The following is a 57,671-nucleotide window of genomic DNA, read 5'->3' as shown; positions in this document are numbered from 1 at the left end:
GCAGACGCAGATAGCGACGTTATCGATGCGCTGTTATCGCGGCCTGCCACGTGGTCTGATTTGAGTATCACCCCATCAGTACGGAGCAGGCGTCGTGTTTCCAAGCCCCGTTGATCAAGCCGCAGTCACCCGCCGTATCATCGGCACACTATTCGTGGCGCAAAGTTTAGCTTCAGCCGCCTTCATCGCCAATATCGCGGTTAACGCCATCGCCGGCGCGCAATTGAGTGGCAACGATGCGCTGGCCGGTCTGCCGGCAACTCTGATGCTGGCCGGGGCAGCGCTGTCGGCCTATCCATCGGGTCGGGCGATGCAACAGTTTGGCCGGCGCCCCGGCCTGATTATCGGGATGCTCCTGGGCATCGGCGGGATGCTGATCGACGGTATTGCCGTGCTCAATCAGTCGTTTTTCCTCTTTCTGTGCGGACTGTTCCTGGTTGGCACAGCGCGTGGCATCACCGATCAGAGCCGCTATGCCGCTGCCGATGCCGTGATGCCGGATCGGCGGGCCGGCGCAATCAGCACCGTCGTGTTTGCCGGCACGATTGGGGCCGTTGGCGGGCCATTACTGGTTGGGCCGTTAGGCCAGCTCGCGGCAGCGCGTGGATTACCCGAATTGACCGGCCCTATGTTCGGTGGCGCATTGCTCTTTGCGGTAGCCGCGTCGGCCTTGTTTCTATTTTTACGACCCGATCCGCGTCTGCTCTCGTTGCGTGTGGCAGCCAAAGCATCGACTACCATCGTTACGCCACCTGCTTCAGCGCGGTCGTTATCAATAATTTTGCAATTGTCACTCGCGCGGCTCGGTCTGATCAGTATGGTGCTGGGACAAGTGGTCATGGTGCTGGTGATGAGCGTCACCTCGTTGCACATGAGCCACCATGCGCACGGTCTTGACAGCATCTCATTGGTGATCGGCGCACACACGTTCGGCATGTACGGATTGTCGATGTTTACGGGGCGGGTGGCCGACCGGTTGGGGCGCTCACTCACTATCATTCTCGGCGCGTTAATGTTGATTGCCGGGGCGCTGATTGCGCCAGCTTCGCTGCTAACACCATGGCTGGCATTAGGGCTGTTCCTGGTGGGATTGGGCTGGAATTTTTGCTACATCGCCGGATCATCACTGCTGGCCGATGCCATCACTCCGGCTGAGCGTGGTTCGACGCAGGGTATGAGTGATCTCCTTGTCAATCTCGGTTCAGCGTTCGGTAGCTTGAGTAGTGGTTTTATCCTGTCCGGATTGGGGTATCTGTTGCTGTGCCTGTTTGGGGCGGTGCTGAGCCTGATCCCGTTGAGCGCAGCGCTCTGGTGGGGGCAGCCATCTCGCCGGGTTGTGGCCGGAGCTGATTGACGATGACGATCAAACCATTTCCAACGTTCTGGACTGCTCTCCGGCAGCCGCCGGCCTGTCGTCTCTTGTGTCGGCTACGCCGGATTCATGACCATCCCGACAGCCATCGCAGTCCGATACTGCTGATCCATGGGTTCCCCGACTCGGAACGCATGTTTGACACCTATGTGACTCCAGACGAACGCAAGCGGGACTGGCTGCGCGGGCGCAATATTTATGCGATTGCTTTACCTAACCGGCGCACCAATCCTTCCTGGCCATCGCTGGCCGATCTGCGTCGGGGAAGGCTGGCGCGCGAAGTGGCGGCGTTGATCGACGCGGTGATTGCTGCCAGTCCGACCGGCAAGGTGGTGATTATCGCTCACGATTGGGGCGCAACACTGACCTGGGCGCTGGTGCGACGGCGACCCGATGTGCCAATCGAGAAGATGGTGGCACTTTCGGTAGGATCGTCGTTTCGCTACGATTGGGCCGAACATGGGTTGCGGGCGCTGGCGTGGCTGTACAGCGTGCTCTTTGGTCTGCCCTATTACCTGCCACCGGCGCGACATCTGACCGCAGCCATGCTTATGCTCGGTGGCTACCGCGCGCCAGACGCTGCCAATGCCGCCTGTGATAGTTTTCATTACTGGGATTGGCCATTAACATTGATGCGGTTGCCGCTACGACTGATTGGCTATGGAAGACAACCTCCATTCACCGATATTCGCTTTCCCGTCCTCTTTATGCGTTGTCCGCTCGATCGGATCGCGTCAACTGCCGGTTTCGAACTGGCATTGCAACAGCGACCAGATTGCCAGGTGCATCTCACCGCCAACCCGCACTGGTTTCCCGAGCAGCGACCGGAAGAGGTATTGCGGCTGATCAGGCCGTTTTTAGCCGGGTGAATCATTCCTCAAGGCTCGCGCGTAGATATGATATGAATGGTGACAATGCGCTACAATGCCGGTAGTACATTGTCTTATTTGGACATTGTCCCGATCATTCATGCGTCTACGAACGATAACTATCTGTGTTTTCAGGCACAATAATCCAGAATGGTGGTCACTGCGATGCATTCTTGGTCATGGAGTAACCTTATAACAGTGCCTCTCTCTGATCCTGAACTGCGGCGGCGTGGACAGAACTTGATGGTGATTGGGCTTGTTCTTATCCTTCTGACGCTGCTATCAATCCCTCTGGTTTTGATCCAACCCGATCCGATACCGCAATTAATTTCCTCGCTTATCGGGTTAGCGCTACTGATTGCAATCATGGTGTTGACTCGCTCAGGTCGGGTAGATCAGGCAACAATAGGCTTAATTATCGTTCTGGTGGGCAGTTTTGCCCTGATCCCCTTCGGTACCGGTCAAATCGGTCTGGTACCGGTCTTTGCCGTAGTCGCGGTGGTCACGGCGGCGGTAGTTGGGCGGGTATCCCATGTTGTTCTGTCCGTGCTCGCGAGCGTCGCCGGTTCGATCGGGCAGTGGCTGGCGCTGGCCGGTCAGGCTCAAGACTCACCTGGCCCCGGTGAAGTGGTAGTCGTTGGCGTATTGCTCACAGTGGCATGCGGTGTGATAGCCGGGATTGGTACCCGAAGTGTGCAACACGCCATCGCACTGGCAACTGCGGCGCAGGCCAGAGCCGAAGAGTTGGCCCGGCGGTTGGGTGAGACCAATCAGGCGCTCGAACTGCGCGTGATTGAACGCACAGCGGCGTTGCAGGCTGCCCTGGCTGAGAGTGAGCAGCGGCAGCGAGCGTTATCTGCGGCTTTGAGCGAAAATGAACGACAGCGGCGCGAGATTCAGGCCCTGAGTGTGCCGATTCTGGCCGTTCACGACGACATGCTGATCATGCCGCTGATTGGAGTGCTCGATAGCCAGCGGCTTGCGCTGGCCCAGCAGCGGGCACTCGAGTCACTCGAACAAAGCCGGGCGCGTTCGTTGCTGGTCGATATTACCGGTGTACCATACCTCGATCAGGAGGGGGCTAATGGCTTGATTGCGCTGGCGCGCAGCGCGCGGTTGCTGGGCGCGCGTCTGATCTTGATTGGCGTCAGTCCCGAAGTAGCGCAAACGATAGTAGGACTCGGTATCTCGTTGACCGACATCAAGATTGCGCGCGATCTGCGCGCGGCGGTACAAGAACGTCTCTTTGGTCAGTCACGCCAGAGCTGAATGTTTTTCTTTTGTTACACCCGGTCGAGCGCTCATCAGTTCCATCTGGTCGCGCTTTCTTCCAGGGCAGGAAGCAGTGACCTGAAGCGAACGACACGCGAGCGGGAAGTAGAGCGGCAGGCTGCGGCGGCAGTTGCCGCTATAAATAAGGTTCACGCGGCACAATGAGAGAAAGCCGGTAGTTTGCACCTTTTTATCCGATTCGTGGATGCGGCGCGCGGTACAGATCGAGATGGGCAGCAGCAATGGCAGTCCAGTTAAACCGGTGAGCAACGGCGCGAGCCGCAGCGCCGAGGCGCGCGCGGCTTGTTGGATTGGCGAGTAACGTTTCGATGGCAGTGGCAATTGCTTCAGGTTGAGCTGTCGCGAATTGCACCGCTTCAGCGAGGGATGCCGCAGTCGCCGCTGAGGTAGGTGGTGTGGTGACGACGACACAGCCATGAGCCAGCGCCGCCAGCAGGCTACCGCGACGCAGTGAAGCGCCATCGCGGAAAGGCAGCGCCACAATATCGCAGGCGCTCAGATGGGCAGAGACCTGATCCGGCGCAATATGGCCGGTTATGATCACCCGATCACCGAGAGCGGTTGCGATCCGTTGCTGTACCGTCGCGGCGTAGGCTCGATCGGTTGGCGCAGTGGCAGCGCCACCGATAATCAGTAATCGCCAGCCTGGATGAGTGGCGACCAGATCGAGCAGCACATCGACTCCCTTCCCCGGCGAAAGCAAGCCAAAATACCCGATCAAGGCCTCATCAGCGGCAACGCCGAGGCGCGAGCGCCATGTGGCGCGGTCAAAGTTCGGCGGCAGCATTGGCTCGATATTGGCGCCAATCGGAATGAAGCGCGGTTGCAAGCCGGCGGAGCGCAAAACCATCTCATCTTCAGGATTGGTCGCAATGACTGCGCTGGCTGTGCGGGCCGGCAACAGGGTGACCCAATCGCGCACTATCCCCGCTTTAGGGAACAGGTAAGGTGGCAGCAGATCGTGGTAGGTGATTGCAGTGGCAATCCTCGCTCGCCGCAGCAGCAGGGGAAGGAAATTGATGCCGATCTGCATGCCATAGGCGCCGGTCTGGTATTGAATGTGGCACCAATCGGGTTGGATGCGGTGTATCAGTCTCGCTAGCCGGAGAGCGGTAGTTACATCCCAGCCGGCGCGTCCTCCTGGGGCAACCAATGCCTCATCACCGGCGCCGGTTGACCGCCAGAGTTGCCATCTGCGCTGCGCGGCGGTCAGGATGAGCGCCTCGTGCCCGGCATGCGTCAGCGCTTGCGCCAGCCGTTGCGTGTAGTCGCCGATTCCTCCCGGTTGCGGCGGATATTCGCCAGTGATAAAGAGAATCCGCATCTCGTCTCCGTTGCTATTTCAACGCTGTCATACAATACCACAGCCTGACAGGCGCGTGAGAAGGTGGCCTGTTGTCAGCGAGCGTGGCTGAGCAGGCGTGAGCGGCGCGTTGTCCGGCAAGGGGTTATCTCGCGTTGGGATGAACGCGAATGGTCGGTCGATGGTGAAACTGCAAGGCGCGTGAGAAGGTGGCGCGTTGTCCGGCAAGGGGTTATCTCGCGTTGGGATGAACGCGAATGGTCGGTCGATGGTGAAACCGCAAGGCGCGTGAGAAGGTGGCGCGTTGTCCGGCAAGGGGTTATCTCGCGTTGGGATGAACGATATGATTATGATCGCCGGTCAGTAGAGAAACCAGGAGCGGCTATCGAAATTTGTGACCTGGCGTATGACCGGCAAATGCCGGCGAAGTCTGTGGATTGACGCGAGCAGCGAACCTTTGGGATTGGCAGGAGCGCCTCGCCAGCTCGCCGGTTCTGGCGTAGTCTGTCTCATCCTTTGAGGATCAGCCGGTCATTTCCGTCTTCCATGTTGGCGTGCGACTGTGCGCAGGTGCATTTTCATCCGTGACGTATCCATACTTTACTTTAATATGGCCAAATGTCGGCGAGTGGATGCTGTCCTTGCCGTGATGCTGGCAGATTGGTGATACATTTCATAAAACGCGATACGCCAGCAACGACGGCAACGTGACTTTGTCACTGATCGGTATCTCTGTATCTGCTATAGTCAGATCAGGCAAACCGTTACCGCTCAGAGGAGGAAGGTCATGACACCGAATATGGGAAATATCGATCGGATCGCGCGCGTGGTAGTGGCGCTCGTGATTGCTGTGCTGATCGTTACCAACGTCTTGTCGGGAGTACTGGCCTGGATTGGCGGGATCCTGGCGGTTGTTTTTCTCGCCACGAGCGCGATTGGTTTCTGCCCGCTCTATTTGCCATTCCGGATTCGCACCCGTTAAGGTGAGCAATTGATATTCCGAATACGTCGAGCGCGTGAAGGGCGGCCCATCGGGTCGCCCTTCACCATTGTGTAGTCACGCATGACATTGCGCTGACACGTATCAACCGACGAGCGCGATACGTATTGACGAAACCTCTGTTACCGGGTTACTCAGCGGTGATTGCGGAATCTTTCACCAATTGTGCGCGCCGTCTTCACAACTCTTTCAAATCTGCCTGATACCATCAAACCAGGTAGCAGGTATGAAAACTGGAGTGCAACCGATGAAACAAAACTGGCGCAACTTCCTGATTGATGGCGCGATGTTCATTGCCTTCTTAGTCGCAACTGCGCCCCGCTTCAGTGGACTAACGATCCACGAATGGCTCGGTCTGGCGCTGGCAGCGACGATTATCACGCACTTACTTCTTCACTGGAACTGGATTGTTACGGTCGGCAAGCGATTCTTTGCCAAAACCACGTGGCGTTCACGCTTAAATTATCTGCTGAACGCAATCCTGTTTATTGCCTTTACTGTCACTGTCGCCACCGGTATCTTCATTTCGCGCGAGGCACTGCCGATGCTGGGGTTGACGATGACACGTGATCGCGCGCTCGAGGTCTTGCACCATCAGGCATCCGATCTGACCGTGCTCGTGCTCGGCCTGCACATCGCCATCCACTGGAGCTGGATTGCAGGCATGATTCGACGCATCTTTTCACGACGTAAACCGCAGGCCCGGGCGACGATGACGCCTGCTCGTCTCGAGGAGGTGAACCAATGAAAATTATCGGTCGCATTCTCATCATTCTTGGCGTTGCCTGGCTGATCGTTATGGGAATGAACTGGTTACGGACCGAAAATGTGTTGCCGACTGACCAGTTCGCTACCACTGAAGGTTTCCGCGAGCGTGAGCGACCAAGAGGTGGAATACGGGAAGGCATCTTCTCTGCCGAAGGCAGACCGCCATTTGGTGAGCGGGACGGTCATCCTGGCGAAACCCCTTCGCTGGCCGGCGCTACTGAGATGGTCGGCACTCTGGCCAAACTGGGGATTATTACCATGATTGTGGTTGCGATTGATCTGATACTCAAGTTCTTCAACCGGCGTCGACCAAAACCGGCGACGTGAGAGGTATAGGAAGCGCTATTGGCGATGGCATAGCCCGGCTATGCCATCACGTTCGACTTTGTAGCCGTCGCCACACGCCAACCGGATAGCCAACCATTTTGGCGGTATCGCCTGCCAGTCGAATCAACGGCACCAGCGCCAGCGCGGCCAGCCGTTCGGATATGGCCCGTCCGCGCAGGCGCGGCCAGAGTCGGCGGTAGGGGCCGCGGGTGTAGGCGGCAACTCCGATCCCGACCAGAACGCCGATGGGCAGCCGCAAGCGTGGCTGCGAGATAGCAAGACTGGTCAGGGCGCTCAGCGCCAGATAGACGGCATAGCGCAAAGCATGTCGTTCTGGCCACAAACCGGCCCGGCCATCGCCGCGGGCGTAAGTGTAATACTGGTGCATAAAGGCACGCAATGTCGGTCTTGGCGCGAAATGGACGACAGCCTCGGGCACAAAAACACGGCGAAAGCCGGCTTGCTGCGCCGCCAGATCGAAGAGCAGGTCTTCGCAATGACTGGCCCATTCTGGAAACCCACCCACCGTTTCCCACACCTCTTTGCGGAAGGCCATTGATTTACCAAAGGGCAGGAAGGCTGCCGGATCAATCTCATTGCTCCGGCGATAGTTTGTTTCACCCAACACCAGCCCAAAGAGAGATCGCGGGGTAGGGTGGAAAAATCCTCCCACCAAATCGGCCTCACCCGCTTCAATTGGAGCGATAATGCGCGCCAGCCAGTGCGGATCGAGGGTAAGACCGGCATCGGTGCTGGCAATGATTGGTCCGCGCGCGTGCCGGATAGCATTATTTCGTCCCGATGAGATATTGTGTCCGCCGCGTACCAGCTTGACGTGCGGGTAACGGGCAGCATAAGCGGCTACGATTGCCGGTGTCTCATCGCTGCTTTGACAATCGTTGATCACGATCTCATCGGCGGGTCGCGTCTGCATCAGCATCGAATCGATCAGCGCGGCAATGTTATCGGCTTCGTCGCGCGCAGTGCAGATGATTGAAACGGAGCTATATCTTCGGTTCGCCATTGCCTGAATGCTTCTGGTACAATACTCTGTAAACGCACAATTAATCCCTGTCGCCTATTGTATCAGACGAGGTTGTCATGACGAATATGTACGGATTCGAGCTGCTGCGTGATGAGTTCATCTCTGAACTGAACACGCGCGCCCGCCTCTACCGCCATGTTAAAACCGGCGCCGAACTGCTCTCGCTTGAAAACGATGACGAGAACAAGTGCTTCGGCATTACCTTCCGCACACCGCCGCGTGATTCCACCGGCATTGCCCATATTCTCGAACATTCGGTGTTGTGCGGTTCGCGCAAGTATCCGGTCAAAGACCCCTTCTTCACGCTGGTCAAGGGATCGGTGCATACCTTCCTCAATGCGATGACCTATCCCGACAAGACGACCTATCCCGTTGCCAGCACCAACTTGAAAGATTTCTACAATCTGGTCGATGTCTACCTTGACGCAGTCTTCTTCCCGCGCATCACGCCTGAAGTGCTTAAACAAGAGGGCTGGCATTTCGAGCTGCCCGATCCCGATGCCCCGCTTTCGATCAAGGGTGTGGTCTACAACGAGATGAAAGGGGCATATTCTTCGCCCGATAGCATGCTCTATCGCTATTCGCAACAGTCACTCTTTCCCGATACCACTTATGGCCATTCGTCGGGAGGCGATCCACAGGCTATTCCCGATCTTACCTACGAGGCATTCAAGCAATTCCACCAAACGCTCTACCATCCATCGAATGCGCGAATCTTCTTCTACGGAGACGATCCACCAGAGGAGCGGTTGCGCAAGCTCGATGAATATCTAAGTCAATTTGAGCGGATCGAGCCGCCGTCACAGATCGAACGACAGGCGCGTTTTGCCGAACCGCGCGCGTTTGAACATACCTTCAGCGCGAGTGCCGACAACAACCAGAAGGGCATGGTGATGCTCAACTGGTTGATCGATGACAATCGCGATCCAACCCAGGTGATGGCGCGCGAGCTGCTGAGTTACATTCTGTTGGGGAATGCGGCAGCGCCGCTGCGCAAAGCGTTAATCGATTCAGGTTTAGGTGAAGAGGTCGTCGGTGGCTATGAGAGCGATCTGCTTCAGCAGACTTTCTCGGTCGGGATGAAGGGCATTGATCCCGCCAGCGCTAGCCAGGTTGAGGAATTGATCCTGCGCGTGTTGACCGAACTCGCCGAACAGGGGATCGATCCCGAAACAATTGCGGCTGCCTTCAATACCTTTGAGTTTAGCCTGCGCGAAAACAATACCGGTAGCTTTCCGCGTGGGTTGGTGTTGATGCTGCGCGCATTGAGCACCTGGCTCTACGACGATGATCCGATTGCGCCGCTCCGGTTTGAAGCGCCGCTGGCGGCAGTGCGGGCTGCGGTTGATAGCGGTGAGCGCATCTTTGAACGGATGATCCGCGAACTCTTCCTGGATAATCCGCACCGCACTCGCGTAATGCTGCGCCCCGATCCCGACCATGCGGCCCTTCTGGCCGCTGCCGAACAGGCCCGGATCGATGCTTTTGCGGCAACCCTCGATGCCGAGAAGCGCGCGGCGCTGGTCGCTGAAACGCAGGCGCTGGCCGAGTGGCAACAGACTCCTGATCCGCCCGAAGCACTTGCCACGATTCCGACGCTGCGCCTGGCCGATCTCGACCGGCAGGTTAAGCGTATCCCCACCGAGGTTGACGAGCGCGGCGGGGTGACGCTCTTGCGCCACAATCTCTTCACCAACGGTATCGTCTATCTCGATCTGGCCTTCGATTTGCGCGCGTTGCCGGCTCATCTGTTGCCCTATGCTCCGCTGTTTGCGCGCGCGCTAACCGAAATGGGGACGGCAACCTCGGATTTTGTCCGTCTGTTGCAACGGATCGGGCGCGAAACGGGCGGAATCTACGCCGCAACAATGACGGCGACTGATGTTACCACTGCAACGCCGGTAGGTCGCCTGGTGGTGCGCGGGAAGAGTACGCTGGCCCAGGTCAACGGATTGCTGCGGCTGTTGAGCGAAATTCTGCTTACGGTGAATCTTGATGACTACGAGCGGTTCCGGCAGATTGTGTTGCGGGCCAGAGCCAACAAGGAGTCGTCGCTGGTGCCGGCAGGCAATGCGTATGCCCGGCGGCGTTTGGCTGCCCGCTTCTCGCCTGCCGAATGGGCGGAAGAGCAGATGGGTGGCATTTCCTCCCTCTTCTTCCTGCGCGAGCTGGAACAGCGGATTCAACACGATTGGCCGGGCGTGCTGTCCGATCTTGAAGCCACGCGCGCGGCGTTGATCAACCGGCGCGGATTGGTGGCGAACCTGACCCTCGATGCAGACAATCAGCAGACGGTACTACCGGTGTTGACCTCCTTCCTTGCCGAATTGCCTGAAGCCGACTACACGCCAGTGTCCTGGCCGACACGCAATGTTGATGGCGGGGAAGGTCTCATTATTCCGGCGCAAGTCAACTATGTTGCCAAAGGAGTGAATCTGCACGCTCATGGCATTCGACCCGGTGGTTCGGCCATGGTGGTCTTGCGTCACCTCACGATTGATTATCTGCTCGACCGGATTCGGATTCAGGGTGGAGCATATGGCGCCGGCGGTAACTACGACCGAAGCACCGGTCTGTTTATCGCTACGTCGTATCGCGATCCCAACCTGTTGCGCACCCTCGATGTCTACGACGAGATGGCGGAGTTTCTGCAGCAGGCAGCGCTCGATTCAACGACTATCGAGCGAGCGATTATCGGTACCATCGGCGATATGGATGCGTACCAGTTGCCTGACGCGAAAGGGTATACAGCGCTGGTTCGTTATTTGACTAGCGTGAGCGATGAGTATCGCCAGCAAATCCGTGATCAGGTGCTGGCAACAACGGCTGCCGATTTCGAGGCCTTTGCTGAAGCCGCTGCTGCTCTGCGAGACTACGGGCAGGTGGCGGTATTGGGTTCGGCTGAGGCAATTGAGGCGGCTAACTGCGAGCGACCCGGTTTGTTATCGCCAGTGAAGGTGTTGTAGTAGATGACGGGCTCAGGCGACGGTTCAGGGCGAGTGCTGGGATGATGTACTCAGCAGGCGACGTAAGGGTGCGACGTAAGGGTGCGACGTAAGGGCGAATAATTATTCGCCCTTACGTTACGTCGTCAGGGCGCCGGGACGCCGTCAGGGCGCCGGGACGCCGTCAGGGCGCCGGGACGTCGCCGGGGTGCGGTGCCGGGATGAGGTGCGGGGGTGACGGGTCAGGGTGACAGGCCAGGGTGAGTGCCAGGGCGACGGGCCAGGGCGAGTACCAGGGCGAGTGTCGGGGTGCGGTGCCAGGATGAGGTGCGGGGGTGACGGGTCAGGGTGACGGGCCAGGATGAGGTGCGGGGGTGACGGGTCAGGGTGACGGGCCAGGATGAGGTGCGGGGGTGACGGGTCAGGGTGCGGTGCCAGGGCGAGGTGCTCAGCAGGAGCCGGGAGCCAGGAGCCAGGAGCCGGGAGCCAGGAGCCAGGAGCCAGGAGCCGTAAGGGCGAATAATTATTCGCCCTTACGGCTCACCCACACGTCATATCTCGCCCTTACGGCTCACCCACACGTCATATCTCGCCCTTGCGTCACTCTCTTGCGTCGCTAGTGACCCATCCTCGCCCTTGCGTCACTGGTGTCCCTTACCTCGCCGGGGAAGGGCAAGCGTGGGACGGAGATCGCTCCCTCTCACGCTCATCGGGCAAAGCGTAGCCAGAGATGTCGATTTTAGCGGGGAGGAAAGGCATGACCGATCACGATCCAACACGCCATATTGGAGCCATGGCCTACGAAGCAACCATTGCCGGGCTGCAAGCGGATATGGAAAGTGGCAACCTCACTGCGGAAGCCTTGACAATGGCATGCCTTGAGCGGATCGAAGCGCTCAATCGCGCCGGGCCTTGCCTCAACGCTGTGATTGAGGTTAGTCCATCGGCGCTGGAAACGGCAATTGCGCTCGATACGGAACGCGATGCACTGGGGCCACGCAGTCCGCTGCATGGTATTCCTGTGCTGCTGAAAGACAACATCGATACACTCGATAACACGGCAACCACCGCCGGTTCGCTGGCGTTGCTCGGTTCACGTCCGGCTGCCGAAGCAACCGTAGCGATCCGCCTGCGCGCCGCCGGAGCAGTCATTCTCGGCAAATCTAATATGAGCGAATGGGCCAACTTTCGCAGCACCGCTTCGTCTAGCGGCTGGAGCGCGCGCGGCGGACAGGCGCGCAATCCGCACGTTTTGACCCGGAGTCCCTGTGGTTCAAGTTCGGGATCGGCCATCGCCGTGGCAGCAAGTATGTGCGTGGTTGCCATCGGCACTGAAACCGACGGCTCGATCTCGTGTCCGTCGGCATTGTGTGGGGTGGTTGGGATTAAGCCAACTGTTGGCCTGACAAGTCGCGCCGGCGTGATTCCGATCAGTTCAACCCAGGATACGGTCGGGCCGCACGCTCGTTGTGTGGCCGACGCTGCCACCGTGCTTGGCATCATTGCCGGCCCCGATCCACGCGATCCGGCCACGGCAGCCTCCGTCGGGCATGTGCGCCCTGACTATCGTACCTGTCTCCAATCTGATGCCTTGCGGGGCGCACGGATCGGCGTGCTCCGCAGTGAGCGCTTTGCAAGATTCGGTCGTCACGTCGAACAAGCATTTGCGGCTGCGTTGCAGGCGATGAGCGAGGCTGGCGCGCATGTGGTCGATCCTGTCTCGTTGCCTGATGAGCTGCTGGCTTTCAGTGAAGCTGAATTGACAGTGCTGATCTACGAATTCAAAGCAACGCTCAACCGTTATCTTGCCGAACGCATTCCTGATCCGCAGGCTGCCACTCGCGCGCCACGCTCGCTTGACGAATTGATTGCCTTCAACGAACAGCATGCCGGCATAGAACTTCGCTTCTTTGGTCAGGAGCTATTCCAGCAAGCGGTAGCGGTCGGCGGTCTCGACGATGAGATTTATCAGCAGGCGCTGCAAGCCAGTCGCGACGCTGCGCGCCGGGCAATCGATCAGGTGTTATACGAACAGCAGCTCGATGCGCTGGTGGCTCCGGCAACTGGCCTGGCCTGGCCAATCGACCTGATCGGTGGCGACCACTACCCCGGTGGAAGCAGCTCGCTCGCTGCCCGCGCCGGGTATCCGATAGTGACGGTGCCGGCAGGCATGGCATTCGGATTGCCGGTTGCCATCAACTTTATTGGGAGCGCATGGTCTGAACCGATGCTGATCCGGCTGGCCTATTCCTTCGAGCAGGCGACACGTTTGCGCCAGCCTCCTGCTTACCGGCAGCGGATTGTTGGTGATGATTGAAGCAGGCAACAGACTGCACAGCGACTCAAAAGATACGGTTAACGAGATAATGGCAACAGCAGCGTGCTTCTAACTGCTGTTGCCATCGCGCGCTGGCGACCATTCGCGCTGTGGGTAACGCTTTATTTAGCGCAACTCAAAGACCTCTTTGTCAACCAGTTCCACCTCGACCGGATAACGACCGGTAAAACAGCCGGTGCAGAAGGTGGCGGGATCGCGACCGGTAGAGCGGATCAATCCTTCAAGGCTGAGATAGGCGAGACTGTCGGCACCGAGATGTTGCCGGATACCTTCAATCGTCAGGCGATGCGCGATCAGCTCAGGGTAGGTCGCCATATCCACGCCGAGGAAACAGGGGTGGCGAATCGGTGGCGATGAGACGCGCACATGCACTTCGCGCGCGCCGGCCTCGCGCAATAAGCGCACAATCGGGCCACTTGTGTTACCGCGAACGATACTATCATCGACCAGCACTACCCGTTTACCGGCCAGATTATCGGTCAGCGCATTGAATTTGAGCGCAATGCCAAGCTGACGTAGCCGGTCGTCGGGTTGAATGAAGGTACGTCCAATGTAGCGGTTCTTGATCAAACCTTCAGAATACGGAATCCCCGATTCCTGGGCGTACCCGATTGCCGCTGGAGTAGCGCTATCGGGTACAGCAATCACCACATCAGCATCGCAGGGAGCTTCACGGGCCAATTCACGCCCCTGGGCCACGCGCATCGCGTGTAGTACCTTACCGTCCAGAACGCTATCGGGGCGGGCAAAGTAGATATACTCAAACAGACATGCTGCCCGCTGGATCGATGGTTGCAGTGAGATGACCTGTGGCCCATCGAGAGTCAGTTTGAGAATCTCTCCTGGCTCGATCTCGCGCGCGAATTGAGCGCCGATTGTACCTAACGCACAACTTTCTGAGGCAACCACCCAACCCTGATCGCCAAGCTGGCCGAGGCAAAGCGGGTGCAAACCCCACGGATCGCGAACTGCGTAAAGCGCATCGCGTGTGAGTACCGTGAGGCAGTAGGCACCCTGCGCTCGCACCATGAAGACCTTCAGCTTCTCTTCCCATGTTCGTCCCTCGCCGCCGGCCAGCATCTGGGTAATCACCTCGCTGTCGCTACTGCTGGTAAGACCAACGCCACGCTGCAACAATTCGCGGCGCAAGGCTGAGGCATTGGTTAGATTACCATTGTGACCGACAGCCAGGGGACCCAGTGCGCTCTCAACGACAAACGGTTGCGCATTTTCTAGCTTCGAGGAACCGGTTGTGGAATAGCGCGTATGGCCGATTGCCATATAGCCGGAGAGCGGGCGCAGCTTCTCTTCATCAAAGACTTGCGCTACCAGGCCCATATTTTTGTAGTATCGAATGCTGCGTCCATTGCTAACCGCAATACCGGCACTCTCCTGACCACGGTGCTGGAGGGCATAGAGGCCGAAGAAAGTCAGGCGGGCAACATCAGCGTCGGCGGCAACGATACCAAAGATACCACATTCGTGACCGGGTTTGTCATCACCACTGGTAGGATCGGGGTTACCGCCGGCAATGGTATCATTACGATCAGCTACGCTTGCAAGCGATTGATCGTTCATGGGAAATAATCCTCCTGCGCGCAGGTTTGGGGATGGATTGCATCTTTGCTTTTACAGAGAAAGTATAACACGGATCGCTATGGGATCATTTGATAAAACAGCTTCTTCCGCCGGGTTTTCGAAAGCAAAAGGTTGTCTACTGGCCGCCATTCTGATCATTGCGCTAACCATCGGCGGTTTTTTACGACTGGTGGAACTTGGCGTTAGTCTACTGGGATCAGGTGATACCGGGCAGGCAATTGTTGTCTGGATCAGCCTTGGCATAGGCGCAGTAGCATTCGCGCTCTGGGCATGGCTAAGTGACGGCACCGCGCGCGATGCTGCGTTACGCTGGCTGGCTGCGCTCCCATTGCCGGCATTGCTTGCAGTAACCATCTTCTTGCCGTCGGCGGAGAGTCAGGTGATCGTATTGATCCAACTCGGCCTGAGCCTGCTCTACGCGATCATCGTTGCGTGGCTTATCCGCAGACCGGCGCGGGCTGTCTGGTCGCCGGTTGTGATCAGCACTGGTCTGATCATTAGCTTACCCTGGCTGGCCATCGGTGTACCCGGTTCGTGGCTCGATCTGGCGCTGACATTGTTGCTCGGCGCGACGGTAGGCTGGGCCGGTGGGCAATTGCTGGCATGGCGACCATTGCTAAGCTGGCAGCGAGCCGAAGTTGGAACCGGGGTGTGGCTGGCCGAAGGAGCGACGCTGAGTCTGCTGCTGCTCATTTTAAGCCGGGCGCTAGGGCCGAATAGCGCATCTCTGCTCTTCTTCTTCAGCGCGCCAGCCGGGGGCTGGCTCTGGCTCGCCACAGGTCGTCAGGTCGGTGTTGCGGCTGTGGCGCCGGTTTCGGCGCTGTTTGGTCTGTTCTTTTTTGGGGTGCCGCTGGCGCTGACCGATCCCGATGCGCTGGTGCTGCTGCTGCTCTTTGGCGGTTTTCCCGAAGGGTTCCATCTGGCGCTCCTGGCTGCGGTCGGGCAGGCGCTGCTGGCGCTCCTGGCAACGCCGCTGGCGCTGCTGGTTGCCAATCAGCGCTTTCACATAGTCGGCGCAGGATTAGCGGCATTAACCGGATTGGCGCTGTTGATCAGCGGTGAGAGAGCAGTGCCAACCGGTGACCGCCTGTTTGTAATCCTGCGTGATCAGGCCGATGTCAGTCAACTATCTACCCTGACCAGCTATCAGCAGCGCCGGCTAGCTGTTTACCAGCGACTGACCGATCACGCCATGACTACTCAGGCTGATCTGCGCGCTGCGCTCAACCAGATCGGCGTTCGTTACACTCCTTATTACCTGGTCAATGCGCTCGAAGTTGAGGGTGATTTGCCCTTGCGGCTCTGGTTGCAGAATCGGCCAGAAGTGGCGACAGTGATTCCTGTGCCACATCTAAGGCCATTGCCAGTTGCGCCGATAACGGTAAGCGGTGATCAATCACCACCGACAGAGCCGCTCTGGAATCTGGTCATGATCGGCGCGCCGGAAGTGTGGGCAATGGGGGTGCGTGGCGCCGGTATCATCGTCGGGCAAGCCGATTCAGGGGTCGATGCCGATCATCCCGAACTGAGCGATGCTTACGCTGGTCGCACTGCCAGCGGAACCGACCACGCCTACCACTGGCTCGATCCGTGGACAGGGGCAACCGCTCCTTACGATGTTGGCGGGCATGGCACACATACCCTGGCAACGGTGCTAGGGAACAACGTTGGTGTTGCGCCTGATGCGCAGTGGATCGGATGTGTCAATCTAGCTCGCAATCTCGGCAATGCGCCACGCTACCTCGACTGCATGCAATTTCTCTTTGCGCCCTACCCTCCCAATGGCGATCCATTCCGCGATGGCAACCCAACGCGCGGCGCTCACGTGCTCAACAACTCGTGGGGTTGTCCGCAGGATCTTGAGGGATGCACTCCGACCTCACTCCAGCCCGCAGTGCAGGCCCTGCGGGCCGCCGGTGTCTTCGTTGTTGCCAGTGCCGGCAATGATGGGCCGGCCTGTAGTTCACTCAATGCGCCATTGGCGATCTACGATGAGGTGTTGACGGTCGGCGCTCTCGATGCAGATGGTAACGTGGCAGTGTTTAGCAGTGTCGGGCCGGTGCTGAGCGATGGCAGTGAGCGAGTGAAACCCGATCTGGTTGCGCCGGGGACGGATGTGTTATCAGCCTTTCCCAACCAGAGTTATGCGCGGGCTGATGGCACCTCGATGGCCGGGCCACACGTGGCCGGGGCTGTGGCCCTGATCTGGTCGGCCAACCCGACATTGATCGGCGATATTGTGACAACCGAGCGCATCTTGCTTGAAACTGCCCGACCCTACGCTGCTCCTGATGGCAACCGTTGCGGTGATGGCAATGTGGCTGGCGCCGGCATCCTCGATGTGGCAGCGGCAGTGCGGCGGGCGTTGGGTGAGTAAGTTGCCGCTTGCGTTTCGTTAAACTGTAAACGCTCCCAAGTCATTGCGTGGGTTGTGCCCGATTGGCGATGCGATCAACCTGTTTCGCCTGATGTGATACACTCATAGGTATGAAACATCGCTTGTCGTCATTCATCCAGGCAATAACCTTTCGCTACCAGCGCACTGCCCTTGCGTTGCTGGGGTTGCTCTCGCTGGTGACGCTGGTTATTGCCTTGAGCGGATTGGGTGATGCGACGCTCCGCGCCGAATGGCCGCGTCTGGCTGGCATGCTGGCCTGTCTTGGTGTGTTGTTGGGGCTGGCCTGGTTAACGCCTTTGCGCCTGCTTACGGTCTGGGGGCAACTGGTCTTGCTGGGCCTCGAACTGATGGCGGCGGCAGGCGCGCAACTCTTGACCGCTGCGCCGTTGATCGACTATCTCTACCTGATCATCGTCTTGCAAGGCATCATTCTCTTCCGGCCATGGATATGGGCAATCACGGCGGTGAGTATCTGGGCGATCTGGGCATTGGTGCGCTATCAGCTCTCGAACGATCTGATCGCATGGCTGCAAAGTAACCTGGCGATCGCGTTTCCGGCCACCTGCGCAATCATCGCCGTCTTCATCTACGTCCGTCACCTGCATCGCCGTGAGCAGATGCAGTACATGTTACAGCAGATGCAGCAACGCTACGCAATCTTCTCATCGTTGCTACGCGATATTCAACAGCGGGTGGCGCAAGAAGAACGCCAGCGGTTGTTACATCTGTTGACGCATGAGATACAACAGGCTCTGGCTGTTGCCGAGCAAAGCATGAACTCGGCTCTCATAACGGCTCAATCAAATCTCGGACGTTTGCAAACGGCGCTCGAATTGTCACGCGCAACAGCGGCAACGGCTATCGAACGGTTGCGCTCTACAGTGTTGGCGCTGCGCTATCTGCCGCAACAACCTAAACTATCGTCGCCACTGGCGGCAGTCGGCGCGCTTGACGACAGTTTGATCTCACCACGTCCCAACCACGTCCTGGCATGGATCTTGCCATCACTCTTCGTGAGCATCTCGCTTGGCCTGGCAATGCTTCAGCCGCATCAGCTCTCGGCGAGTGGGTTACTCTGGTTACTGGCGCTCGGTGGGTTACTGATCATTGCCAGTGCCTGCACGCAACAGGCGCGCCGTACCCTCTTCGTTCATCTCGGACTGGCTGCACAGACGCTCACTATCACTTTGATGGCGGCTGTCACCAATCTGCTGCCCCTGCTCTGGGGTTTCTTACTGGTGGCGTGGCAAATGGCCAGTCGGCTCTCGCTTGTGCAGTGGTTGCTCTTTACCGCTCTTTTCCCACTATTGCTGGCATTGACCGGTCTCTGGCAGCCGGTAATCATTGATCCTACTACAACAGTGAGCCTGATCCTCGCCGCGATGTTGGTCAGCGCGCCGTTGTTACTGGCCCGCTACCAGATGCAGCGCCGCCAGCAGGTGGAATTACAGGTCAAGCTGCTCGAGACCGAGATGCAACAACAGGCCGATGAAATCCAGGCGATAACGGTGGCTGCCGAACGGGCGCGACTTGCCCGTGAAATGCATGACGATCTTGGTTCCAAACTGGTCTTGATCAATCTCGAATTGCAACTGGCAGCCGAACTGGCAGCGGAGGATCCGGTTGCCGCGCGCGATCATCTGGTGAATAGTCGCGAATTGTTGCACAGCGCCTGGCGCAATTTGCTGGCCGTTGTTGATGCCAACCTGCCGGTGCATAGCGAGACTCTGGTAGCAGATTTGCGTCAACTGGCCATGCATTGTGCCCATAGCACGCGGTCACGAGTAGAGCTAGACATCCAGGGGCGTCTTGATCAATTGACGGCTGCGGTAGCGCATTGTATTTACCGCGCTGTCCAGGAGGGTTTAACCAACGCTTGCAAACACGCTCGCGCCAGCGTCATTGTGGCGCAGGTGAAGGCCGAAGGTGACTGTGTGGTCGTTACCATCACCAATGACGATCAACCCGATCGCACTTTGCCAGCGATCGATCTTGGCAGTGGCAGCTTTGGCCTGATCGGGTTACGCGAGCGGGTAGAGGCGTTGGGTGGTGGTTTTGAAGCTGGGCCATTGCCCGATGGCGGTTGGCGCTTGCGCCTGGTGTTGCCGACTGAACATAAGGAGTAACTATGGCGATTCGGGTGCTGATTGTTGATGACCAACCTTTGATCCGAACCGGTATCGCCACGTTACTGGCGCGAAAGCCTGACATTGAAGTGGTTGGGCAGGCCGCCAATGGTCGCGAGGCGCTCGAGTTCGTCGCAACGCTCGATCCTGATGTGGTGCTGATGGATGTCCTCATGCCGGTGATGGATGGTGTGGAAGCAACCCGCCAGCTAGCTGCGCGCGGGCCGCGTCCTGCGGTCATCATGCTCACCACCGTTCCTGATGATGAGAAAGTGTTGCAGTCAATTGCCGCTGGCGCGCGCGGCTACCTGCTGAAAGATGTCGATCATCGCGCGCTGGCTGATGGTATCCGGACGGTCGCTACCGGCGGCGCGCTGATCCATCCCCAAATCACGGCACAATTGTTACCTCGACTGAGCCAGTTGGCGGCGACGGCAGCATCTACTCCGCCGCCACCGCCTGAACCTGTCATTTCACTTACGCCCCGCGAACGCGAGATCCTGCGCTTGCTGGCTCAGGGTTACACCAATCAAGAGATCGGTGAATATCTTGCCCTGAGTATCGGGACAGTCAAAAACCATTTGAGCGTCATCTTTGCCAAACTGGCTGTGCGTGACCGCACTCAGGCCGCCTTGTGGGCGCGTGAACATCTCTCGTTACTTTAGCCCTAATACTCCTCTAACACCAGCAACTGCCGCTTGTCGTTGGTAATGGTTGGCAAGTAGACAGCGAAGCTTGAAGGTGATCCCGAACTACTGGCGGCAGGATTTTTTGTGATGATTGGTAGATGTATTTGGTAGGTGGGAGGAGCAAAACTCCCTTTTGCCGTATACATCACCGAATTTCCGGCGCTATCGATAGCAGTAATTATCAACCGCACATCTGGCCAGTTACGCGGCACGCTGGCCGTCCAGAGCCGCGGGTTATGGGAATCCTGCGCAAAGACGAGTGGTGACCACGTAATATTGTCACTCTCCAGATAGACCGCGCTGACAGTTACATCGGGATTGTCAGGGTTATCGGGATCGCTCACCAGAACCTCAATCAGCGTAGAAACTGTCTGCAATCCGGCCTCTTGCCCACCGATCCGCACCTGCTCAATCACGGGTGGATTCTGGTCGGCCAATGCCTCTGCGGCCCCGCTTGCGTCAGGATCGGTGTAGATGACTTGATACACAAGCTGGGTATAGGTGCGGAGCGTGCCGGTCACACCGTCGCTGGCGCGGAACTGAGCCGCTGTGCTGACCAGGGTGTCGCGCTGGTCGGCGCCACTGCCGATGCTACTGTGCCCAAAGAAGCGATCAGGCACCCAGAACCCGATTCCGGCGCTGAAGTCAGGTTCAAACGTGCTTGTAATCAGCGGCGTGAAGGTCTCGGTGACAATCTGGGTCACAGTAGGATCAAAATTATTTACCGTATTGTATTGCCCACCCAGGAAGATCACATCACGCACTACCAGCGGTTTATGTTCGTCATGGTCGCTACCCGAAAGCGCAGTAATGTCGTAGGTGAAAGCGGGTAATCCCGGCATACCGATCAGATTGAGGTCAAAGACGGTGACGGTCGGCGTGACGTTGAAGGTGTCGGCCAGCAGGAAGGTGTCGGTAATGGTGAAGTTTTCCGGGCGCAGGTTGACCGTCTGGCCGGTGCGAGATAGTTGCAGGTAGTTCGAATCATAGCTGATGGTGAAGGTAATCGTGCGCGTCAACTGACTGCCGGCAACCGGCACAGGCGCAGTGCGATCATCGACCGGTAATTCAGCGTTGAGATCTTCGACCGGCGCGCTCAGCGGATTATCGACAAACAGACGTTTCCACGGCAGGCCGTACAGTGTTTTGATTGACAAGACTTTATAGTCATAGGCGTTCAATCCAATCGACGCGCGTAGATAACGCTGTTTCGCATTGACCATCGCCTCGCCGATACTGCGTCCGATGTAGGTAAAGCCGGTTTCTGATCCGCTGTCAGGACGAACCTCATTGCGGGTCAATTCCTGGGTTAACAATCCGGCCAAGCGCTCACTGTAGTCAACGCCGTCGAGCGTGCCGTATCCGTAGCCGGTGTTTCCAATCCAGTTACCGGCGTGTCGATTAAACGCCTGGGCAAAGTCGGCAGCGTAAAAGGCGCGCGGAAGATTTTCAGCCGATTGAATCACCGCATTGAAGGGCACGTTATATCCGCTATGGCACCCTACCGAGTAGTAAATGGTATTGTAGAAAAACCCCGGACATAAACTCGGGTAGTCGTCGCATTGGTGAGAACTGGAGGAGTATTCAACTGATAGGATGCGATCAGCCGGGAAGTTGGGTTGACTGCCGCGCGAGACAGCCGGAATGAGCTGCCAGTGATCGAAGTGCGCATTGAGCGAACTGACGAGAGTCGAGGTCGTGCTAAAGACATCGATGGGCGAGGTAAAAATTTCGTTGAGGTCTTGTTCGAGCCATTGTTGTTCAAAACTGTCGCGATCCCAGTCATTGTTGATGATGGTACGGCTCACGACGGCTGTCGATGACGTTTCGGTTGACCGTCGCAATGTGCCTGAGATGAAGTTTGCGCCATCGATCAGGAAGTCATAGCCGGTAATGGAGTACGAAGGAGTTTGATAATAAATGTCAGCAACAAGTTGAATGTTGGGCTCTCCGAAAGGCACATTCCGACGTAGAAAATCGGCGATCTCTGCCGGAGTTTCGACAATCCGCCCGACAGCAAGATCTGGAATGAAGAGTGGAAAGCCGTAGAAACGGTAGGGCCGATCGGTGCCGTAGGGATTATCGCTCAAGATCATGCGATTGCGTAGAGCTGCTCCTAGCGGGTTGTCAGGCGCAATAATGCTGTCGCCATTGCTGCGACTATCGATCGTTTTCAGGTATTCAAGATAATCGGCTTCGTTAGCAATTGTGGTCAGATCGGGCAGTCGGAAGAAGGGAATGATCTCGTCGCTACCGATCAGGACAATGTTGCGCACATTGGGGTAAGGGGTCTCACGGTTGGTCTCATTGTTGGCTTCAAAGTCATTGTTGGCCCGCAACTGATAGCCGATCCGCACATCGCTGGAACGGCCACTCCCGTCAGAGGCAATGGCTGCTTCGATCACGTGATCGATGATACTGGCGATATAGTTTGCATAAAGTGGATTGCGTTGATTATCCGGTTGCGACCATTCGGTGAGTAAGTCATTGAAGGGAGTTATGCCACTTCTCGATATTACCTCCAGGTTGGCGAGATCGATGATCGCGCCTTTTTCGGTAACGAGCGGAGTTTCTGAGCTGCCCCACACCAGTGTCGTTTGATACGGATACCACCTCTGGAGAGTTGCCGTGATGGTCGTGATATTGGGATCTTCTGGATACAATTCTTCCATCCGGCTTGAATTGACCAGGTAGAGGGTAGTGACTTCAGGGTCTGGCTCATCGGTGAGAAATTCCACGTGTGGCGCCGGGCCGAGCGATTGGAGCGTGCTGCGCTCGAGCGTGATCGTCAACCGGTACGGACGCGCGCCGATCTGGCCGGCGCTGGAAGGCGCTACGGCTACAAAGTAGCGTCCTGGTTGCCAGACAATGGTCTCGATCCGTTCGTCGCGCGTTCCCGGATTGACGCTGATAGAGGCAATCTGGCCGCCGATGGAGGCGATCTGGCCGCCGATGGAGGCGATCTGGCCGCCGATGGAGGCAATCTGGCCGCCGATGGAGGCGATCTGTCCACCGATAGAGGCGATCTGTCCACCGATAGAGGCGATCTGACCGCCAATCTGGGTAATGTCTTCTAACCCTTGCTCGCCGGTGTCAAATTCGAAGGTCTCGGTTGTGCCACCTACACCTGTGGCCGGATCAACGCCGCCGCCAAAAACCAGATCGTAATCGGCATCCAGATTGGTGAGTTCGAGTTTGATCAGCGAGCCTGGCCTATCGATCACAACCATGTAGTAGTCGATGTCGCTCGATGAGGCAATGATACCGCTGATCACCTGTTGCCAGCTATCGGTGCGTTCAGGCGCGATCGGCTGGGCAGTAACCTCGGGTGGGGTAATGCTATTGTTTGGTTCAATTTCGTCGATCGGCGGCAGCTCGGTAATGGTGGTCAGATGGATTGGTGTTGACTCGGTGGCAGTTGCCGGTGTTGGTTGTGGCACAAGCGTGAATGGTGTCAACAGGAGACTGAACAGAGTCAGTGCGAGCAGAAGCCGGTACATAGGATCGCTCCTTCCGATTGAGAACTTGGTGGTAGTCAGACCGGCAATGCCTGAGCAAGGGCCAGATCACGTTGAGCGTCGAGTTCGGTAAAGATGGCAATTGCTTCCGCGCGAGCGGTTACTGCTGCTGCGCTGTCGTGGCGAGCCAGGGCGAGGCGAGCCTGTTGGTAGCGAACTTTGCCTAATTCGTAACGATTATCCAGTTGGGCCAGGGTTGCGCTGCTGCGAGTGAACAGATCCTCGGCTACTGCCAGATCGCCGGCGGCCAGGGCGATTTCACCCAAGACGCGATTCGCAATCGCCGAGTCGTCGACTTGCCCCAACTCTTCGGCAATGGCCAACGAGCGATTGGCATTGCTGCGCGCCTGATCGAGGTCACCCAACGCCAGCGCTGCCAGCGCCGCCAGCCGCAACACTTCGGGAAGAAAGCTCCGGGCATTGATTGATTCAATATCGGCGATAGCAATGGTAAACAACGCTAACGCTTCGCCGGCCCGTCCCTGATTGAGCAACACCTCGCCGCGATTGTAGCCAGTTACTGCTACTCCTAGACGCGAGCCGAGGCGGGCGAAGAGGTCGCTGGCGCGTTGATACAGCTCCGCGGCTCGCTCAAGCTGATTGCGCCCAACCAGCACGACAGCTAAATTATTGGCTGTGCGCGCCGTCGCCAGCACATCGCCAATGTTTTCTGAGATGGCCATCGATTGCTCGAACACGGCAATTGTTTCGGCCCAGCGTCCGGCCTGGGTATAGACCCGCCCAAGATCGTTGAGCACATCACACAACCCAGATAGTGTGGTGGCTTGTTCGTAAAGCGCGCGCGCCCGATTAAGCGCATCAATCGCCTGAGTTCGATCGCCTTGATCGTTCGCAATATTTCCGATAATCTTCAACGCGCGTGCCTGATCGATCGGATTACCAGTCTGCACTGCCAGTTCATACCCGATTTTTGCCCATTCCATTGCGTGAGCATAATCGCCGGTGCGGTAAGCAATCCCGGCCCCCAACAGATAGCAGCGCGCTGTTTCCGCCTGCAGACCGCGATGAGCGCGCGCCATTCCGCTGGTAAGCAGGTCAAAAGCGGCTTGATAACGCGACCGCCGCTCTTCAACCGAGGCCAGCATGCGGTGCATTCGCAGCCAGCGCTCACTGACCGGCTCATTTCCAATCGGCAGACTGAGTTGCAACGCTTCGCGGAAATGATGTTCGGCAGCGTCATATTCGCCTAACACCAGATGCAGCTCGCCAATCGCTTCGTGAATGTCGGCTACCTGCTCGATCAACTGCGCCGGTGGCAGGATAGTGGTCAGCCGAGGCGCGATGTTGAGGGCAGTGGTGTAGAGTGCCACTGCATCATGGTTGGCAAAACGCCGCCGGACCTGCCCGGCAGCCTGCGCGTGGTAATGAAACGCTTGCTGCCACTCTTCGGCTTGCAGGAAGTGCCAGGCCAGAACAGCGTATTGATCTTCGAGCTGATTGGCAGCAATCTCTTCGATCCGGCGAGCCACCCGCGCATGAAGCGCGCGCCGACGAGCGTACAGAATGCCTTCATAGGCCACGTCGCGCAAGAGGGCGTGACGAAAGATATAGGCTAGAATCCGCTCTTGCTGGTCAGCCTGGATCAATTCACTTTCAATCAACCGCTGGATACTCTCGTCGAGTGTGGTTGGGTTGGAATAGACTCCTTCCACCACCGGACGGTGGAAGCGGCGTCCGATTACCGAAGCTACCTGCACCAGTTCCTGGCGCGGTTCGTCAAGCCGGTCGAGTCGCGCGATGAGCAGGCCTTCAATGCTGCGCGGCAGCTCGATCTTATCGATTAGCCTGGTAAGCTGCCATCTGCCGCTGACCACATCGCGCGCCAGCACCCGATCGCGTACCAGCGCCCGTACCAGCTCTTCGATGAAGAAGGGGTTGCCTTGTGTTCGCTCGAGCAAGGGCAGGATTTCAGGTGGTGGCTCTCCTCCTAAGAGTGCGGCCAGCAGCGCTTGACTGTCGCTCACTTGCAATTCGCCCAATTCGATCCGTGCCGTGCCGGGGAGGTTGTCCCACGGCGCTGGCGAAACCATTTCTGGCCGGTAAGTTACGATCAATGCCAGCGCCCTGGTACGCGCCGCTTTGCTCAGCCGTTCAAGCACTTCTAACGAGGGAGAATCGGCCCAATGGCAGTCTTCCAGCACGAGCAAGACCGGCTCACGCGCTGCTGTTGCCAGCACGATCTCAACCAGCAGCTCTTGCAATCGATCATGGCGTTGCTGCGGCGACAGACCGATGGTGAGTGGCGTTTCGGTAAGCGGCAAACCCAACGCATCGGCCAGCAATGGCGTGAAGCGGCTGAAGTCAGGCGCGAGTTGCTGAATGCGCGCCAGCGTGTCGGCGGCGATCTGGTCAGGGGTAGCGCGCAGATCGAGACCCAATGCGCTCAACAAGGGCGCGCGAATAGCCGCATACGCCGTGCGCTGCTCGTAGCTCTGACAATCACCGAACAGAATGGTAAATGGTGGTATTTCCTCAGGATCGTTGTGATGCGCTGTTGAGGCGATCACAAGCTGTTGAATCACCTCCTCGGCCAGACGCGATTTACCTGCTCCCGCTTCGCCCACCACTGCGATTGTGGCGCCCTGTCCCTTGAGCGCTGCCTGCGCTGTTGTCAGCACCCGCCGTAACTCAGCGTCACGCCCGATGAGAGGGGCGTTCAGTAGATGTTCGTCAGCATGACGAGTAGCGACGGCAGCAATCTGGGTGACTTGGGCCGGCACAACGGCCTCGCTAAACCCCTTGAGCTGGAGTGGCTCACCTGGTTCCAGCACAAACTGGCCTTCAACTGTCGCTCGCGTGCTCGGTGAAAGGTAGATGGCACCTGTCGGCGCGGCTGCCATCAAGCGCGCAGCCAGATTCACTGCCGGCCCCATTACCGTGTATTCGTAACGGGTAGCTCCTCCGACTCGGCCAGCGAAGACGGTGCCGGTATTAATCCCAATCTTTTGTTCTAATAGCGGGATGTTCTCCTCAATGAGTTCGGCGATTGCGCGATTGGCCTCGCGCAGTGTCTGGCGCAATTCAAGGGCGCAGCGCGCGGCGCGGATAGGGTCGTCTTCGTGCGCAGTTGGCGCGCCGAAGAGCGCCATCAGCTTATCGCCGTGAGTATACATGTCAACTTTATTGATAATTCCTTCGTAGCGATGAACTACTGCCTGAGCACGCTGGTAATAGGTATTGAAGATCGTAGCTGCCAGCTCAGGCGCATCTGGTAACATCGTTAGATAGCCCGAAAAATCGTAGACATTGGCAAAGAGTACTGTCACCGGACGGAATTCGCCCAGCTCGCCAGCGCCCGGATCGAGAAAGCGTCGCGGCAGTCGATGAACGAGATAAGGTTTAAGTGCGGCAAGCTGGCGAGCCAGATGGTTCAGTGTGGCCAGGTCGTCGGAGTCGGCGAGCGACAGTGACTGCGGCGCCGTGATGTCAGTAGCCGTAAAATCCAGCTCGAGCAGGCGCGAGAATCCCGCGTGGCGTGGCTCAACTCGATGCCCTCCCAGCAGTCGTCGAGTGTGTTCGGTGATGACCACTTCACCCGGCGCAGCAATCTCTTGCGCCAGTGCGACCCGGTTGACTTCCGGCCCGGTGACAACCAGCTCGATATGACTGGTATCGCCGACTTCAGCGGCGAATACCCGACCGGCATGCACGCCAACCCGCAGGCGTAACGTGAATGTGCCGGCGCGAGTTTCCAGGTGGGCAAATTCTTCCATGCGGCGCTGCATCGCCAGTGCTGCTGCGCAGGCTGCTAAAGCGTGTTGATCGCCGAGTGTTGCCGAGTCGAAGAAGACGGTAAGCGCATCGCCGCCAAACTTGAGCAGCATACCGCTCCGCATTTGCACCTCTTGGAGCAGCGCAGCGAACAAGCGATTGACGAGCGCAGAGACTTCCTCGGCACCCTGCCGTCCCAGTACGGATAACCGTTCCGATAAATTGGTGAAGCCGGAGAGATCGGCAAACAGGAGAGTTCCTTCCCAGAAAGCGCCGGTCGTGCGGCCAGGCTGGGGATGCGCAAGCTGGTGTTGGACAATCCGGGCCGGAATATAAGCAGCATAGGCGACAATTTGTTCGCGCAGGCGACGAGCAATTTCGGCGCGCGTTGCGGCGGCCAGATTACCAGTGGAAGCAATTTCGGCAACCTGAAGATCGGTAAGATGCTCTCGCAGATCGCGCCATTCGATCAACGGACTAACCATAACTGTTTCCATGCGGTATTCCTGGCGATGAGAGGTTTATATGCATCTACATCTGTAAACGTATTGTCGCTGAAGATTGTTTCGCGGTTACGTCACAACTTCATCGCCAGGGCAAAAGGTGATTATCTGTATGCGTAAAACGACGTTACGCCATCCTGGTTTTCTATTCGCTTGTCGATAAATCCAACGAGATAAGAGTGACCGGCGGCTCGCCGATGTAACAAAATCTAAACGGTTGATTGCCTGGCCAGCGATTGGTGATGGTCAAGATGGTTGATGGTCTCTTCTCACTGATATGCCATCATTGTGCAACCAAAGTGCCGAAAAGAGAAGGGGGAAAATGGTAGGGATATGATAAAAAATTTTTTAGTGACCTCTTGACAATATCTTGTCGGCGGTGTATACTCATCGCAATTGTTAAAAGTGTAATATTAACACTAATTTCGAGGAACAACTATGGTCGCCCAACTCTCCGAATCTACCGGCGCAACGGCTGCCGATCTGATTGCTGAGATTAACGAATTACGTCGTCAGCGCAATGCCATCATTCTGGCCCACAACTACGAATACGGCGAAATCCAGGAGATTGCCGATTATGTCGGCGATTCGTTAGGGATGGCCCAGGCCGCGGCGCGCGCTGAAGCCGATGTGATCGTGGTCTGCGGCGTCTACTTTATGGCCGAAACGGCGGCGATCCTCAACCCCCAGCGCATAGTGCTGATCCCTGATTCCAATGCCGGATGCTCGCTGGCCGACTCGATAACCGTCGAACAATTGCGGGCATGGAAAGCAGCCAATCCCGGCGCAGTGGTGGTGAGCTACGTGAATACCAGCGCCGCTGTCAAAGCCGAGAGCGATTATTGCTGCACGTCGGGCAATGCCGAGCGGGTGATCAACGCTATTCCGGCTGACCAGACGATTCTGTTTTTGCCCGATATGTTTCTCGGTAGCTATTTGCGCCAGAAGACGGGGCGGTCTCTCAAGATTTGGGCCGGTGAATGCCACGTTCACGCTGCCATTCGTCCGGCGATGATCGAACAGAAACGGGCAGCTATGCCTGATGCCGAGTTTCTGATTCACCCGGAATGTGGGTGTGTGAGTAGCGCAATGGATTATGTGGCCCGCGGCGCGATTGATAGCCGTGACACGTATATTCTCTCGACCGAGGGCATGATTTCGCATGTCAATCGCTCATCCGCGAGCCGTTTTGTCGTCGCGACCGAGATCGGCGTTCTTCACCGCATGCGCAAGGCCAATCCTGACAAGCAGTTTGTGCCAATCGATGAGTCGATCAGTTGCCGCTACATGAAGATGATCACGCTTGAGAAGGTACGCAATAGCTTGCGCGATTTGCGCGAACCGGTCACCGTTCCCACCGAGATTGCCGAACGGGCGCGGGTGGCGATTGAGCGGATGCTGGCCTTGTAAATTGCCCACTTCATGGCGTACCGTGTACCATCTCGCTTGCCGGAGATTATATTATGGAGTCGCTTCCTGCTTTGCGGAGCATTTTGCAATCTATTCCACCGGCTCGTGTTCGACGCACTGATGTGCTCGTGATCGGCGCTGGTGTGGCCGGTTTAACGGCGGCATTAGCGGCGGCAGCGCGCGGCGCGCGCGTGCTGATGCTGGCGCGTGGTTCATTGCCCGAAAGCAATTCTGCGTGGGCGCAAGGCGGTATCGCCGCCGCGCTTGATCCTGCCGACTCACCGGGGGCGCACATTGCCGATACTCTCGTCGCTGGCGCCGGCCTGTGCGATCCGGCAGCGGTTGCTACGCTCGCCCACGAAGCGCCGGCTTTGATGCGGGATCTGGTTGAACTCGGCGTGCCCTTCGAACGCGAGTCTGATCGGTTTGCGCTGGGTCTGGAAGGCGGCCATTCGCGCCGGCGCATCGTTCATGTTGGCGATGCCACCGGTTGGGCAGTGACGCGGGTCTTGATCGAGCGGGTGCGCAAGACGCCGCTGATTACCATCCGTGAGCAGGCGCAGGCGGTTGAATTGCTGACTGCCGGCGAGCGGGTGGTGGGCGCTCTGGCGCGCCTGGCCGATGGCTCCTGGTTGCGGGTACTGGCCGCAGCGACAGTGCTGGCAAGTGGTGGCGCTGGTGCGTTGTACGGTTTGACCAGCAATCAGCCGGTAGCGTTGGGTGAAGGGATCGCGATGGCGTACCGCGCTGGCGCCGAAGTTGCCGACATGGAGTTTGTTCAGTTTCATCCCACAGTCTACCGCACTCGTGACGGGCAAGGCTTTCTCATCACCGAAGCAGCTCGTGGTGAAGGGGGCTTGCTTTACACACCTGCCGGTCGCCGTTTCATGCCAGACTACGATCCGCGCGCCGAGCTGGCGCCCCGCGATATTGTTACCCGTGGCATCGTAGCTGCAATGCAGGCTGAAGGTTGCGATCACGTCTTGCTGTACCTGTCTCACCTTCCGCCCGATCTCATCGAGCGCCATTTCCCAACCATCTGTGCCCGTCTGCGCGCTGATGGTCTTGACCCGGTTTACCAATCGATCCCGGTGGCGCCGGCAGCGCATTATCTCATGGGGGGAGTGCGCACCGATCTAAACGGCGCAACCAGTCTTCCCGGTCTCTTTGCTGCCGGTGAGGTTGCCTGTACTGGCGTTCATGGCGCTAACCGGCTGGCGAGCAATTCGCTGCTCGAGTGTCTCGTCTTTGGGCGACGGGCTGGCGAAGCCGCGACAGCCGGGTGCGGGTGCGCTGTGCCGGAACCCGATCCGTTGCCGGTCGCGCCGGTCTCGGCGCCGCCACCGGTCAACTGGCGCGCGGCGCTGGCTACCGTTATGCAGGCTGCCGGACCGTTGCGCCACGGCGATGGCCTGTATGTCGCGCTGGAGACGCTTGCGCACTGGCCGGTCAGCGCCGATCCTGGCGATCCGAAGGCGCTCACCGCTGTCAATGCTGCCCTTACTGCCCGCTTGATTGTGGCGTCGGCCCTGATCCGCACTGAGAGTCGCGGCGGACATTTCCGGCAAGATTACCCGCAGCCCAGTGATGAATGGCAAAAACACATCATCCTGCGCCGCAATGCCGCTCCCTTCTTTACGCCGACGATTGCGCTGGCAGTGACGCTCGCCGCAGATTAAGTTTGAGGAGTCATGTGATGGATCTTCCCCGCCACCTCATCGATACGGTCGTCGCTCATGCACTCGCCGAAGACATCGGTAGCGGCGATTTGACGACTCTGGCCGTTATTCCGGTGACGGCCCGGGCTACTGCCCATGTTGTGACTCGCGCCGCCGGTGTGATTGCCGGCTTGCCGGTGCTGGAAGCCGTCTTCCACCACCTCGATCCTGCGCTTCAGGTCGTCTTTCACGTTCAGGATGGCGCCGCCGTGGCTGCCGGCGCTATCATCGCCACGGTGAGCGGTTCTGCTCGCCACATCCTCACCGGTGAGCGCGTGGCGCTCAATCTGTTGCAACGGCTCAGTGGGATTGCCACAATGACCGCGCAATATGTGGCTGCCGTTGCCGGCACGCGGGCGCAGATCCTCGATACGCGCAAAACAACGCCCGGTCTGCGCGCGTTAGAAAAGTATGCCGTGCGCATGGGTGGTGGTCGCAATCACCGGTTTGGGTTGTACGATGGAGTCATGCTCAAAGACAACCATCTGGCCATTCTGGCAGCAGAAGGGATCGACCTGCCGGCAGCAATTGCGCGCGCGCGCGCGCAGCTTGGCCCAATGGTGCGATTGGAAGTGGAAGTTGAGAGTGTTGCAGCCGCCATCAGTGCGGCGGAAGCAGGGGCTGACCTGATTTTGCTTGACAATATGCCGCTCGATCAATTGCGAGCGGCGGTGCAGGCGGTAGCCGGGAGGGCCAAAACTGAAGCGAGCGGCGGCGTGAATCTGCAAACAGTGCGCGCCATTGCTGAAACCGGCGTTGATTACATCTCGGTGGGGGCGCTTACCCATTCGGTGCAGGCGCTCGATATTGGTCTCGATTGGGCAGGATAGCGCTATTCGTCTTCAGCCAGATGCTCGGCGCGTAATTGCCAGAGTAAACCACCTAACGCCGGGCCAAATCGTTCGATCAGGCGCTGACGCGCGCGCCCTTCCTGGTAGCGCTGGCGCGCGTGGTTTTGAATCTGTTGTTCGTTGTCGCCAACGCGCAGGGTCTGCATAAGGGTGAAAGAAACATCATCGAGGCCGAGGGTGGCGGCGACATCAACCAGACGGTTAATCGATTCGTAGGGCGGTTCAAGCGCAACCGTGGCCCGCGTATAGATGCCGTGTTCGCGCGCGCTGGCAATTATTTTGCGCGCTCGCTCGCGGCTGCTGGCCGATTCAAACACGCTGATCGCTGATAGGGTAAAGGATATGGCTTCACAACCGGCTTGTGCCAGTCGCGGAATCCGTTCACTGTGCAGGCGATCAATCGCAACGCCGGCTTGCCATTTCACATTCAGGTTTGCGCCGATCAGGTAGTAGAGCAACTCATCGAACCAGGCCTCATCGTGAGTGAGTTCTGGTTCGTAAAACAGGATATGACGGATCCCTACCTCTTCAGTCAACGCGCGAATCTCTTGCCCGATCAAGCGAGGCTGGCGCATCAACCACCGACCCTGCCACCGCCATCCCGCCACTACCGGGGTCTGGATTTCACCACCCGGCGCGCGTAGTTCGTACTGCTCGAGCGTTAACAGGTGGCGAGAAGGGTAGGGTAACTCTTCGTGAGATGGCGCCGGCAGATGAAAGGCGTTGTCAAACCAGGCCAATACACTGGTTGCAACCGAGAAAGCTTCGCTGCCGCTGCGACGGGTCAAGATCGGCAAGATTTCGGGGTGAGTCTGATGAATCTGGATAACCGCCTGCTCGATCTCGTTACTGGTTTCACCGGCAATAATCACGCGCTGCGGTTGGAACGTCTGCAAGCGGCGATGAATATCTTCCCAATTCCCCTGCGGATCAAGGGCACAATCATAAATGCGCACAATTGCGCGACGTTGTTCAAGGAGCGCCGCAACATAGGCCATCGTCAGTGGTGGCAGATGGCGATCATGTTTGCCGGGTAGGGTAATAATCGCAATCTTCACAGTTTCCCCAACTATAATCGGATCATTCAGTTGTCGATAACGCCTGGTTGCGGATGGCAAGAGTGCTGTATTCTGAAGTGTAGCATATTCCCGCTATGATGAACGTGAAGAGTTTGTCAGCAACATCAATCAATGATATTACACTGTTGTGTCTTGGGTCATAGATTTGGTTTCAGGTTGGAGCGGCAACGAGAACGAAAAGCGCGTTCCTTTTCCAGGTTCACTGTACTCGATCCAGATCGTACCGTTGTGGGCTTCGACGAATTGCTTGCAGATAGCCAGACCAAGCCCCAAACCGGGATGTGATCGAGAGGATGGCCGACCATTGTCTAAGCGGTAGAACGGTTTAAACACTCTCTCGATCTGTTCAGGCGGAATTCCGCTACCGGTATCGGTCACATGAACATAGATACTTTGTTCGCGCAATTCAGCACTAACGGTAATCCTGCCGCCGGGTGGCGTGGCTTTCGCGGCATTTTCGATCAGGTTTGTCAGCACCTGGCCGATACGTTCTTCATCGATGAAAATATCGGGCAACTCTGGAGGAAGATTGTATTCCAATCCGATTTCGCGCTCTTTGACCTGATGCCGCTGCTGGCTACAGGTCGAGATGATAACGTCGATCACATTAGCTCTGGTCAGATTGAGTCGGAGCTGGCCGCTTTCAGAGCGGTTAAAGTCGATCAATTCCTTGATCCGTCTGTTCAGTTTACGAGCGCTATGGCTAGCCTCACGTAAAAACTCGATTTGCTGGTCGTTGAGTGGACCTAATTTTTCGTTGAATACGATTTCCAGGAAACCTATCAATGTATGGATCGGATTGTTCAATTCATGCGCAACTTTCGCGATAAATTCGCGCCGTTGCTGTTCTTGCGCTATTTGGTCGGTAATATCGTGCAATACGAGCACCGCCAGTCGCGTGTCTAACGGGGCATTGACCAGCGAGCCGTGAATTCGGTAGTACCGTGCATGTTCACCATCATTGTCAGCTACTTCACGGCTGATCGTATGCGCCTCCTGATAGAGGCTGGCGGCTATCTCGGCCAGTTTTGTCGCCAGCGTGCCATTATGAGCTGCGCTGCGCGCGAGCGCCTGGCGCGCGCTTGCGTTATCGAGATATGGTAAACCCTGTTCGTCGTAAATAATCAGGCCATCAGCCATATCGTTGAGCACAGCGCTGAGCATTGCCTGTTGCCGCTGTAATTGTACGTGCAGCTCAGCATTGCGGATGGCAATCATCGCCTGGATGCTAAACGAGGTCAGGTAGCGCTCTTCCGCGGGTGAGAATACCTCTTTCTGGCGGCTTACTACGCTCAATGCGCCTCGCGCGGCTCCTTCCTGGTCGGGATCGAATAACGGAACACTGAGCGCAGCGCTAATGTGAGCGCGCGCCAGTGTATTCCATTCTGGTCGTTGTCCAATCTCATAATTGTCCAGGAGGATCGCGCGACCGCTGTTCATCACCGCGTGGCCGAGCGTTGTTGCCCACTCAGAAGCGTTTGGGTTGTCGCGCAACAGTCGATGCTCAAGTTCCGTGCCGTGAATGAGTGTAAGCGCAGCGTTGTCAATTCGTTGCACCCCCAGCATGTTGGTCAGCGAGTCAAGGATCTGGCGCAAGACATCATCAAGGCTTAGTGAACTGTTGATGGCGCGCAGACTTTCGCCCAGCGCTTCCATGCGACGCAGGCGATCACGCAGGTCATTGTTTGAAGCTTCGAGACTGGCAACCTGTTCTTTCTGCTCACGGCGAACGTTGTCATAGCGCGCGCGCCATTCCCGCGCTGCCTGATTACGCCGATCGCCGAGCATAATGAGAGTTATGATCACAACAATGCTGAGGGAGAGACCGCCAAGTTCGACCAACTGGCCAACCTGGAATGATGCAGTTGTGGGGAATAACGGCGCCTGATCAAGCACAGGGATAAATCCGCTTAGCGCCGGTATGAGCGCCAACCAGTGCGAAATGAAGCGGTAGCGCCAGGCGCGCAGGGCGCTGATACCTTGAATAGCGATGATGGCGGGACTCAAATCGGCGACGATGAGACACCAGACGATAGCAACCAGGTCGCTCAACCCTGCGCCAGTCAAGAGCTGATGGCCTTTGTTTGGAAACCGGCGCAGGAAGAAGAGCAGGCCGATGTTTACCGAAGCGTAGACAAGTAGCCCCCCCCAGATGAGAGGCTCTGGCTTGAGTTGGGTGAGAGTCCAGACGAGTCCTAGCGCCGGTAACGGTAACAGGCGACGAATAATAGTTTGCAGTCGCTCGGAGTTAGGGCGCATAACAATGGCTGGCACTTCTTCTACGGCTCGAATTTATACCCAAGGTTGCGTACCGTAATGACATGACGAGGATGATCGGGATCCTCTTCGACTTTGGTGCGTAAACGCCGAATGTAGACCGCGACCAGATTGCTTTCGCCCTCGTAGTCGTAACCCCAGACCTTGCTCAGAATTTGGGTCACGTTCAAAATTCGGCCAGCGTTTTTCATCAGGTAGTAGAGCAGGCGGAATTCTAGTGGAGTCAGCTCAACAACTCGCCCATCGGTAAAGAGGACTTTGTGCTCAACTGGATCGAGGGTAATGTTGCCCTGACTCAAGCGGGTTGAGGTATTGAGCATATCAGCATTGCGCCGTCGCAATACCGCCTCGACCCGGGCCAGCAGTTCTGATGGCTCGAAGGGTTTGACCAGATAATCGTCACCACCAATTTGTAGCCCCATGACCCGATCTTGCAGTTGCGATCGCGCTGAAAGGAAAATGATGGGCACATCTGAGTTGCGTCGGATCTGCCGACAGACATCAAAGCCGTCGATCTTGGGCATCATGATGTCCAGCAAAATCAGGTCGGGGTTGTGCTGTTCGATCATCTGTAAGATGCTGGTGGCGTCGTGGGCGCGAAAGACACGATAGCCGGCCTCTTCAAGCAGGTATGAGGTAAGCTTGGCGCTAGGAATGTCATCATCAACGACCAAAATATTCATGGAGCACTCCCTGTTTGTTATTCTGTTGAGCACACCGCGACGGCCTGCAGATTACAGTATATTCATTGTACCACTTGCTGCTTTGATTTGGCTATAGATAGAAGATTAAAAACGTGTTTCCTGAGTCTGGCGGCACGTTCGTCTGGTTTGTTATCAGCCACCTGTGCCGGAGTTGCGTAGATCGATGAGAGCAGAGGCGACCAAACTGGTCGCCTCTGCCATTATCCTGATAATTGGTGATAGCGTTACGCTTATGCGATACCGGCAATGCGCGCGCGTGGCCGACGACGAGCCGACAAGACGGTAGAGCGCATTGGTTGACGGAATGGCAGCGGCAGCGCGGTGGGTTGTGGTCGATAACCGAGCAGGCGCATGATCGTTGCTTGATCCTGCTGTGGCACGAACCGTGAATTGAGCCGCCCTTGCTGCTCTTCGATGATGAAGCGCGCCGCTTCCGGAGTCAGGCAGTGATGCGCCCCACCGCGACCGGCAATCATCTGCTGATATGCGCCAATCCCGAAGATTGCCAGAATAAGACCGCCTTCGGTCTCCGGAAGCCACAGTGGCTCTTGTTCAGGGCGCGGGTAGATGTCGTCACTGTCGCATGTGCGGCGACCGGCCAGCCGAACCGGGCGTAGCGGTCGATCCCAGTCAGTCAGTGGCAGGATGACAAACTCCTGGCCGCTGACGAAGAGGGTGTCAGGCAGCATGACCATCAGCGATCCGTTCACCAGGTACCAGTCAGGTTGACCGGGCTGGCCGGCTTTGACCGATCCAACCTCAACCAGGTATGCGCTATGCGTGGCAACCGTATAGCGGCCAAATTCACCGATCAATTCAGGCGCCGGCACATTGTATTCGGCGCAAATGTCGCGGATGGTTGCCATCAATCGACTGAGAAATCCCTGGTAATCAAAATGGAAGCTCAACTGGTAGCCCGCGGTAGGCATACCGCCGCCAAAGTTGAAGTAGCGTAGCGTTGGCACGCGCTGACGGAGCCGGCAGTAATGTTCGATCGACGCGCGGAGCGTGGCGAGAAAGTGGTTTGCATCCTCGATCTGGCTGCCGACCATTGCATGGTAGAGCACGAGCGAATGATGGCTGTCGGCAATTCGTTCGACGGCCTGCTCGATTTCGGTCATTGTCAAGCCAAAGCGATCGTTGCCGGGATGGCGACCGTCGCGATTGCCGGCGGCTCGCTCGCGCACACCAAACTGGAGCGGCGCCGGTGTCGCCAGAAGATCGTTCAGTTCTGACAGGTCATCGAGTACCGGAATGACCGTTTCACAACCGTCGAGACGGAGATTGCGGATCGCTTCGCGGTAAGCTGCCTCTTTTGAGCCGTTGCAGCAGATCAGGCGATCCGATGGCAGGATCCCTTGCCGCCAGAGGCCATGGGCAATAATCAGATCGGCTGTTGCCGATGTTTCATAGTGGGCGCCGGCAGCCAGCGCTGTCTGCACTGCCTCGGCGGCAAAGTTGGCTTTGGTGGCGTATGCGTAGTGGAAGGCTGCCGGATATTCGGTCATAGCGCGAGCCTGCTCGGCCCAGTTGCGCATCCGTTGTACCTGAGTAGTAATTTGCGGTGTGTAGACTACTTCGAGTGGCGCGCCGTATTGGCGGGCCAGCCGGTTTAAGTTGAGACGATCGCCGAAATAGAGCTCGCCGTCGTAACGGCTGACGAAATCGGTCAGGCGGCCCTCACCGGCAAAGCCGGTCTGCTGTGCAATCAGGTCGGCAAAGGTTAGCGTCTTCAACTGTACCACATTCCTCCCTAGTACAAGGCGGGAAACCACAACCCGCAAGGCGAAAGACAAGGCAAAGCAAGGCAAGATAAGACCCACCCCACCGCGAGCGGGCCGATTACAGGCGTGCAATGGCTGCGCTGGCCGGTAATGGTGGCCGTGAGCGCGCCATGGATGCGTAGCGATTCAGCGCAAGGGGATTAAAAAAGGCCCTGCACCTGATGCAGTGGCCGGGGGAGCGAGAACGCGCAGCGTCACTCGCGCGCGGTTAGCAGGTCAAACCTGCGCGCGCACGGCGTACATGTGTGCAGTTTGGGAAGCGCTGAATCGCGCGTATGTTGTATGCGCCGTCCATACTGCCTCACACTAGCCCACCCGACGCCGTCTCCCACACAGGGCAACTGTTGTTGCCGCGACGACGATTTCCGCTCGGCGTTCGGTGTTGCGTGTTACGTGTGTCGGGTGCCTTCCCGAAACGCGAAACCCGTAACCCAAACGTAACGGGGGGCGCGAATGACACGGTCGATTGGCTCAACCGAGTGCGCATTATACATCTGATGGGGGCTGTCGTCAATAGGTTGCAGGCGGAATTGAAGTGGCAGTTTTCGTTGCGAGAGCTGACTCGCTTGCCGCGCTATCGGCTGATCGGAATTGTGGCAGTGTGGATATGGTTTGCGGGTTGTGACAGCTCTCTATGAGGTGTGGAGAAGGCAGGCCGGTGATATGTTAGCATCCTGCCGATTGCGATGAGCGCAGATGGCGCGGCTCGCCCGACACCTCATTGTTGTGCTGGCGCGGCGTGCCTGCAACCGTCAGGTGAGTCGTGTGCTGCTATGCCTTATTCAACTTGACCGGATGGCCTTCTTCGGCTATCCTGCTGGCGCTATGCGTCGTTTGCTGTTGATGTTGTTTATCTGCCTGAGTGCCTGCGCAGCGCCTTCCCCGCCGTCGGTAACTCCGACGCCGATGGTGGCTGTGACATCAGCGCCATTGCCTCAACTAGTGGTTACGGCCACTGCGACGATGACGCCTGTCCCAACTGCAACCCCAATCGCAACAGTTACTGTTGTTCCAACAGCGACGCCTGAGCCAGCAATTCATCCGATCTTCGATCCGCAGCGACTGAGCTACGATCATAACTTCAGCACTCCAGAGATACAAGCTTTTTTAGCTGCGCGCAATAGTCCGCTGGCAACTACGCGCATAAACATCGGTCGGCGCAGCCATTCGTTTGTCGAGGTACTGGTGTCGCTCAGCAGCCTCTACAGTGTCAGTCCCCGCCTGTTGTTGAGCTTGATGGAGTTGCAAAGCGGCTTGCTCAGCGCAGAAAGCCCCAGCAATGAGCAACTGGCGTGGGCTGCCGGGTTTCGCGGTGATAACGGTAGCCGGCGCGGTTTGTTTGCTCAATTGCGCTGGCTGACCCGCGAAGTGCGCGCCGCGTTGCGTGACTATGCCCTGCTCGGCCCTGAGGCATTGCCGCCTTTGATTTTCGCCGATGGCAGTCAGATGGCGGCTCCCACCGATCTCAGTCGCTACGTGTTGAGCCGGGCATTAGCGCCTACAACCGCGCCAGCCCGACTCGAGTCGCTGCTTGGGGCAGTTGCGCCTACCTATCAACGGTTGTTTGCGCTCGATCCCCGGCTTGCTCCGCTCGATTGGCCACCGCCGGCTGAGCCGTTCCTGACACGACCGGCAGAACGCAATGTGCCTGTGACCTCGTTCTTTGATCACGATGCCCCCTTTTTGCGCGCGAATGGATCACTCCATACCTTTTGGGGGCGCAGTGAAACCGATCGAGCTTTTGCCTATGATGGTCATACTGGCTGGGATTATGCAATGGGGCCACCTGAACGGGTGCTGGCTGCCGCGCCGGGTCTGGTTGTCTTTGCCGGCTATTCCGATGATGGCTGCGCAACACCTGCTGGAGCCGTCATTATCGATCACGGAAATGGGTACCGTACCCTCTATTGGCATCTGGCCCGGGTAAGTGTGACGACCGGTGATGAGGTTTCGCGCGGCGATGTCCTTGGCATTGCCGGTGATACGGGGTGCGCGCGGGGAGCGCATCTTCATTTGCAGGTGCAGTATTTAGGCCGCGATGTTGATCCATATGGCTGGTGTGGTAGCGATCCCGATCCGTGGGCTGCCAATCCGGTTGGTCAGATTAGCGTCTGGTTGTGGCGCGATATGCCTTCACCCTGCGCCCCGCCACCAGCCGGGGTGATAGTAGTTGATGATGACGATCCGCAATTTCGCGCAACGGGAGACTGGCAATCGATTGCGAGCGGCTATGGTGGCGGGGCGCGGTTTGCGCCGTCATTCCTGGCCGCCAGCGCGCTGCGACCATGGCGCTTGAGCGATTTTGCTGCTCCCCGCGTCGCCGTTTGGCAACCTGAACTGCCGGCAGTGGGGCAGTATCGAGTGCTGGCTTATGTCCCTTTTGCGCTCAACGGCTACGATGACTCACGCGAAGCGCGGTTTCTGATCCGCCACCAGGGTGGTGAAACGGTGATCACCATCGATCTGGAAGCAGAACGTAACTGGTGGGCCGATTTGGGTATCTACACGTTCGATCCGGCAGCGCGACCGCTGGTGGCTACCGGCACTGTAGCCGGAGATCGGCAACGCGGTATTTGGGCCGATGCAATTGCCTTTGTGCCGGTGACCGATTCCGCGACGCGCTAGACGCTGAAGATGAGATCGCGCCGATGGAAACCGTAGCGGGCCAAACCCAGAAATGAGAGGAGTAGCAGGCATTGGGCGAGCAGGTTGGCCCAGGCTGGTGCGCTATCGAAAGCGCGGCTGACACTCAACTGGTAACCGTAAAAAACTGGCACCAACGGGCCACTCAAAATGGTTTGTATGGCGCGCAGCAGGTCAACCAGTAAGGGGTTGATTTCACTGATCTGAGCGATGACCGGTCCGCTGATTACATTGCTCGATAAGGCTAACGCGATCAGTGCCAGCACGAAGAGCCTCCAGCCCGCGCTTAAGACAGGCGGCGAGAGCAACAGGGCAATCGCTGCCACCAGGCCGGTGTTCAGGATGAGGGGCAGGGTAGCGAGTGTCCAGCCGAAGAGGGTAAGATCGGTTGCCCGGTTGAAGAGTGCCACCAGCGCGCAGAGGATGCCATACATGGCCAGAGTAACGATCACGGCGGCAAAGAACAAGCCGAGCAGAAAGGCATCGCGACTGACATTGTGGGTCAGCACGATATAATTCTGCGGTCGATCGCCCAAACCGACAATAAATCCGGTGGTGATAACTGCCATTCCCGGTCCAAATATGCCCAGCACTGCAAAGAGATAGCTGGCGTTCATTGCCGCGCTGGTAGGCCGCAGTAGTATGACGTAACAGGCTATGGTTGCTATCAGTTCGAGGAAGATTCGGCCTGAACGCAGATACTCTAGCAGGGTAAAGCCGGCCACCAAGACAGCTTGTGTCATCTGCCGTATCATTGCTTGCTATCCTTCTGGTCGGGCGAACGATTGCGGTTTTGTCGCAACAGTCGTTTCAATAACGGATCAATCTCGTCAGTCGGTAGTGGAGGAGTAGTTTCACGGAGCACGACCCGTGGCAATGGCGGGTTTTCTACCAGCAAGTTGTCTACCGGTTCGCCCCGCACCGTTCGCGTGTAGATTTGGGCCAGTCTGCTCACCTGTGGTTCGAGTGCCCGAATTGTCACATTAGCCTCGAGCAAGGTTTGTAAGACTCTGGCTTGTGATTCGGGATTGTGCGGGCTGATGATAACTGCCTGTTCTTCGCATTGCACCTCGCTCCCGATCATTTCAAGCCGTTGGCGCAGCGGTAGATCGAGCGGGCCGGTTTGCACGATCATACCGCCAATCTTTTGCTGCACGTCGGCGACATTGACTTCGAGCGCAATGTTGCCATGAGCCAGGATGCCAACGCGATCGCAGAGATATTCGACCTCGGCTAGCCGATGGGTGCAGATCAAGACGGTATGGCCGCGCTGACGCACATTGTTGAGCAGAGTGAGCAATTCTTGCTGGCCATCGAGATCGAGACCGCTGGTCGGTTCATCGATCAGCAAGAGATCGGGGTCATTCAGCAGCGCCTGCGCGATACCGAATCGCTGCAACATCCCTTTCGAGAAAGTGCGGAGATAGCGATTGGCAACCGTGCTGAGGCCGGTGAGTTCAAGTAATTCGTCGATGCGCTGGCGTAAGTGTGCTATTTCCATACCATCGCAGCGACCGAGGAAGGTCAGGTACTCACGTGGCGTACAATGGTTGTGGTAGCGCTGCCGTTCCGGGACGTAGCCGATCATGCGACGTTGAGCTTCGAGATCGGCGCTGCCGAAAATGCGAATCCGACCGCTATCGGGATACAAAAAACCGAGCAGCAGATGCAGGAGCGTGGACTTACCGGCTCCGTTTGGTCCTAACAGTCCATAGACTTCGCCGGTGGAAACACGCAGGTTAACGCCGCGTAACACCGAAACATGACCATAACTTTTGGAAAGACCTTCGACGACGATGATATCGGTCATGGCGTTGCTCTCCACTGCGGATTAACGCTGTTGCAAACCATCCCGGCAACCTATGTTCGGCATAGCGCTCAAGTGCCTTGCGTCTGACTCAGCATTGTCATCGCCAGCACGGCTGGAATTCCTCCCCACACAATGATCGCGCGGATCGCTGCCGGTACACTTAGGCGAGGTAGCCGACCGTGTAACCAGCTCAAACTTGTGATAGTAATCGCGCTACCACCGAAAATAATCAACAGCGCGATGAATGGCGGCAGCAGGGTGGTTGGGAGGCCGGCCAGCCAGACCACGGAAATCAGCGCCGCAGCCAGTGTATCGCGGGCAAAGGTCAGAGTTGTAGCCGAACGCGCAGGTAGCCCTTCCAGGATTCCGCGTGGGCTGAGCGAAGGCTCTGGTCCAAATGGGCCCCAGTTGATCGCTGCCGGTAGAATGACCAGGCCGGCTAATAACAAGAGCAGATGCCCTCCAAGTGACCAGACATTGAGCGCATCGGCGCCGCTAAAGCCGATTGCGGCCACGCCCCACAACATGGCACGCCCCAACATGCCAATTTGGGCTTCGCGCACTGCTGCCCGGACAAGGTGTGGTGTGCCGGCGGTCAACATTGGCCAGAACAGTAGCCATGCTGCCAGTTCCAGTAGCACCCAGGCTCCAGCCCAGCCAAACGCGAACGGCGATGGATGCCACGGCCAGGGCAATCCGGTAAGACCGCCGGCGATGAGGGCCAGCGTAGCCAGGGCTATCCAGCCGATCCATTCCCTGGTCAGAATCAAACTACCATGCTCTGGCAATTGTCGGGTAGCAAGCAACCGATAGCCTAGCCCCAGTCCGAGCGCCAATAATCCACCTGGATAGATGACGAGTGCCAGCAATCCGGCTAACAGCATAAATGTGTTGGTGCCCTTTCTCAGTCTACACGGTGCTTAATGTGGCTAAACTGCGCACAGCCGCTTCAATCGTCGGCAGTAACAGATTGGGAAAGGCGCCAATGATCAGCATCGTAATCAACAAGAGCGCGATCAATCCCGCTACCCCCGCCGGCTCGCCGACGTATCGGGGTGGTGGTGGGCGGTCGAGGATCGTCTCGCCAAGCAACGGTGGTTCTTCATCAGCAGGCACTTCACCTGATCCAATCAAATATTGTACCGCCAGTTGTGCTAATGTTAGCGCCGCCAGCGCCATTGCGATCAACAATGCCAGCAGTTCCAGCCAGTGCATAGCTGCCGCTGTCTGTAAGGCCAGCAGATAGCTCGTTCCACCTGGCGATGGCAGCCATCCGATTAACGCCAGACCACCACCCAGCAACCCTGCCCCGGCCATTGGCCGGTGCCAGAAGAGATCGCTCCGTGATGTTGCTAGCAAGCGGCCATCAGGATATCCAAGGAGAGCCAGGCTGATTAAGACGGTAGTGACGGCCAGGGCAAGGTTGATCACCCCGAGAATCGCACTACTCAATCCTGCTAATGATAACGATACAAAACTGTAAAATATGATACCGCAATTGGTTGCAATCAGGTAAGCGATACGCTGGTGGAGTGAACCGGCAGTCAGCGCCAGGGCGCTGGCCAGCACTGCGCTGATGGCGGCGCCGATCCGGAGCACAACCAGCGCTTGCCCACCTTCGAATATCAGCGTCGGAAAACTTTGCAGCGTAAGCAGAAAGACCAGCAGACTGGCCGGTGTGGGCAGGGCGATGATCAGGATTGCCGCCAGTGATCCGGCGTAAGATACCAGGTCAACCAGCCAGGAGTGGAATGGCGTTAAAGCCATCCGCAAAGCGAAGCCGGCTGCCAGCAGGGCGAGAATGAAGCGCGCTGGCGAGATGCGCCCCGGTAATTCACCCGGACGAAAGATGTCGGTTAACACATAGGCAATGTAGAGCAAAATGCCGGCGATGACCATCAAAACCAGATACTTCAGTGCGGTGACGAGCGTTTGGCGACTGACCAGCACGCCGGCCCCGAAAGGAAGATCAACAATCGCCAGCACCGTGGTGAGACCGATGGTCACCAGGACGAGAGCCGTCACAAACGAGTCTTGCATCAGCAGAATGGCCATCGTCTGCCCGGTGGTGAGTAAGCCGATGGCGCTGAAATGTTCACCGTGCGGTAAAACCAGAGCCGCTATCAGAGTTGTAATTCCCACCCCCAAAAAGAGAAACAAGAAGATCTGATTCAACGGGCTGAGTAAAAAGGTCACGCCCAACACTCGCACCGGATCATCGACCCGCACCTGCACTGCCAGGAGTAGCTCAACAATGAGTGCGCCAATGCCAAGACCGATGGCGATACGTGGCAATCGGCGTAGCAGAAAAGCGCTAAAGGCCATGCTAATTGGAAAAAAGATTAGTAACAGGTAGAGCATGGTTATCCACGATAGAGTTCATTAATAGCCAGTGTTTTCAAGCGTCCGTAGACAAGTCCGGCCAGGTAGGCAATGGCGAGTGCCAGTAAAATTTGCACGACGCTAAGGAGTAAGAGTGGCATGATTTTCAGGCCGCTTGCCGCCGGGTCGCTGATCACGGCGGTGTAAAGCAGGTCGATCCCGCTGATACAGAGCAGCATGCCCAGGCCGATTTTCAAGATGTCGCTGGCTGTCGCAATGCTCAGAATTCCGCTCAGGGCCAGCCAGTACCAGGCAAAATCGAGCGCCGGATTGGGCGCAATTGGATAGATGATCGGCAATACGATACTGGCTACCAGCGCTGCGACCCCCGACCCAAACGGCAGGATATAGTCGATGAGTTGAAACGTCTCTGTGGATCGTTGGCGCGCTGCGGCGCGAAGCGCCCGACGCAGCTCAGCCTGTCCGAACTCGTCAAGGTCTTCAAGTCCATATTCACGCGAAAAGGTCAGCGCTGTCACTGCCAGGATTAGCGTTGTGCAAATACCGGTGATCAATTTAATGAGCGCAAGTGAACTCAGCCCCATCTGACCCAGGTCTGGTTGCACAAAGGGTTGCTCATTCAGTAATCCGGCCAGGACGACATACTTGAGCATCAACAGCCCAACGGTGAGGCGCCAGTCCCGCAGTAATAAGATGCCACCTGCCGCGAGTCCGAGCAGAATGATCCAGATATCGACAACCATGGTGCGTTATCCTTTGCCTCACAATGCGCTATTGTGCCATCAAGACCAGTATGATCAGTAAAGCGATGATAACCCCAAACAGGTAGTAACGTTGTTCAAAGATGATCATCGCAATATGGAGCATACTTGCCGTTCGATCGAGGCCGCGACCAAGGGCGTTAAGCGTCACGCGCCCGGTGGCGAATTCAGTCAGGCCGTGGAGAATTTCACCCAGGCCGTACCAGGTCGGTATGACGGCATGGTCAGTTTCGGTGGAAGCGTAGGGCAAGCTGGCCTGTCGCGCCAGGAACCAGCCCCCTAAACCGATGCTAAGTACCAATCCAACCAATGGCCATGCAATGGGGTCGGCAGGCAATACCGGTGGCGCGAATGGTGACCAGCTCAACCAGAGCGGCCATGCCAGCCAGGGGATCAGACCGGCTAGCGTCAGCGGAGCCAGGATCAGGACGGCAAGAATGTTTTCCGGCCATAATTCATGTTTTCCGGGTTTGCCATACCAGCAACGGATGAGAAGGGGTAAACCGGCGGCCATATTGATCACGGCAGCCGCGATTAAAGGGGCGATGATCCAGGGCAGACGGGTAGTCAGCGCCTCGATTAACCAGCGCCAGCCCCAGAAGCTCCAGACAATCGGTAAACCGATTGCGGTTGCAGTTGTGAAGATCCAGAGGATTCCGGTGAACGGTAAGGCGCGGCGCGCTGGTGAACCATCCAGTGCATCACTACCCTGTCGCTGTTCGATAGTAGCGATAATCAGACCTCCGGCTAGCGCGTGAAGTTGTAATGCCGGCAAGAGGGCTGGCGCAGCCAGACTGGCCAGTGGATCGCTGATCGCAGCAGCGCACACAATCACACCTGCCTGAAATGCGCCTTGCCAGAGCACTAATTCTCGTCCTGAGGTGGATCGCAGCGCGCCGATAGCTGCGCCGAGCGAGCCGAGCGCTCCGATGGCGGCCAGTACGTGACCGGGCAATGGCGGTAATGGCGGCAATTGAGCCAGTAGCCGCACAATAAATCCCAGACCAATAGTCGGTAAGACGAGGCCGACGGTGAGGGTACTGATCAAGGCTGGCGCATTGGCAGTGCCAAACCGTGTTCCGGCGAATGGTGGCGCTCCGGCGATAGCAAGTGCGCCGATCACAGCAAGCGCGAGCAGGGCTGGCTCTGGCAGCGTTTCAGGGGGAAGCAGCGCCATCATCGCGATAATTCCGCACACGGCAGCGACTGCTATTGCGCCGGCAACAAGGTGGGGTGGAAGTTGGGCTGGCGCCGGGATCGCACCGCTACTGATGAGCGCTCCATGCGTGGCCAGTATCGCCAATGCCCAGCTCAATGGAGTCAGAAAGCTGAGCGGTGGAATGGTCAGACTGATGCACGCGGCTGTCAATGCAAGCAATAACCAGCCAAACAAGGCGCCGAAGCCTTCGGCATCAGGCGGCGCTGCCAGCGCTAGCGCCAGCAACCCGATTGCACCGCCAAACAGTAACATTATCACCGGAGCTCGTTCGCTCAGATCGGGTGACATCGGCCACCAGATCGGTACAGCGCCGATGGTGGTAATCGGTTCGGTAACCGCTGGTATTATTGGGTCAAAAATGACGCCGGTGGTTGCAACAGTGGCAGCCAGCGCGGCCAATAAACCGAGTCGGCGCGTGAGGCCGATGTGGGTGAGCGCGAAACACGCTCCTGCGCTCACAATGAGGCTGATCAGACCAATGTACAGGCCCATGAAACCTCTTTGATTGTATGAGCAAAGGCTGACCGTCGTGTCAGGGCTTGACAGCCAACCGGATCAGGCGCAAGAACTCAGGCGCGGCCTATAAGATAAGTGGCTGCTTGCCAGCATGCCGTGCATGGATCGGTCGAAATAGCAATGAGCAAGGCGTCATCAACCGCAGACCGTTGCAACAGCGAGCGCGCCAGCAACCGATCGAGTTGAGGGGCAATGCCGATCTGCGCCTCGCTGAGCCGTTGGCCGTCGCTACGCACAGTATACCGCAGCGGCCCACGGGGAGCTTCAACGGTGGCGGTCGCTTCGCCGGCTCGTAACTGAAAGTCTTCGCGCGCGACGCCTACCGGTAGATTATGCAACCAGCGCGCTGCCAGTCGCAATGACTCAATCGCTTCTAACAGCATCACCACTGCCCGGGCGTGTACATCACCACCTTCTTCTACCACTGGCGTTGGCGTGATGATGGTATATCCGCTGTACGGCAAATCGGTGCGCAGATCGGTTGATATGCCACTGGCCCGCGCAAGTGGTCCGGCCAGACCAAACTGTTTGGCAGCAGCCGTGTTGAGCACTCCTATGTCAACCATCCGGGCCAGCAGCGAGCGCCGTGGAATCACTTGCCCGGCAACACTGATCATTGCTGGTAGCAGCTCGTTAATCTCGCGGTCGGCTTCTCTTAGTGCGGCATCTGTCGGCGCTTCGACCAATCCGCCAGGGCAAATCAATCCTGCATCGTAGCGACCGAGAATTGTGAGCAGGATCGATCGGATACGAGTTTCCAGCCGGCTTAGCCGCGCTGCATCGCTTAGCCCTAATGCGGTGGCAATCGCCGCCAGGGTATTGATATGCGATGCGGCGCGTTCGAGTTCGGCCAGCACAACTCGTATCGCTTGCGCCCGCAACGGCGCGGTAATCTCGGCCAAATGCTCGATGGCCAGACTCAAGGCCAGCGTGTGAGCGATGCGACAGTAAGGGCAGGCCTGAGCCGCTGCGCGCGTGGCGCTCTCGATCTCGCCTCTGGTCAATTGGCGCGCATAGGTTCCGTCGCCCAGTGATGGCCGGTATTCAACGTCAATGATCTGCTCACCGTGAATGGTGAGAGTTATCTGTTCGCTGTGCCATGCGCCGGCAACCGGGTGGAGTGTCAGTTGGTATTTCAAGCTGCCTCTCCTCTCTGTCGCGGCGCATTATACCACGCTCTCATCCGGCAGTCTGTCCCGGCTGATCCAACTGGTTGTTGTCAGGTACGTTGCCTGATCGATACGCTCATCCGGCAACCTGCGGTGGTCGATCCATCCGCGCCTCTGGCGGGAAGGGTTTTCGGCACGGTTCCAGCGCTCTCATATGGCAACCTGTCCCGGCTGATCCAACTGGTTGTTGCCGGGTACGTTGCCAGGGTGATACGCGCATCCGGCGACCTGCGGTGGTCGATCCACCCGCGCCTCTGGCGGGAAGGGTTTTCGGCGCGGTTCCAGCGCTCTCATCCGGCGACTTGATCCTGTCGATCCAACCTCATTCCACCCCCCGATCCATCTAGGGGAGGTAAAGTACCGCAGTTGATAGTGGTACTGTAGAGCTGCGTTGGGCTGGCTCCAGCGCCCCGATCGACACCTGAAGCCAGCATTTCAGGTGTATTTTGTGTTTAGCGGGAGGGTATCACAATGCTATTCTGTCTTGATCACGCTCACCGACTGCTCAAAGGGTCGGCAGCGATGTCATATCAACGGGAAAGTGATAATCCAGTGGAATACCGTCTTTTTGTTGGCAATCAAACCTTGCATATTATCTTTGACCGCAAGCAAAACTGGCATGGTTACATTATCCGTCCATCAGATGGCGTAGAAGCTGCGTTTAGCAGTCGGTCGTGCCTGGAGCATGTGATAGAGGGCCTGCTCGGTCGGCGAGCCTGGACCCAATATCGCCAACAAGTGTTAACGATGATCGACCAGTTTCAGGTATGATAGCCAGGGATACCTGGTTTCGTGATTAGCGCGTCGCTATAGGCGGCGCGCTTTTTCATGTCTGGCGCGATCCAGTTTGATTAGCGCGTCGCTATAGGCGGCGCGCTTTTTCATGTCTGGCGCGATCCAGTTTGATTACCGCGTTTCATCACCCAACCTGATACGTGGATCGAGTAGGGCATAGAGCAGATCGGCCAGAAGGTTGGCAACTGCAAAGATGACAACCGTGATCATCGCCACTGCCTGTAGCAGGATCAGGTCGCGTCGATCGATGGCAAAGGTCAATAGCCGACCGATACCCGGGTAGTTGTACACATTTTCAACCACTATCAATCCACTGATCAGCCAGCCCAGACTGATAGCGATGACCGTAATCACCGGCAGCAGCGCATTGCGTAACACGTGCCGTTGGAGCAAGGTAAAGGGCGCCAGCCCCTTAAGCATCGCTGTGCGCACATAATCTTGATTAAGCTCATGGATCACACCGGCGCGCGTCAGTCGGGCAATATATGCCAGTAGCACCAGAGTTGCAGTCATTGCCGGCAGGATCAACTGTGGGATGATTTCCAGCAGGTTGGCGTCAGGTCGCAGTGATGAATTGGCAGGTAACATGCGCATGCGGAAGGCGAAGAGATCGATCAACAGCAAGCCGGTGACAAATTCAGGCAGACCGGTGACGGCGAGTGTGCTTATACTGATCGCCGTATCGTCGAGCTTGCCGGCGCGTCTTCCGGCCCATACCCCTAGCCCGATACCGAGAGGGATTGCCAGAAGCAGGGTTGCTCCGGCCAGTAGGAGTGAGTTGTGTAAGCGTTCAAATACGAGTGGTCGGATGAGCTGGCGAGTGCTGTACGAAACTCCCCAGTCGCCGCTGACAAAGCCGCGTAGCCAGTCGAGATACTGGATCGGTAATGGCCGGTCGAGTCCGAGTTCGGCGCGCAGAGCTGTCAGTGCTGCTTCACTGGCTTCGCGGCCCAGCAAGACGCGGGCCACGTCACCGGGTAGCAGCCGACAGATGACGAAGATGATGATAGAGCTGATTAACACCGTGACACCGAGCAAGACTACACGGCGCAACAGATAACGAAGGATCATGGATATTTCCGCTCAATTGTTGTCTGGCAAGGAGGAACCTTTCATCTGATGCTGGCAAGCTTTTGCCGGCAGATGCTCGCTCAGCTATCTCAAGATTATCTGAGATAATCTGGCTCATGGTGCCGGCTTGCTACTTCCCAACATGCAACTCTTTCTCCTCATCACGACAGTCAATCCGTCATTTGCGCAGCGCGTAAATCTGGTAACGGGATGTGGCAGCGAATCAGATGTCCACCGCCAGCATCGCGCCACGGTGGCGGGGTGGTGCGACACAATTCACCGATTGCGCGTGGGCAGCGTGGCTGAAACGGGCATCCCGAAACAGGTGGTGGAACAGCGGTGTCAGCTTCGCGCGCCCGAATTCCATCCGGCTGGCTTGCTGACAGCAGTACTTCAGTATAGGGATGCAACGGTGGCGATAGCACTGCCGCGACCGGTCCCTGCTCAACGATCTGGCCCTGGTACATCACAACCACGTCATCAGCCAGATAACTGACTACCGCCAGATCGTGGGTAATGAACACATACGCAATCCCGGTTCGTTCCTTGATCGCGGCCAGCACATTCAAGACCGCCGCCTGCACCGAGACATCGAGCGCCGAAACGGCCTCGTCGAGCACGAGCAGATCGGGCGTTGCCGCCAGTGCGCGCGCAATTGCCACCCGCTGTTTCTCGCCGCCACTAAGCTGATGGGGGCGACGATTGGCATATTCTGGTGGCAGGCTGACCAGGCGTAACAAGTCGGGTATCCGCTGATCTGCTGTCCGCCGGTCAAGACCGCCGAGGCGGATAAGCGGGCGGCGCAGCGCTTCACCAACTGTTAGTGCCGGATTGAGCGCCTCTTGCGGATTTTGCAACACCATCTGCAAGCGTCGAAGCTGTTCAGGCGGTCGTTGCTGAATCGATGGCGCCAGTGGAATATCGATCAATTCAATAGCGCCGCTTGACGGTGGCGTTAGCCCGATGATGCAGCGGGCGAGAGTGGTCTTGCCGCTGCCGCTTTCGCCGACCACCCCCAGGGTGCGGTTGCGGCATACGGTCAGATCGACCCCCGCCAGTGCAATCATCGGCGCAGGTCGCTTCCCGCGAACCAGATCAGCGAATGTGCGGCGAGGTGTGATGGTCTTCGTCAAACGATGGGCTGCCAAAAGCGGTTGGCCGTTCGTCAGCGCGTTGATTGTCGGCGTGGCCGGCGAGGGTGCGTAAGGTTCGACCATCGTCCAGTGGTGACAACGCACCAGGTGGTCAGGAGTCGCCGGTAATAAAGGTGGTCGTTCGCGTCGGCATTGTTCATCGGCCAGCGGACAGCGCGGCGCGAAGATGCAACCAGCCGGCAACGCGCCGGGGTCGGGCAACGTGCCTGCAATTGGTTGCAGGGGATTCTGGTTGTAGCGTAGACCGGGATGAGGCAAACTGGCCAGTAATCCCTGGGTATAGGGATGGCGTGGGTGTTGGAAGAGGAATGTTGTGGGCGCGATTTCAACCAGTTCGCCGGCGTAGAGCACAGCCGCGCGGGTAGCGATGCGCGCAACCAGGCCAAGGTTGTGCGAAATGAACAGAGCGGCTGGTCGGCGTTCGGCGATCAGATCAGCGAGGAGATCGACAACAGCGGCTTCTGTGGTCACATCGAGACTGGTCGTTGGCTCATCGAGTACCAGCAGGCGCGGCGCCCCGTGAAACGTCATGGCAATCATAACTCGTTGCTGCATGCCACCGCTGAGTTCGTGGGGATAACTGCGCAGCACTCGCATTGGATCGGCAATTTGCGCGCGCGCCAGCAATGCAGCAGCCTGGGCGATGGCGTCCTGGCGGCGACCGCCAATCGCTTCAGTCAACTGGTCACCGATTCGCAAAGTTGGATTGAGGGCCGCCAGCGGATTTTGCGGTACCAGTCGCAACGAGCGCGACCACAAGGCGCGCAACGCCGGGCCTTGCACCCGTGTCAGATCAATCCCATCGAGCAGTACCTGCCCGGCTTTGATTCTTCCGTTTGCCGGCAACGCGCGCAAGATCGCCAGCCCCAGCGTACTCTTGCCGCTGCCGCTCTCGCCAACGATACCAAGCGTTTCGCCAGCGCCGACGCTCAGGTTAATGTCACGCACTACCGGTAAAGTCTGGTTGGCAACACGATATTCAATTGTAAGCTGTTGTACTTCCAGACCACTCATTGCAATTACAAATATTGCCAGATCTCATCACCCGGTTTGCGCAGCATACACGTTGACGGTCACCGATGGGTTGATGCGCCAGACCTATCACTCATTTAGCGTCTGACGCACTCCTTCCGCCATCAGATTGACCCCAATTACCAGCAGGGCAATCGCTGCTGCCGGCGCATACAGTGACCAGGGTGCCAGCGCATACTCATTGCGCGCTTCCAGCACCATTAGCCCCCAGTCGGGGCTGGGTGGTTGCACGCCAACGCCGAGAAAGCCAAGCGATGCGACCAGGAAAATTGCGTAGGAAAAGCGCAGCGCAGCTTCGACGGCGAGCGTGGGCATTACCAGCGGCAAGAGTTCGCGCCAGAGGATGTAACTTAACCGTTCGCCTCGCATGCGGGCAGCTTCGATGAAGCCACGTGATTTGAGCGACAACACCGCGCTCCGCGCAACGCGAGCAACGATGGGAGTGTAGACCACCACGATCACCAGCAGTACGCTCGTGCGTGATGGTCCAACTACTCCCAGCAACAGCAGGGCCAGCAGCAGTGCGGGCAAGGCTAACAGCCCGTCAAACAGGCGAAATACCAGCTCTTCGAGCCATCCTCCCAGGTAGCTTACACTAACGCCAATCAGCGTGCCGCAGATGACCGCTAGCGCCGTGCCACTGCCCGCCAGGATCAGAATATCGCGCGCGCCGTAGATGATCCGACTTAGCAAATCACGCCCCAACCGATCAGTGCCGAGAGGATGACCAAACGACGGCGGTTGACGGATCAGCTCTACGTTTTGAGCAGTTGGACTGTACGGCGCGATCGACGGGCCAAATAGCGCCAATCCGAAAAATATCATCACAATGATTGTGCCGGTTGCCGTCGCCGGGTCGGCAAAGAAGGCGCGACCAATTCTCCGCAAATTCACCATTTCTTAATGATTACACTGCAATCACAGACAGATCGGTGCGACCAGGAAAAGCCTTCGCCACATAGTCACTTATCCCCTCACGGTGAGCGCTAAGCTGGGCGAAAAAGTAGGGAATGATAATCGGGCCGCGTTCGATCAAAATGCGCTGAATTTCGCGATAGGCGCGCGTCCGTTCAGCTTCGTCGAGCGTTGTGCGCGCGGTGGCGGCCAGCGCATCAAACTCCGCGTCGCTAAAGTGACTCTCGTTCCACACTGCGCCGCTCACCAGCATCACATCGAGATAGAATTGTGGCACCGGGCGCGAACCCCAGCCGGTAATTCCCAGATTAACTTCGAGCCAGCCGTTATCGCCATAGTAGACGCTTTCTGGCTCGACGATGACATTCACGTCGATTCCGGCTTCAGCCCACTGCTCTTTCAACACAACTGCCAGATCAGGTCGGTCACCCGAATTAGGGACATGGAGATCAAGTTTGAGACCATCGGGATAGCCCGCGGCGCTAAGCAGTTCACGCGCAGCGGCTGGATCGCGGGGTGGCAGCGGTGTCTCTTCAGAGTAGTAGGCGCTGAAGAGTGGGCCGATGGGGCTGTCACGTCCAACCGCGCCCAACCCCGCTTTGACTTGTCGAAAGATTGCTTCGCGGTCGGTGGCAAGTTTCAGCGCGCGGATCACTTCCGGCTTGTTGCCGGGTTCGCGATCAGAGCGGAGACGCACCAGATCGAAGCCATTGGTGGGAGTTTGGACGGCAACAAAGCCGGGTGTTTGCTGCAATGTCTGGAAGAGCGGCGTTGACATGCGTAATACTAGATCAACCTGACCGCCGCGCAGCGCGTCAACGGCTGCCGCCTGATCGGCGAAGAAGATGATTTCGAGATTGGCTACCGCCGGTTTCCCGGTTTGAAAATAGGTGGGATTAGCGGCCAGATCGATCCGGTTCTCGGTGCGATATTCCACCACTCTGAACGGGCCGGTGCCGTTGAAGGTAGTGGCCGGGTCAGTTGTGCCGGCGCGCAGAATGAGTGCGTGATTGTCGGATACATCGTACAGGAAGAACGGGTTGGGTTCGGCGAGGGTAAAGACGACGGCAGTATCGCCATCAGCGGTAATCTCGACGATATTGGCGTAAAGATCGGCGGTTGGCAATTGCAGCGTCGCGTCTCGCAGCCGATTAAATGTCCACACCACATCGCTGGCAGTCAACGGGCTACCATCGTGGAATGTCACCCCATCAGCCAGTGTCAGGCGGTACGTCAGGCCGTCGTCACTCACTGTCCATTCGCGGGCCAGGCGTGGGATGATATTATTGCCGGCATCGACATCGACCAGATAATCGTATACGTGGTTGAGGATCAGAATCTCGGCATCAGAAGAAGCAAAAGCCGGATCAAGCTGCACTGGAATTTCGCTTGCTACGCGCAGTCGTCCGCTGGGAGTACCGGCGCTGATGCCGGTCGGTGCCGCAGCAGGTTGGGTCGTTTGTCCGCCACTGCCGCACGCGACCAGGGCAGTTGTGCCGGCAGATAGACCTAGCGCCAGCCCCAGGCGCAAAAAAGCGCGCCGGCTCATCTGTCCGGTCAAGACCTCAGATCGGGCTATCTGTAGTGTTTTCAGCCGATCATCTTCTTGACTCATCGAAACATCCTTTCTACGGGCAATCCCCATCACAACACAGGGCATTGCGCGACATCCATCGAAACCGTGTTCCGGGTCTAAATTTGGTCATGCGGGCGACAACAACAGAATGGTTTCGGGTATGCGTCTATGCATAGCAAACCATGCCTTACCAGCCCCAGGTGCCCGGCCCCCCTTTAAACGGTCCCACAATATCGCTGGTAATCCAGCCTCCGTAAAATCCGCCCGGTTGTGGTGTGACCAGTTCATCGTCAACATAACATGCATCCATAGGGCTGGCATAAAAGGCGAGATAATTGCGGATGGGAGCAAAGGCTGGAGGCGGGTCAGTGTACGACCAGGCTGCCTGAAGCGCCGAACGATTGCCGACGACTATATCATAGTAGCTGGCTACACCCTTAAATTCGCAGAACGAGCGGGCCAGATTGGGACGCAGCCATTCCATACGCACATCGTCAGGTGGTACGTAGTAAACCGGTGGATGGCTGGTTTCCAGCACGCGAAATGCGCGAACGCTATCAACCAGAGTTACGCCTGCAAAGATCACCCGAATTCGGCGCGAAGTTGGTTCCAGTCTTGGGGGGCGTGGATAATCCCAGACCGATTCCTGGCCGGGGCCGGGAGGAATGCGTTGTGGTTTCATTTTCACCTCACCAGGTTAATGCGCAGACTACTACAACTATACCATGCTTAGAAAACTATTTCATGGCAATACCGGCCATTTTGAACCTTGCCCGACGCGATAATATTGAGTAAAACTGTCAATGATTTTAGTTTCCTTACAAGTTGTGACAAACAGACAGCTAGATTGATCTGCCACTCGAATGCGCAAATGTGCATTCATCGGCTCAGTTGGTATGGCTGTCAACCGTGAACAATCGTTCATGATCCATCTCCTGGTGGTATCTGCTTTCAGGAGCGTTGCCGGTGAATGGTGCGGTAACCGGGCTGAAATCATGGCAACCTGTGCCAGGCACTGAGACAATTTCCGCGGTTTGGTCAATTCTGTCACATCATTGCAGCGGCGAGAACTGTATACTAATAGGGAGGAAAAAAATTGCGCCATACCCCTCTTGCTTCAGTCGCACACTTGTGCTATTATAGTACATATGTACGGGGCAGGCAACGGCGTTGACAGCGCCCTCCCCATCGAGTAGAGTAGCAAGAGGAGCATACGAGTGAGCACGAATAATGGAGGAGCGCCCGCGATGGCAATCACCCCGGAGAAAGAGAAAGCGCTCGCGGCGGCGATGGCTCAGATCGATCGCAAGTTCGGCAAAGGTTCCATCATGAAGATGGGCGAGGTGGGGAATCGGCTGGCTATTGAAGCGATTCCCACCGGTTCGATTGCCCTTGACATCGCGCTGGGCATTGGTGGCGTACCGCGTGGGCGCGTGATCGAGATTTTTGGCCCCGAAAGTAGTGGCAAAACGACTCTGGCCCAGCATATTATTGCTGAAGCGCAGAAGATGGGTGGTGTCTGCGCTTTTATCGACGCTGAGCATGCCTTCGATCCGATTTACGCTGCGCGTTGTGGCGTCAACACCAACGAGCTGCTAGTATCACAGCCTGATACCGGCGAACAGGCACTTGAGATCTGTGAAATGCTGGTGCGTTCAAACGCCATTGACGTGATTGTGATCGACTCGGTGGCAGCATTAGTGCCCCGCGCTGAGATCGAAGGTGATATGGGCGACTCGATGCCCGGCATGCAGGCCCGGTTGATGAGCCAGGCCCTGCGGAAATTGTCCGGCGCGATTAGCAAGAGTCGTACAGTTGTCATCTTCATCAATCAGTTGCGCATGAAGATCGGTGTGATGTTTGGTTCACCCGAAACCACAACCGGTGGGCAGGCGCTGAAGTTTTACGCTTCGGTGCGACTTGATATCCGGCGGATCGAGACGCTCAAGCAGGGTCAAGAGGCGATCGGCTCGCGGGTACGGGTCAAAGTGATTAAAAACAAAGTCGCGCCACCGTTCCGCCAGGCCGAATTTGATATTCTGGCCAATGAGGGTATCTCGCGCGAAGGAAACATCATCGACATCGGTACCGAGCTGGGGATCATTCGCAAGAGTGGAGCCTGGTTCTACCTCGGTGAAGATCGACTCGGTCAGGGACGCGAGAATGTGCGTGAATTTCTCAAGAATAATCCGGCGCTGACCGATGAGATTGAACGCCTGATCAAAGCCCAGGCGCTCACGAACCCGGCAGTGATTGCGCCGAGCGCCGATATTGGTGATGATGACGGTATATTCGAGGAGTAGGAGCGCAGCGTAACAAGAACATTGTGTGCTTGTTGTCAGATGACAATGCCCAGAGCATCGCCACGGCGCGGAGATTGTCGGCTTTAAGCGCCAGAGGAAGCGCCGGGCTACTGCGTCCTGGTAGATAATTGACGGTCATCGAATTATTGCTTTTAGCATATGAGTTCGACGCGCTGCAAAAAACACGCGGCTGGTGTCTACACGCTGCACTATCCATTGCGCTGAGCAATCGCATTGTCCAGGCCTGATCATATAGTCCTGTTGGGAGTGCTGATTATCGCTCAGCGCATGTTTCCCGCCGCAACGATGACATCAGCCTGGGCGCACTGTTCCATACCACTTCTCGATACATACCGAACATCGTTACTGTTCAGGGCAGTCAGGCGCGTTTTTCGCGCTCCTGCTCGCCGCGCGCCACGAAAGGGTGCTCAGCTTTGCCAGGATTGCATATTGCATGCATAGTTAGCCGATTCCTGCGTTTCACAATGTGGCAGATCACGATAATCGGGTGCTGTCTGTTAGCAGGAGGGAAGATAGCTGGCGAGCGGTGTTCCGGGTAATTGCAGCAGTGGTGAAGACAACGGGACGTTGGTCGCCGCGAGGGGTGACGACGACGGGAAAGGCGTCAGATCCCAGGTGGCCGCGCGGTGTGACGGCAGCGCAGGTAACCGGGTCGCGAGTGGCTGCGAGGAGTGACGTGGCGGGAACGGTAGCCA

At 57.5% G+C, this 57,671-nt stretch carries 39 protein-coding genes; 17 read left to right on the top strand and 22 right to left on the bottom strand.

Annotated features, from left to right (window positions below):
• The first annotated feature begins 94 nt into the window (after positions 1–94).
• From Q0650_RS15625 to Q0650_RS15615, 3 genes are all read left to right on the top strand, one after another.
• Positions 95–1,354, top strand: coding sequence for an MFS transporter (locus Q0650_RS15625; RefSeq protein WP_298820615.1), 1,260 nt, complete (start codon positions 95–97; stop codon positions 1,352–1,354).
• Positions 1,355–1,356: 2 nt separating this feature from the next.
• On the top strand, positions 1,357–2,241 hold the full coding sequence (locus tag Q0650_RS15620) for an alpha/beta fold hydrolase (RefSeq protein WP_298820613.1): 885 nt from the start codon (positions 1,357–1,359) through the stop codon (positions 2,239–2,241).
• A 198-nt stretch (positions 2,242–2,439) separates the two neighbouring features.
• Entirely contained in the window at positions 2,440–3,510 is a 1,071-nt protein-coding gene (locus Q0650_RS15615; RefSeq protein ID WP_298820611.1) for an STAS domain-containing protein, read from the top strand.
• 193 nt (positions 3,511–3,703) lie between these two features.
• Here the strand turns inward: Q0650_RS15615 and Q0650_RS15610 are convergent, their stop codons facing one another.
• Positions 3,704–4,858, bottom strand: coding sequence for a glycosyltransferase (locus Q0650_RS15610; protein ID WP_298820609.1), 1,155 nt, complete (start codon positions 4,856–4,858; stop codon positions 3,704–3,706).
• Between the two features lie 766 nt (positions 4,859–5,624).
• On the opposite strand from Q0650_RS15610, the gene Q0650_RS15605 reads away from it, so the two are divergent.
• The 3 genes from Q0650_RS15605 to Q0650_RS15595 all read left to right on the top strand — a co-directional run bounded on the left by Q0650_RS15605 (position 5,625) and on the right by Q0650_RS15595 (position 6,932).
• Positions 5,625–5,819: a DUF2892 domain-containing protein gene (locus Q0650_RS15605; RefSeq protein WP_298820607.1), complete on the top strand. Its 195-nt coding sequence runs from the start codon at positions 5,625–5,627 to the stop codon at positions 5,817–5,819.
• Between the two features lie 265 nt (positions 5,820–6,084).
• Positions 6,085–6,585 carry a DUF4405 domain-containing protein gene (locus Q0650_RS15600; RefSeq protein ID WP_298820605.1) on the top strand — a complete coding sequence of 167 codons (501 nt, stop codon included), beginning with the start codon at positions 6,085–6,087 and terminating at the stop codon, positions 6,583–6,585.
• The gene (locus tag Q0650_RS15595; RefSeq protein ID WP_298820603.1) at positions 6,582–6,932 is read left to right on the top strand and encodes a hypothetical protein; all 351 of its coding nucleotides are present in this window, start codon (positions 6,582–6,584) and stop codon (positions 6,930–6,932) included. The genes Q0650_RS15600 and Q0650_RS15595 overlap by 4 nt, the downstream gene beginning before the upstream one ends.
• 46 nt (positions 6,933–6,978) lie before the next feature.
• Here the strand turns inward: Q0650_RS15595 and Q0650_RS15590 are convergent, their stop codons facing one another.
• Positions 6,979–7,956, bottom strand: a complete 978-nt coding sequence (locus Q0650_RS15590; RefSeq protein ID WP_298820601.1) for a glycosyltransferase — start codon at positions 7,954–7,956, stop codon at positions 6,979–6,981.
• 77 nt (positions 7,957–8,033) lie between these two features.
• Here Q0650_RS15590 and Q0650_RS15585 point away from each other — a divergent pair, with 77 nt between their 5' ends.
• Both Q0650_RS15585 and Q0650_RS15580 read left to right on the top strand, forming a co-directional pair.
• The gene (locus Q0650_RS15585) at positions 8,034–10,943 is read left to right on the top strand and encodes an insulinase family protein (RefSeq protein WP_298820599.1); all 2,910 of its coding nucleotides are present in this window, start codon (positions 8,034–8,036) and stop codon (positions 10,941–10,943) included.
• A 736-nt stretch (positions 10,944–11,679) separates the two neighbouring features.
• Positions 11,680–13,239, top strand: a complete 1,560-nt coding sequence (locus Q0650_RS15580; protein ID WP_298820597.1) for an amidase — start codon at positions 11,680–11,682, stop codon at positions 13,237–13,239.
• A gap of 126 nt (positions 13,240–13,365) precedes the next feature.
• Here the strand turns inward: Q0650_RS15580 and purF are convergent, their stop codons facing one another.
• Positions 13,366–14,838 (bottom strand): amidophosphoribosyltransferase, encoded by a 1,473-nt coding sequence (purF, locus tag Q0650_RS15575; protein WP_298820596.1) that lies wholly within the window; start codon positions 14,836–14,838, stop codon positions 13,366–13,368.
• A 79-nt stretch (positions 14,839–14,917) separates the two neighbouring features.
• On the opposite strand from purF, the gene Q0650_RS15570 reads away from it, so the two are divergent.
• The 3 genes from Q0650_RS15570 (at position 14,918) to Q0650_RS15560 (ending at position 20,048) form a co-directional block, all read left to right on the top strand.
• The gene (locus Q0650_RS15570) at positions 14,918–17,236 is read left to right on the top strand and encodes a S8 family serine peptidase (RefSeq protein ID WP_298820594.1); all 2,319 of its coding nucleotides are present in this window, start codon (positions 14,918–14,920) and stop codon (positions 17,234–17,236) included.
• A 110-nt stretch (positions 17,237–17,346) separates the two neighbouring features.
• A complete protein-coding gene (locus Q0650_RS15565) occupies positions 17,347–19,383 on the top strand; it encodes a sensor histidine kinase (protein ID WP_298820592.1) in 2,037 nt (678 codons plus the stop codon).
• Between the two features lie 2 nt (positions 19,384–19,385).
• Complete coding sequence (locus Q0650_RS15560) at positions 19,386–20,048, top strand: response regulator transcription factor (RefSeq protein WP_298820591.1); 663 nt, start codon at positions 19,386–19,388, stop codon at positions 20,046–20,048.
• Positions 20,049–20,050: 2 nt separating this feature from the next.
• Here Q0650_RS15560 and Q0650_RS15555 read toward each other — a convergent pair whose 3' ends face one another.
• On the bottom strand, positions 20,051–23,572 hold the full coding sequence (locus Q0650_RS15555; protein ID WP_298820588.1) for a peptidase: 3,522 nt from the start codon (positions 23,570–23,572) through the stop codon (positions 20,051–20,053).
• A gap of 35 nt (positions 23,573–23,607) precedes the next feature.
• Positions 23,608–27,819 carry an adenylate/guanylate cyclase domain-containing protein gene (locus tag Q0650_RS15550; protein ID WP_298820586.1) on the bottom strand — a complete coding sequence of 1,404 codons (4,212 nt, stop codon included), beginning with the start codon at positions 27,817–27,819 and terminating at the stop codon, positions 23,608–23,610.
• Between the two features lie 444 nt (positions 27,820–28,263).
• Between Q0650_RS15550 and nadA the strand changes: the two genes are divergently transcribed.
• The 3 genes from nadA to nadC are packed head-to-tail and all read left to right on the top strand — an operon-like array spanning position 28,264 to position 31,783.
• Positions 28,264–29,235 carry a quinolinate synthase NadA gene (gene nadA, locus Q0650_RS15545; RefSeq protein ID WP_298820584.1) on the top strand — a complete coding sequence of 324 codons (972 nt, stop codon included), beginning with the start codon at positions 28,264–28,266 and terminating at the stop codon, positions 29,233–29,235.
• Between the two features lie 53 nt (positions 29,236–29,288).
• Positions 29,289–30,914, top strand: a complete 1,626-nt coding sequence (nadB, locus tag Q0650_RS15540) for an L-aspartate oxidase (RefSeq protein WP_298820582.1) — start codon at positions 29,289–29,291, stop codon at positions 30,912–30,914.
• Between the two features lie 17 nt (positions 30,915–30,931).
• Positions 30,932–31,783 carry a carboxylating nicotinate-nucleotide diphosphorylase gene (gene nadC / locus Q0650_RS15535; protein ID WP_298820580.1) on the top strand — a complete coding sequence of 284 codons (852 nt, stop codon included), beginning with the start codon at positions 30,932–30,934 and terminating at the stop codon, positions 31,781–31,783.
• A 2-nt stretch (positions 31,784–31,785) separates the two neighbouring features.
• On the opposite strand, the gene Q0650_RS15530 is transcribed toward nadC, so the two are convergent.
• The 4 genes from Q0650_RS15530 to Q0650_RS15515 form a co-directional block, all read right to left on the bottom strand.
• A complete protein-coding gene (locus Q0650_RS15530; protein WP_298820578.1) occupies positions 31,786–32,862 on the bottom strand; it encodes a hypothetical protein in 1,077 nt (358 codons plus the stop codon).
• Between the two features lie 138 nt (positions 32,863–33,000).
• Positions 33,001–35,142 carry a GAF domain-containing sensor histidine kinase gene (locus Q0650_RS15525; protein WP_298820576.1) on the bottom strand — a complete coding sequence of 714 codons (2,142 nt, stop codon included), beginning with the start codon at positions 35,140–35,142 and terminating at the stop codon, positions 33,001–33,003.
• Positions 35,143–35,162: 20 nt separating this feature from the next.
• On the bottom strand, positions 35,163–35,843 hold the full coding sequence (locus Q0650_RS15520) for a response regulator transcription factor (RefSeq protein WP_298820574.1): 681 nt from the start codon (positions 35,841–35,843) through the stop codon (positions 35,163–35,165).
• A 251-nt stretch (positions 35,844–36,094) separates the two neighbouring features.
• On the bottom strand, positions 36,095–37,609 hold the full coding sequence (locus Q0650_RS15515) for an arginine decarboxylase (protein WP_298820571.1): 1,515 nt from the start codon (positions 37,607–37,609) through the stop codon (positions 36,095–36,097).
• 735 nt (positions 37,610–38,344) lie between these two features.
• On the opposite strand from Q0650_RS15515, the gene Q0650_RS15510 reads away from it, so the two are divergent.
• Positions 38,345–40,273 (top strand): peptidoglycan DD-metalloendopeptidase family protein, encoded by a 1,929-nt coding sequence (locus Q0650_RS15510; protein ID WP_298820569.1) that lies wholly within the window; start codon positions 38,345–38,347, stop codon positions 40,271–40,273.
• Here the strand turns inward: Q0650_RS15510 and Q0650_RS15505 are convergent.
• From Q0650_RS15505 to Q0650_RS15475, 7 genes are all read right to left on the bottom strand, one after another.
• Positions 40,270–41,034 (bottom strand): hypothetical protein, encoded by a 765-nt coding sequence (locus Q0650_RS15505; protein WP_298820568.1) that lies wholly within the window; start codon positions 41,032–41,034, stop codon positions 40,270–40,272. The genes Q0650_RS15510 and Q0650_RS15505 overlap by 4 nt on opposite strands.
• A gap of 8 nt (positions 41,035–41,042) precedes the next feature.
• Positions 41,043–42,101, bottom strand: coding sequence for an ABC transporter ATP-binding protein (locus tag Q0650_RS15500; RefSeq protein WP_298820566.1), 1,059 nt, complete (start codon positions 42,099–42,101; stop codon positions 41,043–41,045).
• 68 nt (positions 42,102–42,169) lie between these two features.
• On the bottom strand, positions 42,170–42,985 hold the full coding sequence (locus Q0650_RS15495; protein ID WP_298820564.1) for a hypothetical protein: 816 nt from the start codon (positions 42,983–42,985) through the stop codon (positions 42,170–42,172).
• Positions 42,986–43,010: 25 nt separating this feature from the next.
• Entirely contained in the window at positions 43,011–44,462 is a 1,452-nt protein-coding gene (locus tag Q0650_RS15490; protein WP_298820562.1) for a proton-conducting transporter membrane subunit, read from the bottom strand.
• Positions 44,463–44,464: 2 nt separating this feature from the next.
• Positions 44,465–45,187: a hypothetical protein gene (locus Q0650_RS15485; protein ID WP_298820560.1), complete on the bottom strand. Its 723-nt coding sequence runs from the start codon at positions 45,185–45,187 to the stop codon at positions 44,465–44,467.
• A 28-nt stretch (positions 45,188–45,215) separates the two neighbouring features.
• A complete protein-coding gene (locus Q0650_RS15480; protein ID WP_298820558.1) occupies positions 45,216–46,916 on the bottom strand; it encodes a hypothetical protein in 1,701 nt (566 codons plus the stop codon).
• A gap of 77 nt (positions 46,917–46,993) precedes the next feature.
• Positions 46,994–48,079 (bottom strand): hypothetical protein, encoded by a 1,086-nt coding sequence (locus Q0650_RS15475; protein WP_298820556.1) that lies wholly within the window; start codon positions 48,077–48,079, stop codon positions 46,994–46,996.
• A gap of 582 nt (positions 48,080–48,661) precedes the next feature.
• On the opposite strand from Q0650_RS15475, the gene Q0650_RS15470 reads away from it, so the two are divergent.
• Positions 48,662–48,880 (top strand): hypothetical protein, encoded by a 219-nt coding sequence (locus tag Q0650_RS15470; protein WP_298820554.1) that lies wholly within the window; start codon positions 48,662–48,664, stop codon positions 48,878–48,880.
• A 135-nt stretch (positions 48,881–49,015) separates the two neighbouring features.
• Here the strand turns inward: Q0650_RS15470 and Q0650_RS15465 are convergent, their stop codons facing one another.
• The 5 genes from Q0650_RS15465 to Q0650_RS15445 form a co-directional block, all read right to left on the bottom strand.
• Entirely contained in the window at positions 49,016–49,975 is a 960-nt protein-coding gene (locus tag Q0650_RS15465) for an ABC transporter permease (protein WP_298820552.1), read from the bottom strand.
• Between the two features lie 170 nt (positions 49,976–50,145).
• Complete coding sequence (locus tag Q0650_RS15460) at positions 50,146–52,143, bottom strand: ABC transporter ATP-binding protein (protein WP_298820550.1); 1,998 nt, start codon at positions 52,141–52,143, stop codon at positions 50,146–50,148.
• A gap of 87 nt (positions 52,144–52,230) precedes the next feature.
• On the bottom strand, positions 52,231–53,058 hold the full coding sequence (locus Q0650_RS15455; protein WP_298820548.1) for an ABC transporter permease: 828 nt from the start codon (positions 53,056–53,058) through the stop codon (positions 52,231–52,233).
• Positions 53,059–53,068: 10 nt separating this feature from the next.
• Positions 53,069–54,691: an ABC transporter substrate-binding protein gene (locus tag Q0650_RS15450; protein ID WP_298820546.1), complete on the bottom strand. Its 1,623-nt coding sequence runs from the start codon at positions 54,689–54,691 to the stop codon at positions 53,069–53,071.
• Between the two features lie 148 nt (positions 54,692–54,839).
• Entirely contained in the window at positions 54,840–55,334 is a 495-nt protein-coding gene (locus Q0650_RS15445) for a DUF427 domain-containing protein (protein WP_298820544.1), read from the bottom strand.
• Between the two features lie 565 nt (positions 55,335–55,899).
• On the opposite strand from Q0650_RS15445, the gene recA reads away from it, so the two are divergent.
• Complete coding sequence (gene recA / locus Q0650_RS15440; protein ID WP_298820542.1) at positions 55,900–56,955, top strand: recombinase RecA; 1,056 nt, start codon at positions 55,900–55,902, stop codon at positions 56,953–56,955.
• Positions 56,956–57,450: 495 nt separating this feature from the next.
• Here the strand turns inward: recA and Q0650_RS15435 are convergent.
• The coding region (locus tag Q0650_RS15435; protein ID WP_298820540.1) for a hypothetical protein at positions 57,451–57,671 on the bottom strand (221 nt) is incomplete at its 5' end.

Source organism: uncultured Chloroflexus sp. (genome assembly GCF_937129525.1).
Taxonomy (GTDB): Bacteria; Chloroflexota; Chloroflexia; order Chloroflexales; family Chloroflexaceae; genus Chloroflexus.
Note: the sequence above shows the minus strand (reverse complement) of the source record. Positions and strands in the feature narration are given on the sequence as shown.

Bases quoted from the DNA above. Each gene is read 5' to 3' on its own strand.
- Q0650_RS15620 (WP_298820613.1), top strand. From the start codon at position 1,357: ATGACGATCAAACCATTTCCAACGTTCTGGACTGCTCTCCGGCAGCCG.
- Q0650_RS15610 (WP_298820609.1), bottom strand. From the start codon at position 4,858: ATGCGGATTCTCTTTATCACTGGCGAATATCCGCCGCAACCGGGAGGA.
- Q0650_RS15605 (WP_298820607.1), top strand. From the start codon at position 5,625: ATGACACCGAATATGGGAAATATCGATCGGATCGCGCGCGTGGTAGTG.
- Q0650_RS15600 (WP_298820605.1), top strand. From the start codon at position 6,085: ATGAAACAAAACTGGCGCAACTTCCTGATTGATGGCGCGATGTTCATT.
- Q0650_RS15595 (WP_298820603.1), top strand. From the start codon at position 6,582: ATGAAAATTATCGGTCGCATTCTCATCATTCTTGGCGTTGCCTGGCTG.
- Q0650_RS15590 (WP_298820601.1), bottom strand. From the start codon at position 7,956: ATGGCGAACCGAAGATATAGCTCCGTTTCAATCATCTGCACTGCGCGC.
- Q0650_RS15585 (WP_298820599.1), top strand. From the start codon at position 8,034: ATGACGAATATGTACGGATTCGAGCTGCTGCGTGATGAGTTCATCTCT.
- Q0650_RS15580 (WP_298820597.1), top strand. From the start codon at position 11,680: ATGACCGATCACGATCCAACACGCCATATTGGAGCCATGGCCTACGAA.
- purF (WP_298820596.1), bottom strand. From the start codon at position 14,838: ATGAACGATCAATCGCTTGCAAGCGTAGCTGATCGTAATGATACCATT.
- Q0650_RS15570 (WP_298820594.1), top strand. From the start codon at position 14,918: ATGGGATCATTTGATAAAACAGCTTCTTCCGCCGGGTTTTCGAAAGCA.
- Q0650_RS15565 (WP_298820592.1), top strand. From the start codon at position 17,347: ATGAAACATCGCTTGTCGTCATTCATCCAGGCAATAACCTTTCGCTAC.
- Q0650_RS15560 (WP_298820591.1), top strand. From the start codon at position 19,386: ATGGCGATTCGGGTGCTGATTGTTGATGACCAACCTTTGATCCGAACC.
- Q0650_RS15555 (WP_298820588.1), bottom strand. From the start codon at position 23,572: ATGTACCGGCTTCTGCTCGCACTGACTCTGTTCAGTCTCCTGTTGACA.
- Q0650_RS15550 (WP_298820586.1), bottom strand. From the start codon at position 27,819: ATGGAAACAGTTATGGTTAGTCCGTTGATCGAATGGCGCGATCTGCGA.
- nadA (WP_298820584.1), top strand. From the start codon at position 28,264: ATGGTCGCCCAACTCTCCGAATCTACCGGCGCAACGGCTGCCGATCTG.
- nadB (WP_298820582.1), top strand. From the start codon at position 29,289: ATGGAGTCGCTTCCTGCTTTGCGGAGCATTTTGCAATCTATTCCACCG.
- nadC (WP_298820580.1), top strand. From the start codon at position 30,932: ATGGATCTTCCCCGCCACCTCATCGATACGGTCGTCGCTCATGCACTC.
- Q0650_RS15525 (WP_298820576.1), bottom strand. From the start codon at position 35,142: ATGCGCCCTAACTCCGAGCGACTGCAAACTATTATTCGTCGCCTGTTA.
- Q0650_RS15520 (WP_298820574.1), bottom strand. From the start codon at position 35,843: ATGAATATTTTGGTCGTTGATGATGACATTCCTAGCGCCAAGCTTACC.
- Q0650_RS15510 (WP_298820569.1), top strand. From the start codon at position 38,345: ATGGCGCGGCTCGCCCGACACCTCATTGTTGTGCTGGCGCGGCGTGCC.
- Q0650_RS15505 (WP_298820568.1), bottom strand. From the start codon at position 41,034: ATGACACAAGCTGTCTTGGTGGCCGGCTTTACCCTGCTAGAGTATCTG.
- Q0650_RS15500 (WP_298820566.1), bottom strand. From the start codon at position 42,101: ATGACCGATATCATCGTCGTCGAAGGTCTTTCCAAAAGTTATGGTCAT.
- Q0650_RS15495 (WP_298820564.1), bottom strand. From the start codon at position 42,985: ATGCTGTTAGCCGGATTGCTGGCACTCGTCATCTATCCAGGTGGATTA.
- Q0650_RS15490 (WP_298820562.1), bottom strand. From the start codon at position 44,462: ATGCTCTACCTGTTACTAATCTTTTTTCCAATTAGCATGGCCTTTAGC.
- Q0650_RS15485 (WP_298820560.1), bottom strand. From the start codon at position 45,187: ATGGTTGTCGATATCTGGATCATTCTGCTCGGACTCGCGGCAGGTGGC.
- Q0650_RS15480 (WP_298820558.1), bottom strand. From the start codon at position 46,916: ATGGGCCTGTACATTGGTCTGATCAGCCTCATTGTGAGCGCAGGAGCG.
- Q0650_RS15465 (WP_298820552.1), bottom strand. From the start codon at position 49,975: ATGATCCTTCGTTATCTGTTGCGCCGTGTAGTCTTGCTCGGTGTCACG.
- Q0650_RS15460 (WP_298820550.1), bottom strand. From the start codon at position 52,143: ATGAGTGGTCTGGAAGTACAACAGCTTACAATTGAATATCGTGTTGCC.
- Q0650_RS15455 (WP_298820548.1), bottom strand. From the start codon at position 53,058: ATGGTGAATTTGCGGAGAATTGGTCGCGCCTTCTTTGCCGACCCGGCG.
- Q0650_RS15450 (WP_298820546.1), bottom strand. From the start codon at position 54,691: ATGAGTCAAGAAGATGATCGGCTGAAAACACTACAGATAGCCCGATCT.
- Q0650_RS15445 (WP_298820544.1), bottom strand. From the start codon at position 55,334: ATGAAACCACAACGCATTCCTCCCGGCCCCGGCCAGGAATCGGTCTGG.
- recA (WP_298820542.1), top strand. From the start codon at position 55,900: ATGGCAATCACCCCGGAGAAAGAGAAAGCGCTCGCGGCGGCGATGGCT.